This window comes from Pseudodesulfovibrio sp. zrk46 (assembly GCF_012516435.1).
GTDB lineage: Bacteria > Desulfobacterota > Desulfovibrionia > Desulfovibrionales > Desulfovibrionaceae > Pseudodesulfovibrio.
The window spans coordinates 2,343,701-2,401,371 of sequence record NZ_CP051216.1 but is presented as its reverse complement, the minus strand read 5'-3'; the positions used below and the strand labels follow the sequence as shown (position 1 = coordinate 2,401,371).

Annotated in this window: 50 protein-coding genes and 3 tRNA genes (1 of these 53 cut by a window edge); 32 read left to right on the top strand and 21 right to left on the bottom strand. The window is 53.3% G+C overall.

The features are described from left to right. Positions 1–149: 149 nt before the first annotated feature. Positions 150–226: transfer RNA gene (locus HFN16_RS10870), tRNA-Arg, on the bottom strand. A 247-nt stretch (positions 227–473) separates the two neighbouring features. Between HFN16_RS10870 and HFN16_RS10865 the strand changes: the two genes are divergently transcribed. From HFN16_RS10865 to HFN16_RS10805, 13 genes are all read left to right on the top strand, one after another. Further along, complete coding sequence (locus HFN16_RS10865; protein ID WP_168890772.1) at positions 474–2,420, top strand: methyl-accepting chemotaxis protein; 1,947 nt, start codon at positions 474–476, stop codon at positions 2,418–2,420. Between the two features lie 329 nt (positions 2,421–2,749). Next, positions 2,750–4,174, top strand: coding sequence for a Do family serine endopeptidase (locus HFN16_RS10860; protein ID WP_168890771.1), 1,425 nt, complete (start codon positions 2,750–2,752; stop codon positions 4,172–4,174). 141 nt (positions 4,175–4,315) lie between these two features. After that, positions 4,316–5,200, top strand: a complete 885-nt coding sequence (ispE, locus tag HFN16_RS10855; RefSeq protein WP_168890770.1) for a 4-(cytidine 5'-diphospho)-2-C-methyl-D-erythritol kinase — start codon at positions 4,316–4,318, stop codon at positions 5,198–5,200. Positions 5,201–5,275: 75 nt separating this feature from the next. Continuing rightward, positions 5,276–5,350, top strand: a tRNA-Gln gene (locus tag HFN16_RS10850). A 36-nt stretch (positions 5,351–5,386) separates the two neighbouring features. Beyond that, entirely contained in the window at positions 5,387–6,325 is a 939-nt protein-coding gene (locus HFN16_RS10845; protein ID WP_168890769.1) for a ribose-phosphate pyrophosphokinase, read from the top strand. A 76-nt stretch (positions 6,326–6,401) separates the two neighbouring features. Beyond that, positions 6,402–7,025, top strand: a complete 624-nt coding sequence (locus tag HFN16_RS10840) for a 50S ribosomal protein L25 (protein WP_168890768.1) — start codon at positions 6,402–6,404, stop codon at positions 7,023–7,025. 121 nt (positions 7,026–7,146) lie between these two features. After that, on the top strand, positions 7,147–7,800 hold the full coding sequence (gene pth / locus HFN16_RS10835) for an aminoacyl-tRNA hydrolase (RefSeq protein ID WP_168890767.1): 654 nt from the start codon (positions 7,147–7,149) through the stop codon (positions 7,798–7,800). Positions 7,801–7,901: 101 nt separating this feature from the next. Then, a complete protein-coding gene (locus HFN16_RS10830; RefSeq protein WP_168890766.1) occupies positions 7,902–8,423 on the top strand; it encodes a CarD family transcriptional regulator in 522 nt (173 codons plus the stop codon). A gap of 591 nt (positions 8,424–9,014) precedes the next feature. Beyond that, a complete protein-coding gene (rho, locus tag HFN16_RS10825) occupies positions 9,015–10,232 on the top strand; it encodes a transcription termination factor Rho (RefSeq protein ID WP_247648502.1) in 1,218 nt (405 codons plus the stop codon). Between the two features lie 197 nt (positions 10,233–10,429). After that, positions 10,430–11,863, top strand: coding sequence for a M48 family metallopeptidase (locus tag HFN16_RS10820; protein WP_247648314.1), 1,434 nt, complete (start codon positions 10,430–10,432; stop codon positions 11,861–11,863). Positions 11,864–11,938: 75 nt separating this feature from the next. After that, positions 11,939–12,919, top strand: a complete 981-nt coding sequence (locus tag HFN16_RS10815; RefSeq protein WP_168890765.1) for a bifunctional riboflavin kinase/FAD synthetase — start codon at positions 11,939–11,941, stop codon at positions 12,917–12,919. Between the two features lie 2 nt (positions 12,920–12,921). Further along, positions 12,922–14,763, top strand: a complete 1,842-nt coding sequence (locus HFN16_RS10810; RefSeq protein ID WP_168890764.1) for a chloride channel protein — start codon at positions 12,922–12,924, stop codon at positions 14,761–14,763. 176 nt (positions 14,764–14,939) lie between these two features. Then, on the top strand, positions 14,940–16,400 hold the full coding sequence (locus HFN16_RS10805) for a tetratricopeptide repeat protein (protein WP_168890763.1): 1,461 nt from the start codon (positions 14,940–14,942) through the stop codon (positions 16,398–16,400). A 4-nt stretch (positions 16,401–16,404) separates the two neighbouring features. Here the strand turns inward: HFN16_RS10805 and speB are convergent, their stop codons facing one another. From speB to HFN16_RS10785, 4 genes are all read right to left on the bottom strand, one after another. Beyond that, a complete protein-coding gene (gene speB / locus HFN16_RS10800) occupies positions 16,405–17,199 on the bottom strand; it encodes an agmatinase (protein ID WP_168890762.1) in 795 nt (264 codons plus the stop codon). A 72-nt stretch (positions 17,200–17,271) separates the two neighbouring features. Then, a complete protein-coding gene (hslU, locus tag HFN16_RS10795) occupies positions 17,272–18,654 on the bottom strand; it encodes an ATP-dependent protease ATPase subunit HslU (protein ID WP_168890761.1) in 1,383 nt (460 codons plus the stop codon). Continuing rightward, positions 18,655–19,194 (bottom strand): ATP-dependent protease subunit HslV, encoded by a 540-nt coding sequence (gene hslV / locus HFN16_RS10790; protein WP_168890760.1) that lies wholly within the window; start codon positions 19,192–19,194, stop codon positions 18,655–18,657. Positions 19,195–19,212: 18 nt separating this feature from the next. Continuing rightward, a complete protein-coding gene (locus HFN16_RS10785; protein ID WP_168890759.1) occupies positions 19,213–19,758 on the bottom strand; it encodes a macro domain-containing protein in 546 nt (181 codons plus the stop codon). A 129-nt stretch (positions 19,759–19,887) separates the two neighbouring features. On the opposite strand from HFN16_RS10785, the gene HFN16_RS10780 reads away from it, so the two are divergent. After that, on the top strand, positions 19,888–20,658 hold the full coding sequence (locus HFN16_RS10780; RefSeq protein ID WP_168890758.1) for a hypothetical protein: 771 nt from the start codon (positions 19,888–19,890) through the stop codon (positions 20,656–20,658). 10 nt (positions 20,659–20,668) lie between these two features. Here HFN16_RS10780 and HFN16_RS10775 read toward each other — a convergent pair whose 3' ends face one another. The 8 genes from HFN16_RS10775 to hmcA all read right to left on the bottom strand — a co-directional run bounded on the left by HFN16_RS10775 (position 20,669) and on the right by hmcA (position 29,865). Continuing rightward, complete coding sequence (locus tag HFN16_RS10775) at positions 20,669–22,957, bottom strand: FecR domain-containing protein (RefSeq protein WP_168890757.1); 2,289 nt, start codon at positions 22,955–22,957, stop codon at positions 20,669–20,671. A 170-nt stretch (positions 22,958–23,127) separates the two neighbouring features. Continuing rightward, on the bottom strand, positions 23,128–23,496 hold the full coding sequence (locus HFN16_RS10770) for an Rrf2 family transcriptional regulator (RefSeq protein ID WP_247648313.1): 369 nt from the start codon (positions 23,494–23,496) through the stop codon (positions 23,128–23,130). 231 nt (positions 23,497–23,727) lie between these two features. After that, positions 23,728–25,125, bottom strand: coding sequence for a sulfate respiration complex iron-sulfur protein HmcF (gene hmcF, locus HFN16_RS10765; RefSeq protein ID WP_168890755.1), 1,398 nt, complete (start codon positions 25,123–25,125; stop codon positions 23,728–23,730). Positions 25,126–25,151: 26 nt separating this feature from the next. Then, a complete protein-coding gene (gene hmcE / locus HFN16_RS10760; protein ID WP_168890754.1) occupies positions 25,152–25,829 on the bottom strand; it encodes a sulfate respiration complex protein HmcE in 678 nt (225 codons plus the stop codon). A 25-nt stretch (positions 25,830–25,854) separates the two neighbouring features. Next, complete coding sequence (gene hmcD, locus HFN16_RS10755; protein WP_168890753.1) at positions 25,855–25,986, bottom strand: sulfate respiration complex protein HmcD; 132 nt, start codon at positions 25,984–25,986, stop codon at positions 25,855–25,857. 19 nt (positions 25,987–26,005) lie between these two features. Next, positions 26,006–27,178, bottom strand: coding sequence for a sulfate respiration complex protein HmcC (hmcC, locus tag HFN16_RS10750; protein ID WP_168890752.1), 1,173 nt, complete (start codon positions 27,176–27,178; stop codon positions 26,006–26,008). Continuing rightward, positions 27,179–28,261: a sulfate respiration complex iron-sulfur protein HmcB gene (gene hmcB / locus HFN16_RS10745; RefSeq protein ID WP_168890751.1), complete on the bottom strand. Its 1,083-nt coding sequence runs from the start codon at positions 28,259–28,261 to the stop codon at positions 27,179–27,181. It abuts the gene before it with no gap. Between the two features lie 20 nt (positions 28,262–28,281). After that, positions 28,282–29,865: a sulfate respiration complex hexadecaheme cytochrome HmcA gene (hmcA, locus tag HFN16_RS10740; protein ID WP_168890750.1), complete on the bottom strand. Its 1,584-nt coding sequence runs from the start codon at positions 29,863–29,865 to the stop codon at positions 28,282–28,284. 751 nt (positions 29,866–30,616) lie between these two features. Between hmcA and HFN16_RS10735 the strand changes: the two genes are divergently transcribed. Further along, positions 30,617–32,032: a HAMP domain-containing sensor histidine kinase gene (locus HFN16_RS10735; protein ID WP_168890749.1), complete on the top strand. Its 1,416-nt coding sequence runs from the start codon at positions 30,617–30,619 to the stop codon at positions 32,030–32,032. Positions 32,033–32,044: 12 nt separating this feature from the next. Further along, complete coding sequence (locus HFN16_RS10730) at positions 32,045–32,242, top strand: 4-oxalocrotonate tautomerase family protein (RefSeq protein ID WP_168890748.1); 198 nt, start codon at positions 32,045–32,047, stop codon at positions 32,240–32,242. Between the two features lie 53 nt (positions 32,243–32,295). On the opposite strand, the gene HFN16_RS10725 is transcribed toward HFN16_RS10730, so the two are convergent. The 6 genes from HFN16_RS10725 to HFN16_RS10700 form a co-directional block, all read right to left on the bottom strand. After that, the gene (locus tag HFN16_RS10725) at positions 32,296–32,673 is read right to left on the bottom strand and encodes a hypothetical protein (protein WP_168890747.1); all 378 of its coding nucleotides are present in this window, start codon (positions 32,671–32,673) and stop codon (positions 32,296–32,298) included. A 56-nt stretch (positions 32,674–32,729) separates the two neighbouring features. Beyond that, positions 32,730–34,841, bottom strand: coding sequence for an acetate--CoA ligase alpha subunit (gene acs / locus HFN16_RS10720; RefSeq protein WP_168890746.1), 2,112 nt, complete (start codon positions 34,839–34,841; stop codon positions 32,730–32,732). A 183-nt stretch (positions 34,842–35,024) separates the two neighbouring features. After that, positions 35,025–37,313 (bottom strand): mechanosensitive ion channel domain-containing protein, encoded by a 2,289-nt coding sequence (locus HFN16_RS10715; RefSeq protein ID WP_168890745.1) that lies wholly within the window; start codon positions 37,311–37,313, stop codon positions 35,025–35,027. Between the two features lie 179 nt (positions 37,314–37,492). Continuing rightward, positions 37,493–38,230, bottom strand: coding sequence for an MBL fold metallo-hydrolase (locus tag HFN16_RS10710; RefSeq protein ID WP_168890744.1), 738 nt, complete (start codon positions 38,228–38,230; stop codon positions 37,493–37,495). 58 nt (positions 38,231–38,288) lie between these two features. Then, positions 38,289–38,708, bottom strand: a complete 420-nt coding sequence (locus tag HFN16_RS10705) for a gamma-glutamylcyclotransferase family protein (protein WP_210772187.1) — start codon at positions 38,706–38,708, stop codon at positions 38,289–38,291. A 240-nt stretch (positions 38,709–38,948) separates the two neighbouring features. Then, positions 38,949–42,140 carry a cache domain-containing protein gene (locus HFN16_RS10700; protein WP_168890743.1) on the bottom strand — a complete coding sequence of 1,064 codons (3,192 nt, stop codon included), beginning with the start codon at positions 42,138–42,140 and terminating at the stop codon, positions 38,949–38,951. A gap of 180 nt (positions 42,141–42,320) precedes the next feature. Between HFN16_RS10700 and HFN16_RS10695 the strand changes: the two genes are divergently transcribed. From HFN16_RS10695 to HFN16_RS10650, 10 genes are all read left to right on the top strand, one after another. Then, positions 42,321–42,396: transfer RNA gene (locus tag HFN16_RS10695), tRNA-Thr, on the top strand. Positions 42,397–42,822: 426 nt separating this feature from the next. After that, entirely contained in the window at positions 42,823–43,110 is a 288-nt protein-coding gene (locus tag HFN16_RS10690) for a hypothetical protein (RefSeq protein ID WP_168890742.1), read from the top strand. Between the two features lie 35 nt (positions 43,111–43,145). Continuing rightward, positions 43,146–43,385: a hypothetical protein gene (locus tag HFN16_RS10685; RefSeq protein WP_168890741.1), complete on the top strand. Its 240-nt coding sequence runs from the start codon at positions 43,146–43,148 to the stop codon at positions 43,383–43,385. Between the two features lie 10 nt (positions 43,386–43,395). Continuing rightward, positions 43,396–43,998 (top strand): flavodoxin family protein, encoded by a 603-nt coding sequence (locus HFN16_RS10680; RefSeq protein ID WP_168890740.1) that lies wholly within the window; start codon positions 43,396–43,398, stop codon positions 43,996–43,998. 81 nt (positions 43,999–44,079) lie between these two features. Then, the gene (locus tag HFN16_RS10675) at positions 44,080–45,294 is read left to right on the top strand and encodes an acyltransferase family protein (protein WP_168890739.1); all 1,215 of its coding nucleotides are present in this window, start codon (positions 44,080–44,082) and stop codon (positions 45,292–45,294) included. Positions 45,295–45,339: 45 nt separating this feature from the next. Further along, positions 45,340–45,543 (top strand): hypothetical protein, encoded by a 204-nt coding sequence (locus HFN16_RS10670; RefSeq protein WP_168890738.1) that lies wholly within the window; start codon positions 45,340–45,342, stop codon positions 45,541–45,543. 13 nt (positions 45,544–45,556) lie between these two features. Then, complete coding sequence (locus HFN16_RS10665) at positions 45,557–46,078, top strand: VOC family protein (protein WP_168890737.1); 522 nt, start codon at positions 45,557–45,559, stop codon at positions 46,076–46,078. 21 nt (positions 46,079–46,099) lie between these two features. Continuing rightward, the gene (locus tag HFN16_RS10660) at positions 46,100–46,474 is read left to right on the top strand and encodes a putative zinc-binding protein (protein WP_168890736.1); all 375 of its coding nucleotides are present in this window, start codon (positions 46,100–46,102) and stop codon (positions 46,472–46,474) included. A gap of 18 nt (positions 46,475–46,492) precedes the next feature. Then, a complete protein-coding gene (locus tag HFN16_RS10655; RefSeq protein ID WP_168890735.1) occupies positions 46,493–47,086 on the top strand; it encodes a hypothetical protein in 594 nt (197 codons plus the stop codon). A gap of 42 nt (positions 47,087–47,128) precedes the next feature. Continuing rightward, on the top strand, positions 47,129–47,746 hold the full coding sequence (locus HFN16_RS10650) for a class I SAM-dependent methyltransferase (protein ID WP_168890734.1): 618 nt from the start codon (positions 47,129–47,131) through the stop codon (positions 47,744–47,746). A gap of 7 nt (positions 47,747–47,753) precedes the next feature. On the opposite strand, the gene HFN16_RS10645 is transcribed toward HFN16_RS10650, so the two are convergent. Both HFN16_RS10645 and HFN16_RS10640 read right to left on the bottom strand, forming a co-directional pair. Beyond that, a complete protein-coding gene (locus HFN16_RS10645; protein WP_168890733.1) occupies positions 47,754–48,545 on the bottom strand; it encodes a radical SAM protein in 792 nt (263 codons plus the stop codon). A gap of 20 nt (positions 48,546–48,565) precedes the next feature. Beyond that, a complete protein-coding gene (locus HFN16_RS10640; RefSeq protein ID WP_168890732.1) occupies positions 48,566–49,222 on the bottom strand; it encodes a class I SAM-dependent methyltransferase in 657 nt (218 codons plus the stop codon). Between the two features lie 219 nt (positions 49,223–49,441). On the opposite strand from HFN16_RS10640, the gene HFN16_RS10635 reads away from it, so the two are divergent. The 6 genes from HFN16_RS10635 to HFN16_RS10610 all read left to right on the top strand — a co-directional run. Beyond that, entirely contained in the window at positions 49,442–50,971 is a 1,530-nt protein-coding gene (locus HFN16_RS10635) for a sigma-54-dependent Fis family transcriptional regulator (protein WP_168890731.1), read from the top strand. Between the two features lie 719 nt (positions 50,972–51,690). After that, entirely contained in the window at positions 51,691–53,373 is a 1,683-nt protein-coding gene (locus HFN16_RS10630) for a DUF169 domain-containing protein (RefSeq protein ID WP_348771085.1), read from the top strand. After that, a complete protein-coding gene (locus HFN16_RS10625; protein ID WP_168890729.1) occupies positions 53,366–54,145 on the top strand; it encodes an ABC transporter permease in 780 nt (259 codons plus the stop codon). The genes HFN16_RS10630 and HFN16_RS10625 overlap by 8 nt, the downstream gene beginning before the upstream one ends. Before the next feature lie 29 nt (positions 54,146–54,174). Continuing rightward, positions 54,175–55,182 carry an ABC transporter substrate-binding protein gene (locus HFN16_RS10620; protein WP_168890728.1) on the top strand — a complete coding sequence of 336 codons (1,008 nt, stop codon included), beginning with the start codon at positions 54,175–54,177 and terminating at the stop codon, positions 55,180–55,182. A gap of 485 nt (positions 55,183–55,667) precedes the next feature. Continuing rightward, positions 55,668–57,623: an amylo-alpha-1,6-glucosidase gene (locus HFN16_RS10615; protein WP_168890727.1), complete on the top strand. Its 1,956-nt coding sequence runs from the start codon at positions 55,668–55,670 to the stop codon at positions 57,621–57,623. Positions 57,624–57,625: 2 nt separating this feature from the next. Beyond that, positions 57,626–57,671: the 5' portion of a glycosyltransferase family 4 protein gene (locus HFN16_RS10610; RefSeq protein ID WP_168890726.1), read on the top strand. 1,241 nt of this gene lie beyond the right edge of the window; only the first 46 of its 1,287 coding nucleotides appear in the window; it begins with the start codon at positions 57,626–57,628; its stop codon lies off the right edge, out of view.

The following is a 57,671-nucleotide window of genomic DNA, read 5'->3' as shown; positions in this document are numbered from 1 at the left end:
ACACGTTACGGTCACTTGAAATGTCGCGGTCCACACCCAGCAATGGAAAAGCCCGCTCATGGCGGACTATATGGATTGTACTAGGTGAAATAGGATTCCCACAAAAAAAAGACGCTAGAGCAAAAAACTCTAACGCCTTGATTTTATTATGGTGCCCCCAGCGCGATTCGAACACGCGGCACCAGGATTAGGAATCCTGTGCTCTATCCAACTGAGCTATGGGGGCACTGATGTTTCGCCAGTGGCGAACATCGGGGGAAGTAACTAGCCGACCGCATGTGAAAAGGCAAGCCCTTCGTAGAGGTTGCGGGCAGCAATTTACCTCCTTCCGGCTTTTGATATCCTGACCTGACAATTCTGGCAACTGTCTAAAACATTTGATTGATAGGCTATCTATGTAGTACCGAGTCCTGCAGGCGCATAGTGCGCATCGTGAAGACACCAACGGAAACCGCAGCAGACTTGGACTACGCATGACTCTCAGACATAAGACTCTCACCATCACCTTGGTCGGCATCGCCGCCATTCTTCTCTCCGGCTTCGCCCAATTTTGGACCATGCACCGCATTGACGCGGCCTGGGATCAATACGCCAACGAAGCAGCCACACGTGAGGCTCGACTGAACGAGATCAAGGAACAATTCGGCTACGGCGGCATTATTCACAATTTTAAAAACTTCGTTCTACGCGGAGACAAAAAGTTCCTCGAGAAACTCTACGCCAACAAGGAAACGATGGAGAAATCCATTGCTGGTTACAAGGCGTTGAATCTGAGTGAAGAAGAAAAGAAAGCGGTCAGCATCGTCGAATCGGTCATGCAGACCTATGTTGCCGAATCCGCCACTGTGGACGCCCTCTGGGACATCGGTGCTCCGGCCCAGCAGATTGATGGCCGTGTCAAAATCAACGACGGCCCGGCGTTCAAGGCATTTGACCTACTCAATGAGAATTTTCATAGAATATCTGAGGATGCTGACGCCGACATGGCTCAGGCGACCCAACTCCAGATCATCTTCCTCATCGCCAGCTTCGTCCTGCTTTCCGGTGTAATCATCGGCTCTGTTATTCTGCTCCGCACCCAAACCTCAGCCATCGACTCCATGTCCCACGCCATGGTCGAACTGGAAGCCAACAGTGACTTTTCCAAGCGCATGCACGACGGCCGTAATGACGAACTCGGCATGCTCACCGCCACCTTTGACAAGCTTCTCGCCAACATCGAGTCCATGCTGACCCTGAACCGCGCCGTGCTCGACGCTGTTCCCGACCCAATCTTCCTCTCCAAAGACGGCAAGATCGTTTCGGGCAACACCGTGGCCGCCACCTATGCGGGCGTTCACATCAAGGATTTCAAGGGCATGGATGCCAGCAACGTACTTGTTCGCGCACAGAATGCCGCAGATCACGGCGACTACATCACCTGTCTCAAGGCAGGTGAAGAAGTGATCCTCGACGAAGTATCCACCACGGTCAAAGACCGTGACGGCTCCATTCTGGGCGATCTGGTTGTTGCCCGCGACGTCACCGAAATCATCCGCCGCGAAGCTGAGGCAGCAGCCAACCTCAACATGATCCGTGAAGTCGGCATGGAGATCAGCAGCGCAGCTCAGGAATTGGTCAATTCCACCGAGGCTCTCTCCACCCGAATCGAATCCATTTCCGAAGGCGCACACACTCAGCAGGAAATTTCCTCTGAGGCTGCCGCCGCCATGGGGCAGATGAACGAAACAGTGTCCGAAGTCGCCCGTAACGCAAGCGGTGCCGCCGAACAGGCCGAAGAAGCCCGCACCCGTGCGGCTGAGGGCTCCAAGATCGTCGAAGAATCCATCGAAGCCATCTCTTCCGTCAGCCAGCAGGCTGGTGACTTGAAGCTTTCCATGGATGAACTCGGTAGCCATACCGAATCCATTGGTGACATCATCCGCGTTATCAACGACATCGCTGACCAGACCAACCTCCTCGCCCTCAACGCAGCCATCGAAGCGGCCCGTGCCGGAGAGGCTGGCCGCGGCTTCGCCGTTGTTGCTGATGAGGTTCGCAAGCTGGCCGAAAAGACCATGGACGCCACCAAGAACGTGGCTGAAGCCATCGAGTCCATCCAGCAGGTGGCCCGTCACAACATTGAGAGCATGGACGCCGCCGCACTATCTGTCACGCAGGCCACCGAGTTTGCAGGCAAGTCCGGCGACGCGCTCCAGGCCATTGTTCAATTGGTAGAAGGCACCACCGGCCAGGTTCGCTCTATCGCCACCGCTGCCGAGGAACAGTCTGCTGCCAGCGAGCACGTCATGAGCTCTGTCAGCGAGGTAAGCGTCATCTCCGATCAGACCGCCGACGGCATGCGCGAGTCCACCAATGCGATCCGGACGCTTGCCGATCTCGCTCAAAGGCTTGAAGATCTGGCTAGAAAGGCTGGTTAGGGATTCAGGATAGGAAGTCGCCTTCGGCTCCATTGTCAGGTAATTTCGCCTCCGGTGGTCAAAGGGCAATCCCCTTTGCCCCCCACTCTCCGCCTGCGGCGCAATAATTCAATTAGTAAAGAGCTTTCCGGAATACCGGGAAGCTCTTTTATCATTATAGATCTACCACCACGAACGCCCCACCGGCGAGGAGCCCCCGGGGGCTCCCAATCGCCACATTTTTCCGTGCAATTACATTCACACTATTTACAACGATTAAAAAAGGTTTATTGTGCAAAGACGCGGTAGAAGCCGCAATCCTGTTTTCCGCATCCTTTTGGAGGATCTATATGATACGTCAATGTTCCAAACTCACCCTTGCCCTTGTTCTTGTGCTGGCTATGCCGATTCTTGCACAAGCCAACGGCCTTCCCGTATTCACCGAACTCGCTGCAAGAGCGGGCAAATCAGTGGCGTTTATCTCCACCGAAAAGACCTCGACTGCAGCACCCCGTGGCCAGCAGTTCCGCGGCCAGATTCCCGAAGGGCATCCGTTCAGAGACTTCTTTGAGCGTTTTGACCAGTTCTTCGGCCCGCAGGGCCAGGGACAGGGCCAGCCGCACAAGCAGCGTGGTCAGGGTTCCGGCTTCGTCATCACGGCCGACGGCCTGATCGTGACCAACAACCACGTCATCGATGGCGCGGACAAGATTACGGTCAAGTTCCAGGACGATAAGAAGGAATATGTGGCCAAGGTCATCGGTAACGACAAGGAAACCGACCTCGCCGTCATCAAGATTGATGTCGACCGCCGCCTGCCCGTCCTCGCTCTGGGCGACTCCAACGCCATCCAGGTGGGTGAATGGGTGCTGGCCATCGGTAACCCCTATGGTCTGGATAACACCGTCACCGCAGGCATCATCTCTGCCAAGCACCGTATCATCGGCGCTGGCCCGTTCGACAACTTCCTGCAGACCGATGCATCCATCAACCCGGGTAACTCCGGCGGCCCGCTGCTGAACATGCAGGGCGAAGTCATCGGCATCAACACGGCCATCAACGCCGCTGCCGAGAACATCGGTTTTGCCATCCCGTCCAGCCAGGCCAAAAAGATCATCGCGCAGCTGCGTGAAGGCAAGACCGTCAAGCGCGGCTGGCTCGGCGTAACCATCCAGCCCGTGAGCGAGACTCAGGCCAAGGCACTTGGTCTTGATGAAGCGACCGGAGCACTCATCGCCTCTGTTGGCAAGGGCCAGCCCGCCGATAAGGCTGGAGTGAAGCAGGGCGACGTAGTCCTTGAAGTTAATGGCCTTACTGTTGCCGACAACAACGAACTGCTGCGAGCCATCGCAGGCCTTCTGCCCGGCGAAAAGGCAAAGCTCACCTTGTGGCGTAACGGCAAGACCGTCACCCGCACTGTGACTCTGGGTCAGCGCGGCGAGGACACCATGGCCACCATGCGTCCCGAAAAGCCGCAGAAGTCCGATGCTGTGCTGGGCATGTCCCTCAAGCCCGTGAATGAGAAGGAAGCATCCGCACTCGGCCTCGACAAGGCTCAGGGCCTGCTCGTGGTTGATGTTGATCCCACTGCCGCCGCAGCCGATGAAGGCGTGCGTCAGGGCGATGTGATCCTTCAGGCCAACCAGGCGGACGTCAACTCCGCAGATGAGTTGGAGAAGGTCATCCAGCGCGACAAGAAGCGCGGCGCGGTCATGCTCCTGATCAAGCGTCAGGGCCAAAACCTGTTCGTGGCATTGCCCCTCGACGGGAAGTAAATGATAAGACGATCCAAGGGGCTCCTTCGGGAGCCCCTTTTGTTTAAGAGAGAAATCAGATAAAGATGCCGCCGTTGGCGACGATTGATGGATGATTTCGTCTCCGGCGCGGATTAATCATTAACAATACATTATTTCATTATGTCCACGCACGAGCCTATTTCCGAATCCATTCTGGCCTCTCCGGCCAAGGTCAATCTGCACTTGCGCATTCTTGGATTGCGCGAAGATGGGTACCATGAGCTGCACACTCTGTTCTATCCGGTGATGGGGCTTTACGATACCATCCGCATTGAGCCGGGGCATGACGAGCACATGTTCATGCGTTGCCCGGAGAATCCGGATCTGGAATCTGCCTCCAATCTCATTTTTAAGGCGTGGAAGGGATTTGGTGCGGCAACAGGATATCAGCCCGGCATGTTCGTGACGCTGAACAAAAAGATTCCCATGGGAGGCGGCCTCGGTGGCGGCAGCTCAAATGCGGCCACCATTCTGCGCTGGTTGAATGAAAACGCTGGAGAACGCGCCCTGCCTCAGGAACAACTTATTCAGTTGGCAGCAGCGCTGGGGGCGGACGTGCCCTTCTTCCTTATGGATGGGCCTGCATGGGCTGGCGGCATCGGCGAAAAGCTGACTCCATCTGATATTTCACTGGCTGGAATGACTATGCTCATTGCCTGCCCGGACATCCATGTGAACACCCCGTGGGCGTACAAGGCGTGGGATGAAGCCAATGGATTCCCCAAATCAAGTGAACCCTTGACAAGCACGGATAACGATACTAAGAATCCGTCTCCCGTCGCGGCCCCGGAAGTGATGAACGACTTCGAGGAAGTGGTTTTCGCGAAGCACCCGAAACTTCGCAAAATCAAGGAATCGCTCATCAAACACGGAGCTGCATCCGCCGCCATGAGCGGCTCGGGAGCCTCCCTGTTCGGGCTCTTCCGTGACAGGGATACAGCCATGTCCGCTGCACAGGCTCTCGAAAATAACGGGCTTGAAATTTTCACGACGGACTGTCAATAAGCACCCGTCGGTCGATGAGGCGGTCAAACATCGCCAGCCAGCAATGGCGAATGTTATCTCATCGACACAATCTGCTGGGGCGTCGTCAAGTGGTAAGACATCAGGTTTTGGTCCTGACATTCGAGGGTTCAAGTCCTTCCGCCCCAGCCACTTTTTTTTAAAATCCAGTATTGCGGGGACATTGACATGCATGGTGAGTTGAAAATCATCTCCGGTTCCGCCAGCCCGAAGCTGGCAGAGGCCATTTGCGAACACTTGGGCACCAAACCGGCGCCGGTACTTCGTGAACGTTTTTCCGACGGTGAAATCCGCATCGAAATCGGCGAGAACGTGCGCGGCGACGACGTGTTCGTAGTGCAGCCCACCTGCTCTCCCGTAAACTACCATCTGATGGAACTGTGCCTGATGCTGGACGCCCTGAAGCGCGCCAGTGCCTCGCGCGTTACCGCAGTGGTTCCCTACTTCGGCTACGCTCGCCAGGACCGCAAGGTCGTTCCCAGAGCTCCCATTTCCGCCAAGCTGGTAGCTGACATGCTCGGCACCGCTGGCATGCAGCGTCTGGTCACCTGTGACCTGCACGCCGGTCAGATCCAGGGCTTCTTTGACTGTCCGGTGGACAACCTGTTCGCCGCTCCGGTCCTGCTGGAAGAACTGCGCGAGCGTGATGACGACTTCGTCATCATCTCCCCTGATGCTGGCGGCGTGGAACGTGCCCGTGCCTACGCCAAGCGCCTCGGCGCCTCCCTGGCCATCGTGGACAAGCGCCGCGATGCACCCAACCAGGCCAAGGCCATGCACATCATCGGTGACGTCAAGGACAAGGTCGCTGTGGTTATCGACGACATGATCGATACTGCCGGCACCATGTGCGCCGCCGCCAATGTCATCATGGATAATGGCGCCAAGGACGTTATGGCATGCGCCACCCACCCGGTGCTGTCCGGTCCGGCTCACCAGCGCCTGCAGGAATCCGCCTTCTCCGAAGTGATCGTCACCGACACCATTCCGCTCAAGGATGACGGCAACTGCTGCGACAAGGTCAAGGTCCGCTCCGTAGCATCCCTGTTGGCCAAAGCTATCAATAACGTACACACGGAATCGTCCGTGTCCGTACTCTTCGTATAAGGGACTCGTCCCAACACCATTTAAAGCGCGAGCGTCCGTTCACAGTGAACGGCCAGGGCGTAAAAGGAGAAACATCATGGCAGAACTGCTGAAACTCAACGTTCAGGAACGCACTGAACTGGGCAAAGGCCCCAATCGTCGTCTCCGTGCCACCGGCATGGTTCCCGGTATCTACTACGATGCACAGGGCAACAACATTCCCGTTAAGATGGAAATGGTTCCCTTGCAGAAAGCTTACCAGGCACTCGGTAACGCACAGGTCTTCGATCTGGTCCTGGAAAAGGACGGCAAGACCGAAACCCATCCTTCTCTGATGTGGCGCGTCCGCAACGAGCCGGTATCGGGTACCCCTGAGCACGTCGACTTCTTCGGTGTAGACCTTGAGAAAGAAATCAAGGTTGCTGTTCACTTCGAAATCACCGGCCGTTCCCCGGGCGTCAAGCTTGGTGGCCGCCTCGAGCAGTACCGCGAATTTGTGGAAGTCATTTGTAAGCCCATGGACATCCCCGCTTCCATCGCTCTCGACATCTCCGAGATGAACCTGCTGGATTCCATCCGCATCGAGGACGTGGAATTCCCCGAAGGCGTAACGCCTGTCTTCGACGAAAACTTCGCCGTCCTGCACGTCTCCGCCAAGCGCGTGGAAGTTGCTGAGGAAGAAGGTGAAGAGGGTGCTGAAGCCGCTGAAGCAGCTGAATAGCATCGACTCACACGAATATACGACCTCCCGGAGCATGGCCCGCCATGCTCCGGGAGTTTTTGCTTGATCGGCTTGTGTGCTACAGTGCACACGCGCCAACCTTCCGCAAGGACCATCTGTCATGGAATACAAAGGACTTATCGTCGGTTTGGGCAATCCTGGCCCCAAGTACGAGGATACCCGACACAACATCGGGTTCATGCTCGTGGACCGTATTCTGTCCGTGGCCGAGTCCCGCAAGAACATGAAGCTGGAGAAGATCGACGAATCCGGCGACTATGAATTGTGGAAGGTCAAGTTTGCCGGAGCGTACCGGCTTCTTGCCAAACCCCTGACCTACATGAACCTAAGCGGCAAGGCAGTATCCAAGATCTGTGGCCGCCACGGCCTGACACCTGAACAGGTTATGGTGGTCCACGACGAGCTGGATCTTCCGGTGGGCCGCATGAAGGTTAAAAAGGGAGGCGGCAATAATGGGCACAATGGCCTGGAGTCTATCCAGGACAGCCTGAATACGCCTAATTTCTTCCGCCTGCGACTGGGTGTCGGTCGACCGGCGGACAAGTTCAAGCCCATCAGCGAATGGGTGCTGGAACCGTTCTTTCCTGAGAATGCCGAGCACCTGCCCGCCATCATTGAGCACGCCGTCAAGGGGCTCGACATTTACTATCGACGGGGCGTGGGCTTTGCCACCCAGCATATCAACAGTTTTTCCATTGAGCCGCCCGTAGAAAAGGAAGCGGACAAGCCGCAGGAATCATCGACAGACGCGTAATCCAAATAGGATTACTGTAGGATTGGACTCTTTCATGCCTTTCCGGTATGATGTCCTTCTGCGCATATGAAAAAAGCAGTAAGCAAGGAGCTTGGTTTCCAGTGTTCAAGGTCAATGAGTTAGTTGTATACCCTTCCCAGGGCGTCGGTCGCGTAGAGCGTATCGAGTCCCAGGAAATCGGCGGCGTGAAGGCCGATTTCTATATTGTTCGCATCTTAAGCAACAACGTGACCTTGATGGTTCCGGTGCTGAATGCCATTAACGTCGGCCTGCGCTCCGTGTGCAGTAAACGCATCGGTCAGGCGATTTTCGAATCCCTCAATGACCGATCCGAATTCACCGGCTACACCGGTCAGAACTGGAACCGTCGCTACCGCGAATATTCCGAAAAGCTGAAATCCGGCGATCTTTCCGATGTTGCATACGTTCTCAAGGAGCTTTTCCTCATTGGAAAAGACAAAGAACTCTCCTTTGGTGAGCGTCGCTTGCTGGAGCAGGCAATGGGCCTCGTATCCATGGAACTGGCCCACTCACTGGGTCGAGACCAGGAAGAGGTCAAAGAAGCCATCAACGAAATGTTTGCCGATGTCATCGCTGCTCAAGAAGGCGACGAAGACGAATAATTGCCTCTTTTCATCTGATTTTCAAACAGCCGCCAATTAAGGCGGCTGTTTTTTTGCCTGAAATACCGATCTGACTTGTCAACAGCTGCGGATTAGTATAATTCGGAATTGTCGCCACATCTGTGGCTTGATACATATATCCCACTCCATTCGTTATTTGAGACGTGAAAGACGTCGCAGCAAACCTGCAAGAGGTAACGCGCAGTTTACCCCCTTGGTCTGACTAAATATCGACCAATCATATTTCGTATATTCGGGTCCGTATTACAGGACCATTCCCATCGGTAATGAAAGGTCTCGTTCGAGACGGTTGGATATATCCGCAGCAACCTTTAAAACACAAATTTCAATCACATGGCTGAGAAAAAGACAGATCAAGACGCTCCCAAGCCCAAACGCAGAACTTCCGCGAAAAAGACTGACGCCAAGAAAACCGACGCCCCCAAGCCCAGAGCTAGGAAAACGGACGTCAAAAAGGCCGAAGCCAAAAAGCCTGCTGCAAAGCCCCGGGTCAGCAAGAAGCCGCACGTTGGTACACCCAACGGCAACGGTATTGACCGCCTGAACCTGGCAGAACTCAAGCTCAAGTCCATGAAAGAACTCACGGACCTGGCTGTTCAGCTCGAGGTGGAGAACCCCAGCAGCTTGCGCAAGCAGGAGCTCATCTTTGAGTTGCTACAGCAGTGCGCTTCACAGAACGGCCAGATCTTCGGCGACGGTGTCCTTGAGATCCTGCCCGACGGTTTCGGTTTCCTCCGTTCTCCCATGTACTCCTACATGCCCGGCCCGGACGATATTTATGTTTCTCCTTCACAGATTCGCCGCTTCGGCCTTCGTAAAGGAGACATGGTTTCCGGCCAGATTCGCCCGCCCAAGGAAGGGGAACGTTACTTCGCCCTGCTCCGCGTCAGCGAGATCGGCATGGAGAAGCCGGAGCACACCAAGAATCTGGTGCTGTTCGACAACCTGACTCCCCTCTATCCTCAGGAACAGCTGAAGCTGGAAAACGGGGACAAGAATTTCTCCGCACGCATCATCGACCTGCTCGCCCCCATCGGTAAGGGCCAGCGCGGCGTCATCGTGGCACCGCCCCGTACGGGTAAGACGATCATGCTGCAGACCATCGCCAACTCCATCAACGCAAACCATCCTGAAGTCGACCTCATCGTCCTCCTCATTGACGAGCGTCCCGAGGAAGTGACGGACATGCAGCGTACGGTCAAGGCCGAGGTGGTGTCCTCCACCTTTGACGAGCCACCGACCCGCCACGTCCAGGTTGCCGACATGGTCATTGAAAAGGCCAAGCGCCTTGTCGAGCGAGGCCGCGACGTGGTCATCCTGCTCGACTCCATCACCCGCCTGGGTCGCGCCTACAACGCTGTTACACCGTCCTCCGGCCGCGTCCTTTCCGGCGGTATCGACGCCAACGCACTGCAGCGCCCCAAGCGCTTCTTCGGTGCTGCCCGTAACGTGGAGGAAGGCGGCTCTCTGACCATCATCTCCACCGCGCTCATCGATACCGGCTCCCGCATGGACGAAGTCATCTTCGAAGAGTTCAAGGGCACCGGCAACATGGAACTCTATCTGGACCGTCATCTCTCCGAGAAGCGCGTCTACCCTGCCATCGACATCAACCGCTCCGGCACCCGCAAGGAAGAGCTGCTGCTCGGCGACGACGTTCTCAACCGCGTCTGGATCCTGCGCAAACTGCTCTCCCCCATGAGCGCCATCGACTCCATGGAGTTCCTGCGCGGCAAGATGAAGGGAACCAAGAACAACAAGGACTTCCTTGATTCCATGAGCAAATAGCTCACATCGAGATACGACACCAAAAGACGGCCTCCTGAGGCCGTCTTTTTTCGTTCCTGGATATGATTAGGAATGGAAGTCGTATGGTTAGCTGTCCTTATTGAATCATTTTTATGTGCAGTTGTTGTACGAGGTTGCCACGCTCCAGCAAATGATTACAATAGCCCTATCCATTTAACATCAAGGACACCACCAACGTGCGACGCCTTTTCACCATATTCCCCGCTTTTTTTGCAGCCATGCTGCTGATTCTCGCACCGGCCATGAACGCTCGTGCCGGAGTTCTTACTCCGGACAAGCTCACTATCCGAAAAGAGAACGAGATGGGCCGCAACTTTGACCGTCTCATCCGTCAGCAGATGAGCATGGTAGGCGACACCTACATCACTGACTACGTGGACGAGCTCGTACAGAACGTGGTCAAAGGCAAACGGCCCATGCCCTTCAAAGTCAGAAGTGCTGTCGTTGCCAACCCATTGCTCAACGCATTCGCCATCCCGGGTGGCTACATCTACATTTTCACTGGCCTGATCCAGGATGTGACCAGCGAGTCGCAACTGGTCGGCGTCATTGCGCACGAATTGGCGCACGTTTCCCAACGTCATGTGGCCAGCCGTCTTGAAAAACAAGGCAAGATAGGCATGCTGACCATGGCTGGTGTTCTGGCCGGCATTTTCCTCGGCATGGCCGGAGGATCCAACCAAGCTGGTGCAGCCCTCATGGCAGGCGCACAAGGCATTGGAACAGCAGCCATGCTGCAATATTCTCAGGACGACGAACGGGAAGCTGACCACGTAGGTCTCAACTCCATGATCAAAGCCGGCTACAACCCGGAAGGGATGCCGCAAACCTTCGAGATCATGAAGAAGAAGCACTGGTTCGACAATGGCAGACAGAACGTGCCATCCTACCTGTCTACTCACCCCGGCTTGTCCGAGCGTATCACCTATCTGAACGACCGCATCAAGCGGATGCCCAAGACGCTCACCGAGCGCAAAGACGACAACGCCCAGTTGAAACGCGTTCAGGCGCTTGTCCGCTCCAAGCTCTCCGCACCCGACACTGCGTTGGGCTACTATATAAGCAAGCCCGAAAACACCTATACGGCCTTGGACTATATGGCCGTGGGAGTTATTCAGGAACGACTCAAAGCACGCGACAAGGCCCAGATAGCGATTGAGAAGGCCCTGCAAATGGCTCCCAAGGATCCGCTTGTTTCACGAGAAGCCGGTATTTTCTACTTCAAGAGCGGTGATCGCAAAAAGGCGTTCCAGTATCTCCAGATGGCGGTCATCAAGAACCAGCGTGACGCTTTGGGGCTGTTCTACTTCGCCCGTCTCCAGGCTGAAAATGATCAGTACAAGCGGGCCGCGGAAAATATGCGCAAGGTCATGGAGATCGTGCCGGAAGACTGGGAGGTACACCATCACCTCGGCATGATCCTGGGCGAGTCAGGCGATCAGTTCGGCGGCAACCTTCAGCTAGCCTATGCCGCTCTCTATGGTGGCAACAAGGGAAAAGCCCGATACCACAAGGGATTGGCAGCACAATTGGCCAAGACACCTGCTCAGCAGGAAGAACTCAAACAATTTGACGCGGTCTTCAGCGAGTGGACCAAGCCAGTCAAATAATCGTTCCTTGAAGGCCGGAACCTTTTCGCGTAGTCTGACTCTTTTTTCGACACCACACAAATAAAGCGACCAAGAATGATCATCGCAAGAACCATAGAAGAACTGGAAGGCGTCATCGCCGGGTCCTGTGTGACCATCGGCAACTTTGACGGCGTCCACAAAGGCCATCAGCGCCTCATCCGCCTTGCCTGCTCCCGAGCAAAGGCGCAAGGGCTACTGAGCGTAGTCGTCACTTTTGACCCTCATCCGCTCCGAGTGCTGCGCAACGATGCTCCGCCCTTCATCACGCTGACCGAGCAGAAACTCGAGCTTATCTCCCAATATGGCCCTGAGGCCTGCCTGCTTCTTGAGTTCAACATGGAAATGGCCAAACTCGCTCCCGAACAGTTCGTCCAGAAATATCTGATCGACGGCCTGAACATGAAGGAAATGATCATCGGCTACGACTATCACCTGGGCAAAGGTCGCGCAGGCAATTTCGAAACCCTTTCCAAACTCGGCAAGGACCGCGGTTTCACCGTTGATCGCCTTGAACCCGTGTCAATCGACGGCGCGGTGGTCAGTTCCACCCGCATCCGCGATCTGGTACAGGCTGGCAAAGTATGGCCCGTACGCCCGCTGCTAGGCCGCTTCTATCAGGTCAAAGGCGAAGTCGTGCATGGCATGAACCGTGGTGGCCGTTTGCTCGGCTTCCCCACCGCCAACCTCAAGCTGGTTGACGAACTCCATCCCAAACCCGGCGTCTACGCCATCTGGGTTGAGGTAGACAACGAAGTACACATGGGCGTGGCCAACATCGGCAAGAACCCTACCTTTGGCAACGACGCCCTGTCTGTGGAAGCGCACCTCATCGACTTCAACGGCGACCTGTATGGCCGCGACATCCGCGTACACTTTGTGCAACGCATCCGCGATGAAAGAAAATTTTCTGGTATTGACGAACTCAAGGATCGCATCACCAAGGATGTGGATCTGGGCCGTCAAATCCTATCCCAACCCGAGGCCGAAATCCGGGTAACTCACGCCGACCTCGCAAACGAAACGGCAGAAGTGTAATCATGCTCAACCAGTTCATCAGATACTGGCAGGATTTCGCAAAATCCTACTCAACCATTGCTTCATTTCGCTGGCTGGTCATCGGCGTACTTGTCGGCACCCTGTCCGGCTTGGTCGCCGTCGCCTTCTTCTGGCTGGTGGAAATCGGCAAATTCTTTCTCCAGCACAACCTGGCGGGTATCGTTTCCCCGGAACCGGCTGGTGAAGGGATCTTCCACGGTCCAGCGGGCGAGTTCCGTCCATGGCTCATCCCGGTGTTCACTACCGGCACCGCCCTCCTAACAGGGTGGTTAGTCAACCGATTCATCCCTGAGACCATCACCGGCGGCACCGACGGCACCGATGCTACCATCAACGCTTTCCACAATCATGGTGGCGTCATCAAGGCCCGCGTAGCCATCATCCGCGGCCTCTGCTCTGTCCTGACCATTGCGTCCGGTGGTAGTGCCGGTCGCGAAGGCCCCATTACTCAGATGGGCGCTGGAGTGGGTTCCTGGCTTGCCAAGAAATTCGATTTTTCTGCAAAAGAACGTCGCCTGCTCCTGCTCTCTGGTGCAGCTGGCGGCCTGGGCGCCATTTTCCGTGCACCGCTTGGTGGTGCATTGACCGCCGTCGAGGTTATCTACCGCGAGGACTTCGAGGCTGAGGCGATCCTGCCTTCGGTCATGAGTTCGGTAGTATCCTACTCCATCTTCACGTTCTTCTTCGGCACCGAGCCCATCTTTGGCATCCCGCGCTTCTCGTTCCACGACCCACGCGAGCTGATCTTCTACGCGATTCTCGCATTTGTCTGCGCCGGTGCTGGCTGGATGTACATCCGCACCTTCTATTTCATTAAATTCAATGTCTTCTACCCGCTGCGCGAGAAGATCGGCATCATCTGGTCCATGGGACTGGGCGGTCTGGCCATGGGCCTGCTGGGTATTCTGTACCCCTACACCGCCACTGACGGCCTGATCACCGGCGGCCTGCTCTCAGGCGGCTACGGCTGGTTGGAGCTCGCCATTCTCGGCCAGATTCCCGCCCTTGGCATGTGCTACATCATCGTGGGTAAGACCCTTGCTACGTCCGTCACCATCGGCTCCGGCATGTCCGGCGGCATGTTCGCACCCGCCCTGTTTGTGGGCGGCATGTCCGGCGGTCTGGTTGGCAAGGTTGGGCACGAACTCTTCCCCAATATCGTCACCCAGCCCGGTGCCTACATCCTTGTTGGTATGGCCGCCTTCTTCGCAGGTGTGGCAAACGCCCCCATCGGCCCGCTGATCATGGTCACCGAGCTCACACAGGGTTACGGCCTGCTGGCCCCGCTCATGCTCGCCTCGGCACTCTGTCTGGTCCTGAGCCGCAACATATCGCTCTATGAGCATCAGGTGGAGAACAAGTTCGAATCCCCGGCACACGCCGAAGATGCCACCATTAACGTGCTCGAACAGATGCACGTGGTGGACTTCTACAACCCCGGCGATGTGATCGTGCTGGAGGAATCCACTACGCTTAAGGCGCTCACAGATATCATCGCCAACTCGGATCAGCTCTACTTCCCTGTCAAAAATGATGAAGGCCAATACGTGGGCATGGTCTCCATCCACAACGTCCGCAACTGGATGTTCGAGGAAGACCTGCACGATCTGGTAGTGGTACGCGACCTCATGTCTCGCCCGGTTTACGTGCGCCCGGACTATGACCTTTATCAGGCCCTGCTCCGCTTCGTGAACACCGACTACGGCCAGATTCCAGTGGTTAACCAAATCGACACCAACGAGATCGAAGGCCTCATCAACCGTGATGATGTGTTCCAGGCCTACGCCGAAGCTATTGCCGAAGTTAAGGGCGATAACGAGTAATCATCTCACCCTTCCTATCCGCAAAATAAGGCGGCGTATCGTTCTGATACGTCGCCTTTTCATTTCCAATCTGAAAAACATTCTAATAACCATAGAATATCATTGCCATCAATCCACGATACTTAGTACCATCCCCACAAACTCGTTTTCCTGTGACTGTACTGAAGGTGAATGCAATGGCAAAACGCGGAAAAATGAAGAGTGTGTATGTCGTCAAATCCGCTCCCAAAGAGATTGACGAAAAACACAAGGAATTGAATAAGAAAAACGTCTACCTGCTCAAGTCGGACGAACAAGTCGTCAATCTGTACCGAGACATCGTTTGTGATTTCGTAGATGAAAATGACGGTTTGTTCATTGCCATCAGTCAGGACAAGACCTTCTTCCACAACTTCCGTAATTCCTTTTATAAGGAACTGGAAATTGATCAGGAACGCATTCGTATCAGTCCTACCCCTCGACGCGCGCGTGAAGAAATCAGTGTCTACAGAGAATATCTCAAGAAGCCGTTTCTCTTCATAGAAAGTCAGCTTGAGGGATACTCGTCTCTTCCTGTCGTTGAGGAGATGAAGGCAGAATTCAAAGACATGTTCATCATCGTCATGATGCATGAGGTTGATGAGAAAAAAATGGCCCAGTTTGTAGAAGCTGGCGCCGATAATTTCATCACCAAACCGGTTTCGGTTAATATTCTCATAGAAAAAATTGCCAATACTTTGGTGCCGCCAGACGAAATAGGGAAAAAGGTTCGTGAAGGCAAGGAACGTCTTCGCAAAGTGGAATTTGCCTTAGCCTATGGCGTAGCTCGCGACATCTTGGAAATGAAGCCGGGAAGTCCGGCAGGACTGATGATCATGGGAGACGCCCTCAAAGGATTGGGCAAACGAATGGACGCCCTGAAGCTCTATCTTCAAGCCGCTGAGAATGCTCATATGTACCTTGAGCCACTCAAAAAGATTGTTGTCTATTATGAGGAAGAGGATGATCAGGAATCTGTTCTGAAATATCTCCTCAAAATCGACGAACTCTCGCCGCTGCACAAGGGACGAAAACAACAGATAGCAGAGCTGTACTTTACGAAAGGAGAGATAGCTAAGGCTGCCTCTTATTTCCTTGCTGCAATTCGACTCATGCATGAGCAGAAACTATCCGACTGCGTCAATGTGGCCGTTAAGTATGCGAACAGGATATATGAAAAGAACATGAGTGCGTCTTTGCCATTGCTTGAAGCATGTTCAAAGCTGGCCCGTGTTTACAGCGTAGAACTGGATTGGTCATTATACAATCGGCTTGGCATGTTGCTTCGCAGGGATAAGCGTTGGCGCGAAGCCATTGATGCGTACGTTAAGGCAGCCCATTTATCCCCCAAGGACGAGTCCATCCTCTTCAATATGGGCATGGCCTTTGTGGAAGGCAAAGATTACGGCAGCGCGGCTGAAAAATTTGAACGGGCACTCAAGCTCAACCCCGACCTATATAAAGGGAATCTGGAGATTGCATACGGCATGGGCCAGATCTTCATGAAGGCCAATCGCCTTCGCAATGCCGCCCGGGTGCTTGAGGATGTCTATTCGGTTGATCCCAACTACAAGAAAGTTGGCGAGCTACTCAAATCGCTCAAAGAGAAAAAGAAGTAGTCAGCTACCGAATCATCATCCCGGCCAACTCCTTCACGATCTTGGCCGCTGTCATGGCAGTCACTCCATTGATATCCCGTCGCGGGTTCAATTCCACCACGTCTGCACCAATGACCGGTGCATCGATGGCGTGGATCATGTCCAATAACTGGCGGGTAGTCATCCCCCCGGGTTCATGATGTGACACGCCGGGCGCAAACGCCGGGTCCAGCGCATCCATATCCACGGTCACGTAAACCGGAGTATCGAACGACAGTTTCGGCCACGAAGCGAAATCCTTCATCTCCAGCCACTCCAGGCCGAGCTTCTCTTTCTGTTCCCGCTGATGCCCATTGGCTGTACGGATTCCTACAGACATAAGGCGTTTACACAAGCCCTCTTCCATGATCCGAGCCATGGGGCAGGCATGCGACAATTTGTTGCCCTCAAAGTTATCGTAGCAGTCAGGATGAGCGTCAAAGTGAAGCACGGCAAATGGCTCCACACTATCAGCCAGCCCTTTTACCAATGGATAGGTGACGGAATGATCACCGCCCAAGAAGAGTCCCTTGCGCCCTGAGGCGACGAGCTTTCGCGCCCCCTCTTCAATGTCTGTCACTGCGGTATCGGTTCCCATTGTCATCAGGCCGCCGTCTTCAACATGGAGATTCAGGTCAAAGCCGGTCTCGGACCACATGTTGGCAGAGTCGCAGCGATAGGCTTCCAGCAGTGCAGTCGGGCCTTCTGCAGCGCCCTGCATGTAGGAGGACTGCTCATCATAGGGGATACCCAGTAAGGTAACGGTCAGTTCAGCGGTCATGGGGAGTCCTTGCAAAACGGGCCGGAACACATGAGGTGATCCGGCCCGGTAGAGTCATTACAATGTGTGTGACTAGAGGATATAGCGCGAAAGATCGCGATCTTCCACTACGTCGTCGATCTGATCCTTCACATAGTCACGATCCACGACCACCTTCTGGCCGGACTTGTCCGGGGCTTCGAAGGAGAGGTTGGCGAGAATCTTTTCCATGATGGTATACAGACGACGGGCACCGATATTCTCAGTCTCCTCGTTGATCTTTTCAGCGTTGGAAGAGATCTCTTCAAGTGCTTCCTTGGTGAAGTCAATGGACACGCCTTCGGTCTCCAGAAGCGCCTTGTACTGAACGGTCAGTGCGTTCTTGGGCTCGGTCAGAATCCTGTAGAACTCTTCCTTGTGCAGGGAGTTCAGTTCTTCACGCAGCGGGAAACGACCCTGCAACTCGGGGATGAGATCGGACGGCTTGGCAAAATGGAACGCTCCGGCTGCGATGAACAGGATGTGGTCGGTCTTGATCATGCCGTACTTGGTGTTGACCACGCTGCCTTCGACCACGGGGAGCAAGTCGCGCTGTACGCCCTCGCGGGAGACATCTGCGCTGCTGCCGCCAGCATCCTGACGGGAAGCGATCTTGTCCATTTCGTCAACGAACAGGATACCCTGCTGCTCGACGCGCTCACGGGCCAGTTCATTGACCGTCTCCGGATCAATGAGCTTATCGGCCTCTTCGTCGATGAGCACCTGATAGGCTTCCTTGATCTTCATCTTGCGCTGTTTTTTGCGATCCGGGAACATGTTGGAGAAGGCATTCTGCAGGTTGGAGCCCATCTCTTCCATGCCGGGGATGGCCATGATTTCCACCTGTGCGCCGGACTGGGTGGAAACTTCCATCTCCACTTCTCGCTCGTCCAGCTCGCCACGGCGGAACATCTGGCGAAACTTCTCTCGAGTGCCGGAGTCCTTGGGCTCTTCCTTCTGCTCCTCCACTTCACCATTGGCAGAGCCCATGAAGAAGCCGGCAGGACCGGAAGACTTGGGTTTGCTTGGCAGGAGCAGATCGAGCAGGCGCTCTTCAGCGTACTTTTCCGCCTTGATGCGGACCTTCTCGGTCTCTTCTTTGCGGACCATGTTCACGCCCACTTCCATGAGATCACGGACCATGGACTCCACGTCGCGTCCCACATAGCCCACCTCGGTGAACTTGGTGGCCTCGACCTTGAAGAACGGGCAGTTGGTCAGGCGGGCGAGACGACGGGCGATCTCGGTCTTACCAACGCCGGTGGGGCCCATCAGGATGATATTCTTGGGGGCGATTTCGTCGCGCAGCTCAGGATCAAGCTGCTGTCTGCGCCAGCGGTTACGCATGGCAATGGCGACCATTCGCTTGGCTGCTTCCTGGCCGATAATATATCTGTCGAGTTCGGATACGATCTCGCGGGGAGTCAGATTGCTCATTTACTTATCCTGTGCTTCGATAATGATGTTGTCGTTGGTGTACACGCAAATTTCAGCAGCGATTTCCATGGCCTTTTGCGCGATCTCCTTGGCCGGGAGGTCAGTGTTGCGCTGAAGGGCACGGGCCGCGGACAGGGCGTAGGAGCCGCCGGAGCCGATGGCAGCCACGCCGTCGTCGGGCTCAATAACGTCACCGGTACCGGAGATGATGAGCACATGCTCACCGTCTGCCGCCAGCAACATGGCTTCCAGCTTGCGCAGGTACTTGTCGGTGCGCCAGTCCTTGGCCAGCTCCACAGCGGCGCGGACCAGATTACCAGCGTAGGTTTCCAGCTTGGCTTCAAAGCGTTCGGACAGGGTAAAGGCGTCAGCGGTGGCACCGGCAAAGCCGACAGTAACCTTGTCCTTGTAGATACGCCGCACCTTGCGTGCGGTGTGCTTCATGACAACGGCCTGCCCAAAGGTGACCTGTCCGTCACCGGCTACAGCCGTGCCGTTTTCATCTTTAACGGCGATGATGGTTGTTCCTCTGAGTTGCATGCGATTCTCCTTGCCTGGTTACAGGACTTTGTTGGCAGCGGCGAGCCAGGTATCATGGGCTTCGCTGCCGTGCAGGACCATCCCCGCCTCAGCCACCAGCCCGGCCTCGAGCCCCTCTTTCAGGGCGGCCAGGGCAATGCGGGTGGCGGCTTCCACAGGGTAGCCGTACACACCGCACGAGATGGCGGGAAAAGCGATGGTCGAAATGTCGTACTTGTTGGCGAGCTTGAGCGAATTGACGTAGGCGTTACGCAGCAACTCGGGCTCACGATTGTCGCCGCCGCGCCAGATAGGCCCGACGGTATGGATAATGTGCTTGGCCGGAAGATTGAATCCGGGGGAGATCACGGCTTCGCCGGGCGGCAGAGTGCCGATATCGGCGATAATGGTCCGGCATGCCTGCTGGAGTTCGACGATCCCGGCACGGCGATGGATCGCCCCGTCCACGCCCCCGCCCCCGGCCAGTGCGGAATTGGCGGCATTGACGATGGCGTCGCCTTCAAAGGTTGTCAGGTCGCCCTGCGTAATGAAGAGATGGCCGGAGCCGATTTCCCAGCGTTGCATGATAGATGGAAAGATAATCCCTGAATCCCGCTTGGCAAGAGGCAGGCTTCATTTCACTCCATGAATCGGCAGTTTCCCTTTCACGGGCTATGGATTTGCGGTACGGTTACAATCAACCGGGAGGACATCATGAAACTCAGAGTGGGCGTCCCTTTTGCAAAGCACGGCATGGTCACGAAAGAAACCATGAATAGTCTTCGGACATTGGAGCAATGTCCGGATTTTGAGACCGAAGTTCTCATGACGCAGGGGAGCAACGTTCCCCTGGCCCGCAACAACATGGTTAACAACAACCGCTCCAGTCTGGTTCATCAAAAACTAGATGGTTTCGATTACCTGCTCTGCGTTGATGCAGACACTGGTTTTACACCGGATCACATACACCAACTGCTGAAGCATGATCTGGACATAATAAGCGGTGCCTACCCAATGAAACTGCACGCTGACCGATTTGCGGCTGGCTGGTTTGGTGAAGTTAGAGGCCTCTCCCCCATGGACAGCCGTGTGCCCATAGATTCAACGGGCCTGTTGGAAGTGGATTGGGTTGGATGCGGTTTCCTTCTAGTCCGCCGCGAAGCGTTAGAGGCCATTCCGTATCCGTGGTTCTCCTATGACGAAGCCCGATATGTATCCGACAAAGGAGAGTGTGCAGTAGCCATTTCCGAAGACATTGGCTTTTGTCTCAGGGCACAGAATAGTGGCTTCAAGATTCATCTTGATGCCGACTGCCGAGTGGAGCACGTTTCTCACCCTAATGAAAGGACGGGCAGCCAGCTACTGGATGCACTCAACGACCTGCTCTACAACAGAGAGACCATCGCCCAGCATGTCTCCGCCATGAGCAAAGAAAATGCGCGACTCCGGGCCATGCTTTCGGACCAGGAGCCGCGCGAAGAATAGGAAGTCAGATTTAGGTCTGGAAAGTGGTGAAATCCGCGTCTGTTACTTCATCGCCCGACGTATCAAAGGTGATGTTCATGAGAAGCGTATTGCCACCCGCCGTGCTGCCGTTGGAATCATACCAGATGCGACCGGAGCCGTTGCCCAGATCCTCGAAAATGATCCCCTCACCAGCCAGGTTGGTTTCTGTTCCACTATACCCTGCGCTGACCTTTTCGAAGCTGGTGCCATTGACCAGTGAACCGGACAAGGAACCGACGTTAAAGAGTTGGAAACTGTCGTCTGCAGAGTGAAAGTCTGAAATGCTGTCTGTTCCTGTTCCGTCAAAGTAGTTGAAGATATCGCTGCCCGCACCACCAGTGAGGATATCATTGCCACCCTTGCCGTCGATAATGTCATTACCGGAACCACCGATAATCGTGTCTACCAGGCCGGCTCCTGTGAGCGTATCGTTACCGGAACCACCGGTGATGTTGTAGATATCATTGCCGCCAGAGGCATCAAAGGCCAATGACGTCGTTGCAGTTCCATTGACATAGATCGTACTGCCAGAATCACCCATGTAGTGGTTATCCAGTGTCACGTAGGTCTCTGCAGTGCCAAAGATGATGTGGCTCATGGAAGACACGTTGTTCAATTCATCGGTATTTCCGGCAACACCATCATCAGTATAATAGAGATAGTCGTAGGTAGAAGTATCGTTGAACCCGCCACCATCGATGGTATCAGCCGCTGTGAGTGAAGTGGTCATAAAGATATGATCGCTACCGTCTCCACCCAGAATGCTGTCGTCGCCCGTTCCGCCAAAGAGTGAATCGTTACCGTCTTCGCCCTTCATGGTATCATTGCCGGAACCGCCGGATATGCTGTCATTGCCATAGCCACCGAGAAGACTGTCTGCCCCTGCGCCGCCATCGATCGTGTCATTACCATCGACAGAGGCCGTAGCGTCAGCGCCATAAATGGTATCGTTGCCGTCTCCACCCGAAAGGACATCACCGCTGTCATCGCCGCCGCTTCCGTCACCACCGTAGATGAGGTCTGCGTCATCACCGCCATCAATGGTATCAATGCCTGCACCACCCCAGAGGGTGTCCTGGCCGACCCCGCCTTCCATAATGTCGTTGTCGGACTCACCCTTAAGGGCATCGTTTCCAGTACCGCCGTAAATGGCATCGTTCCCGGCGCCACCTTCAATGACATCGCCGAGGTTACCACCCGTCAACGCGTTGGCATTAGCGTCACCATAAATATAATTTTCATAACTGGTTGCCCCCAGCACGTTGATAATATCATCGCTAATGGTAATGGGGCTGGCCTCACCAATGGAATATTCCTTGGGGCTATTTTCCAGATACACCGTCACAAAGTCACTGGCGCTGCTTAAATCAATGGAGTTATCCACGGTCACATTGGAGAGGATGTCGTCAACGTCGACATCAATATCCGGAACGTCAGGTACAGACGCGATGATTTGTTCGATCTGCTCCTCGATCTCGTTGATCATGGGAAGCAGTTCTTCGGCAACCGCCTCAAGAGCCGCCGCCAAAGCAGGATCAACGACGCCAGTCTCCGTCAGTCCCAATTGAGCCAATGCCTGCGCTGCGAACTCTTGGAGATCTTCTTCTCCGCCACCTTCCTGCGGACCTTGGCCTTCCTCTTCACCCTCGCCTTCTCCTTGGGGATCTTGCGGAGCACCCTGTTGCAGTGCTTCAGAGGACAACTCTTCCAGTACCTCGAGTTCCTGCTGAGTAAGCGGACGCGGTTCACTGATACCTGTCGGCGTAACGGAAACACCAATACCGTCTTGCGTGATGAGCGTCGGAGGACCACCAGCCTTGGACACAACCACAATAGGCTTTCCGTCGAAGTCGATAGCACCGACGACGATAGTGGGAGCATCACCCGGCTTGGCAGGAGGAAGAATACGGATACCAAAGATGGTGCCGCGAATACCAATGGTGGCAAGAGGTGTATCTACATGAAATCCTTCAGGATTAATATCAACGATGCTGCCTGTGACAGAGCGGAAAGTACCTTCCACCAGACTCAGTGCCATTTCTCCAGTATCTTGATTCGGATCAAAAATGTACTCATCCAGAACAGATGTGGAATTTGGTCCCTGAGAAAGAAGGCTGCCGTCGGTGAAAGTAATCTCTAATGCAGATCCGGCACCCTTCGTAATAATGGTCTCATCTTCATATACCGGAGAACCGGATTCCAGTGTGCGAACACCGTCAACGCCTTCAGCCATGGCACTGCCATGAACTGTTGTAATATTTCCTATTGGTTCGGCCATGATACTATCCTCTATCTACTGCGTACACTCTTCCAATATACTAAAGTGTACCACTAACAATTGATAGTATCAATTTCATCAAGACACAGACCAAACAGACTGGAATATAAGGCATAAAAAAACCGCTCCAGCAAACTGGAGCGGTAATATTTAAAACAGGATTTTGCGAATTATACAAGATCACCGATAACGAATGAGTCGAGTTTCTCAAACATGCAGCGAGTGGTCTCCACCCAGATGCTGCGGGTCAGGCAGAAATCCGACTGCGGGCATTCCATACAGTCATTTTCTGCACAGGCACAATCGTCATACTTCGGTGGTTTCTCCATAATGCGCACGATATCCCCCACCGTGATCTCCATTGGATCTTTGGCGAGCATGTGTCCGCCCTGTGGACCGCGTCGGCTTTCAATCAAACCGGCACGCCCCAACTCGCGGATAAGCTTTTCGAGATACTTCAGCGAAATGCACTGACGCTCCGCAATATCACGGCTCTGCACAGGGCCATCCTGACCGTGTACCGCAATATCGAGGATCATCCGTGTCGCGTATCGGCTCTTCGTCGTTATGCGCATGGCAACGTGGAGTTACGGCAAGGAGCAGGAGAGCGCACGACAAGCACAGGACTGGGTAAGAATCCAGCCGCACGCCCTCCAACTCCAAGTTCGTAAACTCGGAAAGTAAAGTTTAGCCCGACCCGGCAGCACGGGGCTGCCGAGTCGGTATGGACAGGTATCAAATCCGCCTTTGGCCGGCGATTTTGAGCGCGATTATTCGTCGTCTTCCTGCGGCTTCATGTGATCGGGCACAATGGCCATTTCGATCAGAAGCGGCTTGAGGAAGGACCATTCGATGCCGATCTCGAATTCTTCTTCGAGGTCGCGAATGGCGTCCCAGCAGTTGTGGCAAGGAGCGATGACGAGTTCTGCGCCGGTGGCGAGGATCTGGTCGCGCTTCTTCTTGAGTGCCACGTTACGTTCGGGACGGTACTTACCGACGCCGTTGAAACCACCACCACCGCCGCAGCAGTAGTTGTGTTCACGGTTCGGAGTCATTTCAATGAAGTACTCCGGATCGACGATGTAGCTCATGATCTCACGGGTGATGTTGGCAAGACCATGGTTACGCACGTAGTTGCAGGAATCCTGCAGAGTAACCGGGCGCTTCAGCTTCTTGGCGGGGTCGATCTTGAGACGACCTTCGCGCAGAACTTCAGCAACCCACTCAACGTAGTGGATGAACGGTGCCGGGGTCTGACCATTCTCATAGCCAGCCCAGTACGGACCTTCAATGGCGGTAGCACGGTGAGCGTGACCGCACTCGGTGCCGACACAGCGCTTCGGCTTGAGGCGCTCGATGGCATCGTAAACGGTCTTGACCTGCATGGTACACGCTTCCCAGTCACCTGCGAACATGGACAGGGAGGTCTGCTCCCAGCCCTCGGAGGGGACGGTCCAGTTCTCACCGGTCAGGTGGAACAGGATGGCGGCTTCAGCGATATCCTCAGGATAGTGCTTCGGCTCACGGGCGTTACAGGTGTACATGATGTCAGCGCCTTCCTTGTCGACCGGGATGGTCAGACCGGGCCATTCTTCCTCGGTCTCTTCAGCCATCCATTCGCAAGTCTCGACCCAGTCTTCAGTGGTGACGTTCATCTGGGCGCGGTAGACGCGGTGCATACCGGAACCAATCTTGAGCTCCCAAGGATAGAAACCCTGAGAGTTCAGCAGGCCGCGGAGGTAACCGAACATGACACCCATGTCGATGCCGTGCGGGCAGTAGTGACCGCAACGGTTACAACAGGTGCACTGGGACCAGGCCACGTCCATGCAGTGACGCATGAACTCGTTGGTGACGTTACCGTTCTTGCGAACGATCTCACCAAGAGTGGACTGGATCTTGTAAGCCGGAACCTGTTCAGGCTTCCGGTCATTGACTTCGTAAAGGAAGCAGGCGTCGGCGCAGAGGCCGCAGTGAGCACACATTTCAAGCCAGGTTTTCATTCTGGACTTCAGCGTGGCTTTCAGGCTCGCCTGGAGTTTCTCGACGTCAACGTCGAGCTCCTTCATCTCTTCGTAGTATTGCTTGCCGCCGGTATCGCTGAGGACCTCTTGGAGGTATTCCTCATCGTTAATCGGCTTTCTATTGCAAAGTTTACCTTCAGGCATTGTAGTTCTCCTTATACGCTAACGACTTACCAGTCGAAGCTCTTGTACTTCATGCCACCGCGCTTGATGCCGAAGTCCATGCCGAGCTGGGCACGGGACCAGAAGAAGCCCACAACGTGGAACAGCTTGGTGAACGGCAGAAGTGCGATCCAGGCGAGACCACTGATGATGTGAGCCAGCAGCCAGAAGTTGTAGTCGCCAAATTCGTGCACAACGATGTAACCGGTGACGAACGGAGCGATGGAGACCAGCAGGACAAACCAGTCCTTGGCATCGGTGATGATGCGGACCTCGGGCAGGATGACGCGGCGGATGGCGATGCACATGGCAGCGACCAGCATGGCCACGGTCCAGAAGTCTGCTGCAGCCATGGAGATGGTGGGCCAGGCAATGCCGAAGCGCTCCATCAGGATGATTGCGTGGCCTTCCAGGAAGAGAGGCACGCCGAGCAGACCGATGTGGAACACGAAAAAGAGAATCGTGAATCCGGGTTTTGCCCTCCAGCTATGGTTACCGAAGGGAATAAGGAATGCCAGAATGGAGCGAATAGCTCCCTTGGCACCGGCAGCGGGATGTGCGCCGTAAGCGACACGGTCCAGCTTCCAGTCCAGGCCTTTGATGTAGAATATAGTGCGGGTGACCAGGCCGACAGCGGCGATGGCAAATGCCAGCCACAGCATGGGTCCCGTTAACAGTTCATACATGGTTCAACTCCTCGTATGCTGACCGTTAGTCTTTGTCCCTGCTGAACAGGAATTTCCAGTAGGCTACAAAGACGACCAGTGCCGAACCCATCAGGAGGTAGACCCATCCCTTGGTGGCGAGCAGGAAGTCCTGCAGAGTGAAGATCGAATGTTCCATTTTCTCGTCCTCCTAGAGACTAGTGCTCATCCTTGTAATCCGGGTGATCGTAGAAGATCGGCGTCTTACTGGAGATGAACTTGAAGGTTACGACGAGTGCGGTGCACACGAACAGGGTGACAAAAATCTCCTGCCAGCTCGGGAAGTAACGCAACTCGGAAGGCAAGTGATAGTTGTATGCGATCAGGGAGACATTCAGACGGTTCAGGACGATGCCCAGAACGGTCAGCAGTGCGGTCCACTTGATCAGCTTGAGGTTCTTCTCGCGAGCGCCGATGGCGTACAGGAAGGACGGCAGCAGCACGAAGCCGAGAAGCTCGAACAGGAACCACTGTCCCCAACCGGTAGCAAGCAGGTGCCACTCATCGTCAGCGGCGATGCCGATGACCTTGATGAAGAAGTAGCCCATCAGCACCCAGGCAGCACCCTTGGCAAAGCCGTAGTACAGATCAGCGGACTGATTGTTGTACTCGTCGCTCATGACGCCAGTCAGGATGCGGGATTTGTGGGACATCCAGCCTTCAAGCATGACCATGGACATACCGGCAGCAGCGGAGCTGACGAAGAAGTAGGTCGGCAGGTAGGCGGAATACCACAGGGGGTGCAGCTTGCTGGGAGCGATGATGTACAGCGCGCCCAGAGAGGACTGGTGCAGGGTGGACAGAACCACACCGAACACGGTCAGTGCAATGGTGCACTTGTGAATCATGTTCCGCAGTCGCTTCTGGCCGAAGTATTCAAGAGCGGCCGGAGAGAACTCGAGGAACAGTACAGTCAGGTACAGTGCGACACACAGACCCACTTCGAAGAGCATGGAGGTAGTACCGAACTCAATGAAGGGATAAGGCAGGCGCCAGGGGCGACCGAGGTCGTACTGGAGTGCGATGACAACGAAGAGGTAGCCGAGGAACGCGGTCAGAATGGCCGGGCGCACAGCGGCGTGGTGTTTCTTCATGCCAAACAGGTAGACTGCGGAGGAGGTTACGTAACCACCGGCAGCCAGAGCAACACCGCAGAGCAGATCGAAACCGATCCAGATGCCCCAGGGGTTGTTATTATCGAGGTTGGTGACGGCACCAAGACCCCAGCCGAAACGCCAAACGGTAAGAATGGCACCGACCAGGAGGATGATACCGGCGATGACGTTAAAAGGCGTCATCAGGCCAGGTTTGGTCTGGGCTTCAGTAGTCATTTATGCGCCCTCCTCTTCCTTTTCACCGTCGCCACCTTCAGCTTCCTTGGCAGCAGCTTCCAGGGCTTCCTTGACGGCTTTGTCAACTTCGCGCTTCACGACGTTTTCCTGCGTCTTGGCAGCGCGTTCCATGGCGGCCTTCATGTTGTCGTCAGCCTTGGCCTGCGTTTCAGCAATGGCCTCGGCGACGGCATCGGCCTTCTCGTTCTGGGCGATCTTGTCGGAGCGCTGGGTGATACCGTAGACGCCTGCGAGGAGCAGGGGCCACAGGGCGGGAACCATGGCAACGACGGACAGAGCGGAAGAGTTCAGCTCGGGACCGGAGGTGGTACCGAGGTCTTCGCGCATGCCGATCTGGGAGAACGGAGTACCGGAGATGTAGAGCCAGCTGGTACCGCCGACTTCATCTACGCCATAGACGTGATCCACGTACTTGTTCGGGTTGGCGTCAATACGGCGGCGGGCGATCTTGATCAGTTCGTCGCGCTCACCGTAGATCAGTGCCTCTTTGGGGCACTTGCCAACACAGCCGGGGACATCAGCCTTGCCAGTGGAGATGTGAGGCTCACACAGGTGACACTTGATGACCTTCGGGGTGATGGGATCATTGTAAGTGTAGGTCGGAATCTCGAAGGGACATGCGACCATGCAGTAACGACAGCCGACACAGACGGACTCGTCGTAGGTGACGGCGCCGGAGGGCTGCTTCTTGAATGCACGAACAAAGCAGGCGGATGCGCAGGAAGGTTCCAGGCAGTGCATGCACTGGATCTTTCTGAACACGGAACCGCCGTCGGGCTGTTCGTACTTATTAACTACAGTATAGGCATCGTTCTCGGTACGGCGATCCGTATCGAGGACAGAGAGATCGGTGAACGGCTTTTCCGGCTTGGCCAGGCCGTTGATCTCATTACAACCCATTTCACATTTGCGGCATCCGATGCAGCGGGTGGCGTCAAAGAGCACGCCCTTGCTTCCCGGATATCCGTCGAAGTGAACATTTCCAGCGGCTTGAGCCTTTGTCGGAAGCGCGGCAGAAAGGCCGGCTGCTCCCATCAGGCCGAGGAAGTTTCTACGTTTCATGGATGACTCCTAGGTTCGGATTACTTCTTCTTGTGACAGCCTTCAGCGTCGTTGCACGTCGTGTTGGACGGCTTCTCGAGCTTCATGGCGGTGTGACAACCCATGCACTGGCCGTGGTAGGCAGCCTTCAGACCGGGCATGTCGGGACGAGCCGGATCAAACGGCTTGTTGTGACAGCTTCCGCACTTGGGCGGGGTCTTGGAGATCGGGCTGTTGTGGTGGCAACCAGCACACATCAGGGCGTCCTGTCCGTGGAAGTAACCAGCCATCTTGTCACCCTTCATGTCAGCGAGAAGACGCTTGACGATCTTGCGATGGGGGAGCTTGGAGGCTTCGAACTTGTCGGAGAGGGAACCGATGATCACTTCTTCCGGGATGTCGGAGTCGGCGATGGTCATGACTTCCATATTGCGCTCGGCGAGAGCGGAGGAAGCAGCAGCCATCATGACTTCCTTCTCAGGAGCCTTGCCGTCGACGTACAGAGTCGCCAGGGACTCGACGTGACACTTGGCACAGGATTCCTTGGAAGGAGCCTTGGTTTCAGCCATCATGGCGTGACAACCGGCGCAAACGGCTTTTTCTTCCTGCTTGGCGGTGTGACAACCGATGCAACCTTCCATGTTGGACTTCAGGTGCATGTCGCCAGCCAGCTCAAAGAACTTGCCGTCCATGGTGCCTTTGCCTACGTGGCAGGCGCGGCAGTCATCCATGTACTGTTCGTGAGCTTTGTGATCAAAGGGAACGGGACCAATGTTGGCCTGTGCCTTGTCGTTCTTGACGGCAACCAGCAGGGTAACATCGGGCTGGCCACGCTTCAGGCGGGGCACATCTTTGAATTCCTTGATCTTGGCCTGATCTGCGGCGGCGTGACAGCCAGCACACTTGGCGGGACCGGAGTTCTTCTTGGCAGCGGTAACGTCCACGTGACAGGTCACACACTTGGCGTGGGCGGCCTCATCGTAGGAGCGGACGGTCAGCTTTTCGTTGACAACGCGCGGCTCGGCGCCGTGGCAGTTGCGGCAGTTCTGTTCCTTACCCTTGTCGGCGACCAGTTCCATCTTGTTCTTGTCGAACTGATGGTGACAGGTCTGACACTTGTCGTCGCCACCGGAAGCCACAACGTGGCGGTAGTGGAGAGACTTGTCCATGTCGATTGCCATCCAATCGCTTTCAGTGGGCTTGGCGGTGTGACAGGAGCGGCACTGGCCGTCCAGGGGACCGGTCTTCTGTCCGGCAGCCACCATATCCTGGTGACAACCAATACAGTTTTCGTGGTAAATGAGCTTGATCTTGTCGGCGTCGTCATCAGCCAGACGCTTGAACTTGATCGAAAGTTTTCCATCGGCGTCTTTCTCGTGACACGATGCACAGTCCTTGCCCTGCTTGGCGAGAGCGTCGGTGTGCTGATCGTGATAGAAAGTCACCTCGGGCAGTTCAAGCTTTTCGAACTTGGCCAGCGTATCGATTTTTACGATGTCTACTCGGGCTTCAGAGGCGGCCTTGGCCTGTGCCTCAAGTCCCTGAGCTTCCAGACATACAATCGATGTCGCAGCGAACACGAAAAGGATTCCAGCCCAAAAAAGCAGTCGTCTTCCTTTCTCCATAACGCATTCCTTAATAAGTTGGTGGAATACTTTGCACCTAAGTACGCCAATCATCCCCCTTCCCGCAGGGCGGACCCTCCCGCCACGCGGGAGCCGGGATGATTGTACGCAACACAAAACGCCACTAGACGTGGTGCAACATGCCCCTCATTCAGATGTCCGGCCGCATATATACTTATAGAACACTCCACACTGGGAGCGTTCACACAGAACACATGAGACTGTTCATCCAGATACAACAGACAACACGCAAGCGAAGTTTGCCCCTCCGCAAGCCAGAATATGCAAGAAGCCCCTGACTTCCGGCTTCATTACCCCTCGAAACCGAATGTCTGTTTCCTACATAAAACCCGCAAATACGGGCGATTTTAGCTTGCGTCGTATTCGAACGCGCGATCCCTACCAGTTTGGTAGGAATGATTGTCTACCGAACTGGTATACAACCATCCAATCAACGTCAACCCCCTTTCGGAATATCGTTTTATTCATCAACTTTCTTAAATCTCAGCACTTCTTTAAAAACACCTTCTATTTTGGCTGTTTCCAGCCCTATTTTTACGCGCTTAGTTAAATATTCTACGAAATCTTTTCTCACTTTTTTTCCTATTCACATATCAATTTAGTAGGGAATTACTGTTCCCTCTTTCAACACACAATCACCCTTCAAACTAACGCTGTTGCCAAAAGACACTGTTCTGCTATCCTGCAATAAAACAACGCAGAATTGGCGCACAAGCGAGGCTCCCAGGACATGAACGGCACCAGCGCATACAGAAAGGAAGACTCCTCTGTAACAGCCCCTACCCTTTGGGAAGTCTTTCTCGACAGCTTCGGCTCCCGTCGGGGAAGAACATTCCTGGCTACGCTGTTCACCATGCTCCTGCTGGCGCTCCTACTCCCGCTTGCCAACATTCTGTTCATTTTTCCCGCTTTCACCGAAGTATTGATCAAAGGGGCCGAGAAGGACGCCAATCGCCTGGGCGCCTATATTCTTCCCCCGGCACTCAGACACTCTGAACTGAAGCCGGAACGACTCACGCACCGTTTTTACGGCAACATCTTCAAGCTCGAAAATGACTTCGGGATGCTTAAAATTCGTGTGTTCGCCCCCGATGGCACTGTCATCTACTCCAGCAAATCTGCTGATATCGGGAGCAAACTGGAGAGCGATTTTTTCCATGAAAAGGTGGCCAAGGGAATCCCCTACTCCAAGCTCGTCTCACAGGGGACGAGAGATGAAGAGGGAGATACATTCCATCTGGATGTGGTTGAAACATATGTCCCCTCTATGAGTGGCGACCGATTCCTCGGTGCCTTTGAAATGTATTATGATGTTACCCAGAGAAAGCACCGTCTGGACGACCTGCTCCTTTATTCAAATATTGCCATGACCGCCCTGTCTTTGAGCCTGCTTCTTGCTGCGGCTCTGCTGCTCCGCAGGGAAATCTTCCTTCGACGCGACCGGAAAGTGGCAAAGGAGCTACGTCGCGAAGTGGAGCAGATCACCCGCCACGATATCAAGACGCCACTCATATCCATATTGAACGGAGTGGAATACCTAGAACAGTTCACCGAACTCAATGACGAACAACGCACCATGACCGCTGACATCCGCCTGGCCGCCAATACGTCCATGGAGATGGTCAACCGTAGCCTCGACCTCTACAAAATGGAGCGGGGCCACTACGAGTACCTGCCAAGGAAGACCAACATCCTTATTCTCATCCGCCGCTCCCTAAAGGCCCTTTCCAGCCTCGCGGAGTCTCGCAATGTGGAAGTCATCCTTTCGGTCCAAGAGGGCTCGCTAAACGAAAAGAACGAGTTTCCCTTTCCAGTCGATGAGACGCTGTTCTACTCTTTGGTCTCCAATCTGCTAAAAAACGCCATAGAAGCGTCTTGGCCGGGGGACCGTGTCACGCTTTCATTGGCCGGAGAGGACAACAACGCCCACATCACCTTTCACAACCCCGCAGCTGTTCCCAAGGAAATCCGGGACACATTCTTTGACAAGTTTGCCACCCACAACAAGCAGGGAGGCACCGGCCTCGGCACCTATTCGGCCAGCCTCATCGTCAACACCATGGGCGGCACGATTTCCATGACAACTTCCGAAGACAGCGGTACGCTCATCACTGTTGACCTGCCCTACCCCGCTGACAGCAACTGACAAGGAGACTTCATGCCATTCGTCAATATTCGGATCACCAAGGAAGGCGCCACCGCAGAGCAAAAGAAGCAGCTCATCGAGGGTGTGACCGACCTCCTCCACGATGTCCTTGGCAAGAACAAAAAGACCACCTTCGTCATCATCGACGAGGTGGACACTGACAACTGGGGGATCGGCGGAGAAAGCGTCACCGATCTGAGAAAGAAATAAAAAAAGGCCGCCCACCCGGGCGGCCTTTTTTTAATTACTCTTTGTGGGGCAGATCAATCTGACTTACGCTCAATCCAAGCATCGATTCTCCCACAAGAAAATTCAACTATATCACCTTCAACTATATCCCCAGGCACATCGGCATCGATTTCGACGAGAATATCACCTATAGATATAATTGAATTTTCTTTATTAAAAAGATGCCCACATAAGTCATGACCATCTCCGACAGAATGCTTGGTTATATAAGGCGCGGTTCCGGGCGCAGCCATACATCTCTTTGCATCAAGGGTATAAAGCTCAGAAACAATGTCACCAATTTGGGCAGAACATGGATGACAAAAGCACCAACAAGAATACTTTCCGTCGGACACTAGGATCGACGCTTCTTCAGCATCTCTTGATAGCCATTTAATAGCTTGAATCTTCACCAGCGTATCTCGACGCCCCCCTCTAATCCCACCCGGGCGGCCTTCCTATTGTCTCGCTAATCTTTGAGCCGAATCGTCATTCGCACATCCGCGACGATGGCCCGTTCGTGGTTGACCAGTACAGGGTTGAACTCGGCCTCCCATACCTGCGGGAGATCGAGGGCCAACTGAGACATGGTCATGATGATCTCTTCCAGCGCCTCAAAGTTTACAGGCTGCTCGCCCTTGATGCCCTTGAGGAGCATGTAGGACTTGATCTCGCGCACGATCTCAAAGGCGTCCTGTCGTGACAGCGGGGCCAGTTTGAAGGAGATGTCCTTCATGATCTCGACATAGATACCGCCCAGACCGAACATCAGCATGGGACCGAACTGTTCGTCCCGTTTGAAGCCAATGATGACTTCCTTGACGCCCGGAGGGGCCATTTCCTGCACCAGACAACCTGCAATATAGGCCTCCTGGCGCATGCGCTGGGCGCGGGCGGTGATAGACTTGAATGTCTCCATGACCTCGGTGGCATTCTGAAGATTCACCTTGACGCCGCCCACGTCGGATTTGTGGGAAATGTGAGGTGAAGCGATCTTGAGGACCACGGGATAGCCGAATTCTTCGGCGGCGGCCACAGCCTCGTCGGACGAACGGGCCAACACGGTCTTGGGCGTGGGCAGGCCGTATGCCTTGAGCACTTCCTGCGCCTCAAACTCCACGATCTCTAGCTCCCGCCGCTTCTCGTGTGCCTTGATGACCTTCATGGCGCGGTCAACATCGCCCTTCACCTCGGCGTACCTGGCTTCGGGACGATTCTTCCACAGATAAAATTCATACATGGCTTCAATGGACCGAACGGCAGGCTCGGGGAATGCGTAGCAAGGGATGCCAGCCTCCATGAGCATTCTGCGCGCCTTGGCAATGCGCCGCTTACCCATGAAACAGGCAAAGACCGGCTTGCCGCATTTGCGCGCCGTGCGGATGACGGCCTCGGCCGTTTCCTCGATCTCCACGGCAGCCGTAGGAGTGAGCATTGCCAGAACGGAATGAACCATGGGGTCCTCGGCAACCACATCAAGCGTACGACGATATCGCTCTGCGTCTGCATCACCGATGATATCCACCGGGTTGTAGAACGCTGCATAACTGGGGAGAAATTCCTGCAGCTTCTGAATGGTCTTCTGAGACAGAGCCGCCATGGTCAGGCTGGAGCGATCCGCCGTATCGGCCGTGAGGATGCCGGGGCCACCGGAGTTGGTCACCACGGCAAGATTCGGCCCCTTGGGCAGGGGCTGATTGGAAAAGGCCTGCGCCAGATTGAAGAGCGACGCCACGTCGCCCACGCGAATGACGCCGGACTGGTGGAAGGCAGCGGTGTAGGTCTGATCCGACCCGGCAATGGCACCGGTATGGGAGGATGCAGCCTTGGCACCGGCAGCAGTGGTGCCGGACTTGATCATGATGACGGGCTTGTTCAGGCAGGTCTTTCGAGCGGCCTTGAGAAAGGAATCACCATGTTCCACGTTCTCGATGTAGCCGAGGATGACCTTGGTGTCGTCGTCCTTATTCAGGTAGTCGAGCATCTCGGCCTCGCTCAGGAGCGCCTTGTTGCCGAGACTGACGAACTTGGAGAAACCGATATTCTCACCAAGGGCCCAGTCCAGAATGGCCACACAGAGCGCACCGGACTGAGAGAAAAATGCGATGGAGCCGGGATTGGGCTGACCAGCGGCAAAGGAGGCGTTCACGCCCACGGCCGTGTTCATCATGCCCAGACAGTTGGGACCGAGCAGCGCCATGCCGTGCTTTTCGCAGACTTTGATGATGCCCTGCTCGACGTCATAGCCTTCCTTGCCCACTTCCTTGAATCCGGCAGTAATGACAATGGCGGACTTGGCACCGATCTCGCCCAGCGCCTCCAGCGACGGGATGACGTAATCGCGCGGCACGGAGACCACGGCCAAATCAAGGCCGCGGGGCAGGTCTGCGATATCGTTGACCACCTTGAGACCTTCGATCTCGGTGGCCTTGGGGTTCACGGGAAATAGTTTACCCTTGTAACCGGCTCCGATCATGTTGGAGACGATGGTATGCCCCACCTTTCCGGGTGAAGCAGACGCGCCGATAACGGCCACGGTTTCAGGATAAAAAAAGGCGTGCAGTTGTTCCTTGGTGCTCAAGGTCGACTCCCGACTTTGTAGAGGTTGAAATGACCTAGAGACCCTAACCCGAAACCGGGGTCGGAACAAGGGCATGAGACATGCGGAAATGGAATCAGTGAAAAGACCGCCATACAGCAGCCCAATTGATGATAAAGGGAAAAATAAGGGGCAATCATTGTGAATCGCCCCTACACAGGATTGTTACCCTTCTTTCTTCTCACCCTTCTCTTTCTTGTCCAGAGCCTTGGAAGCAGCGGCGGCCACCTGCGCCTCCTGCTCGGGAGTCAGCTCTTCATCACGGGACATATGGACCGAGACACGCGGCTTGGCGAACTCGATGCCAGCCTCAGCGAATTCCTTGCGCATCTTGGCAAGCACCAGTTTACGCAGGGTGAACTGTCCGCCGGGCTTGGTCATGAACTTCACGCGCATACGCATGCCGTATTCTTCCATGGCCTTGACGCCCTGGCTCTTGATGTCGTCCAGCATGAACTCGTTCAACTCCGGAACGGAGCGGATTTCCTTGTTGATCTTCTTAATGATCTTCTTGACCTGCTGAATGTCCGTATCGAACGGCACCAGATACTGCAGCTTCATGATAGCCCAGTCGCGGGTCATGTTCTGGATTTCCTTGATGGAGCCGAACGGGATTGTATAGAGCGGCCCCAAATGGTGGCGGAGTTTGAAAGAACGCACGGAAATCGCTTCGACCTGACCTCGCGCGCTGCCTACGATGATGTAGTCGCCGACGCGGAAGGCATCGTCCATCAGAAAGAAGATGCCGGAGATGATATCCTTGACTAGTGTCTGCGCGCCGAAACCGATAGCGATACCAAATACCGACGCACCAGCGATAAGCGGTCCGATATCCACGCCCATGGAGGAGAGGATGATCAACACGGTAATGACCGTAATGGCCGCAAAGATGAACTTCTTGACCAATTGCAACAGGGTCGAGAAACGGTCACCACCGGGACCACCGCCGCCTTCGCCGTCGCCATGCCCGCCATCATGATCGCCCTGCTTCTCTTTGAGCTTCTTCTCGATGTAGTTGGAGATGAAGACCCAGAAGATATAGGCAAGGACCAGCGTCAGCAGAATATCGATACCGGAGCTGACCAATGCACGACCGAACCAGATATCGATACCCCACGAGCGGAGCAGAATGAACACGGTGGCTGCGGCAACCAGAAAGCGGAAACCAACAGACAGGAACCGCTGAAATTTCGTAATGGACCGTTTGCCATCCTTTTCCACATTCTCGGCCTCGTCCAAGGGAACGTCAGCCAGATTGGCAGCGAATGCCACAAGGCGTTGTGTGCCCCAATCGGCCAGCAGATAGCCGGGAAGAATAAGGAGTGTGATGACGCCGGTCATCATGGCTTCCTGCCCGAAGACTAGCAGGGCCACGACCCAGAAAGCCCAAAAGAACATGGCGTAGCAGATAACACCCACATGCCAGGACCCGGCCAGTTGATGGCGCAGAGAGTCTTCCGACGTTGCCCTGCGAATGGAATCTGCCACCCGGCGGCTGTTCCACAGAGCGAGTAAAGAAATGGCGCAGGCAACAATGAAACCGGTGATAGCAAGAATCAGGAGAAAAACGAGTTCACTGCCATGCGTCATCCGCACCAGACTGCTCGTGATGGTCCCGAGAGCTACGACCCAGACGAGACGCAACACCCACTTATTGATGTACTGCGCAGTCTCATCCGTCATTGGAAGGAAACGCAATGCCGGGACTTTCGGAGCCAGAATCATCCGGGTCACGGCGCGAACCACCTCGACAATGACCATAGCGCCGAGCCACGCAAAGATGACCGGACGCCCTTTGGCCGGTTCATTGAATATGAGCAGGTACGGAATGAGCGTAATGATGGTCATAGTAGTGACCGCCATGAAATCAAAGGCGGCGCGGGCCAACAGCCTGCCGATCTTTGCTGGAACCGATGCGTTCTCGGCAACATCTTCAATTCGGACGCGCAGCTTGTCGTACAGGTAGGTCACCAGATAACCGGACGCGATCCACATGATGGAGATAACGACAAGGCCCAGCAGCAGATGCCCGGGGGGATGAACGCCCTTTCCGGTAAATGCGCTCCGGAGCGCATCGGGCAGGAGTCTGGGAGCGGAGGAGGAGCCTGTAAACAGATCAGACAGCCGAGTCCTCACCTTCTGGAGAAAATCCTTAGCTTTGAAGACTGCTCCGGCCACGCCCTGCGGCTCATCTACAGCGGCAGGCGCAACGGTTTCTTTCTGCAGTTCGGTAATGAGAATCCGCCGAACCTGTTCGTCGCTCATGCCCGCGAGGATTCCCTTCACCTGCTCCGGCGTAGCGTTCTCTGGAAGAACTACTTCGCTGCCTTTTTTCTCGGAAGACGCCCCCGTAACCAGCATCGCGGCGGCCCCGGATACGGCCATGGCGGAAGGTGCGGTCAACAAGCAGATGAGAACAGCGGCGGCGATAAAACGGCACAGGCGAATGGACATGATTTCTCCTGAAAACGGATATTCTTTTGGTTTCAATCTGTTCCTCATAGCAAAGGTGGTATGTGGTCGCAAATTGAAAGGCACGAAAAATGAGTCAAAGGGCAGCCCTTCGGCTCCCCTTTTTTTGACCATTCCGTGTCGTAACGGCAAGTTAAATTATGCTGATTTTATGGGATTTTTTATTCCTCAACACTGACCGAAAGAGAAATCCCATCTCCCGGCCCTTCATAAATAAACAACTGAGACGTCTCCTCACCCACCATGGTCCGGAAATCGGGCAGCCAATCCGTTTCGCCAAAGGTATGCATGGGAACAAACACCTCTGCCCCTGTCTGGCGGTAGGCCTCCACGCCTCCACCCAGATTTTCCAGCCGCTTGTCCACATTGGAGAAGACCACATGCGGCTTGAAATCCCGCACCCGGTCCATGGCCTCCTTGAAAAAGTTGGCCGTGAACGCAGCCTCCTGCGCCGAGGCCGTCTTCCATATCCATTTGGCAAGATCGCCGCCGTAATAGAAACGGAAACCGTCGGCATCCACCAGATAGGCCACGCCCAGATCATTGGACATGAGAGTTTCAACTGTGAGGCCGTTGTATTCGTAGGTTTCATCCGGCTCGACCATAATGCCGTCTGCATCTTCGGGGATAACGCCGGGACGCATATCCGGCACATCATCGGGGTAGATGTAATGCACGCTCGAAGCAGTGGCCGCCATGGTAACCATATCGTCGTTGAGATGATCGTCGTGGCTATGGGAGATCAGCACGAACAGATCGGTGTCGCGCACCTGCTCGCGAACAAGGGCCTCGGCCCCGTCCGGCAGATGGGATACATTGGGATAATCAAAAAGATATGCCCGGGCGGGCGTCTTGAGAACAAAACAACTGTGATGAATATAGGTGATGGATATATCCATATCGGCTCCATGGGTTACGTTTACCCATTCATATCAGAAGCAGCTGTCTGTGTCCCGCTCACCCATCTCCGGGATGTTCTCGCCCCGGCTCGGTGGAGAGACAGAACTCTCCTCCCGACACCAGCCGGTGCCCCCGCTCCGGATAGAAATACATCCAAGCGGAAATCTTTTCACCGGATTGAAGACGCACCCGAACTTCCTGGCGCTGATAAAACCGGGGATGGCCCTCCAGCATATCAAGACGGCGTAATGTATCGGTGTCGATACGGTACACCTCGCCCTGAATGGAACTCACCGAGTCCCGCTGATACACCGAGGGGAATTCGTCCACATACAGCCCATACCGCTCCACGGTCTTGGCCAACCCGACGAACTCGGCATCCTGAAGAAAATAGTGATTGGGGAACCCCTTTTTCAGGGTTCCATAGACGAATATGGAGTGCTGTCTTATGGCAGCATGACTGGCTTCTCGGGCCACATGCCCTCCGCGTTCATGACAAATTTGAACATTGCCGCGGTCCCAGGTGAACAATTATGTCCATCACGGCGAGGCCTCCACGACCGGTCCATTTGCAGCGCGGGAACTCCAACCCCCTATAATGCCGCAGGATTCCGGCCGATTCATCGGCCAACCATCACCTTGTCTGTCTTCCCAGCCCAGCTATTGAAGACTAGAGTTACAAGGATCGGGCCAAGACAGCCGTTTTATGAAAGGGAATTACTTGATGCCGGGAAACGACACGACGAACGAGCTGCCGCTGCCCAAGGTGGATTCAACGGTGATGGAGCCACCGTAACGGGTGATGATAGCCTTTGCCATGGCCAACCCAAGACCGGAACCACGGAACGCAGAATCGGATTCCTGCGGCAACTGATGAAACGGCTCGAAAATATCTTCCAAAGCACTCGCTGGAATGCCATGCCCCGTATCAGATACGGTTATCCGCACCTCACGCTTATCCGGGCTCTCAACAGAGACTGTCACGACTCCAGCTTCCATGCTTCGAATGGCATTATCCAACAACGTCTTGAGCAACTGCTTCACCATGGCTTCGTCCACCCTCAGGTCAGGCAGATAGTCCGGCAGCTCAAGGGCGATATCAATGCCGGCCTTTCCATCCAACAGGTAGCGGCTGGCATCCACGGCTCCGGTGATCAGATCGCCAGCATCGATACGACGATCATGCCACTCCATTGTCCCGGCCAGGATGCCGGAGTACGCCGTAAATTCATTGATGAGAGTGCTCAAATCCTCCCGCTCCAGATCATGTGGAGATTGCAGGTCGTAGGAGACCATGGTCAGAAATGAACTCTTGATATCATCGAGCCGGAACAAACGGGCATTGGCCTCCTGCAGCTCTGTGGCCTGACGTTCAAGCACGGCGGTACGTTCATCTACCAACTGCTCCAGCTCGTTCCTGTAACGGCGCATCTCCGTGATATCGAGAAGGCAAATTAGGTCGGCCGGGAGGCCTGCCATGTTGACAGTCTTGGAGTGAATCTCCACCCACTTGATCTTGCCCGTAGTGGTAATGGCGCGCCACGTATAGGTCTCAATGGCGTCCCTTGCCCCGGTCTGTTTCTTGTGCGCCTGCTCCATAAGCATGGCCTGATCGTCCGGATGGACGAATCGCATGAAGCCCTTGGGCGGCAATGCCATCATATCTTCTATGGATGTCTCAAAAATATCGCAATACGCCTGATTGGCAAACTTGACCTCATAATCCTGCACGACACAGATGCCAAGGGAGGACTGCTCGGTCACCGTCCTGAACCACTCCTCACTCTCTTCGAGTTCCCGGTTCATGAGTTGGTTGCTCAAGGCGTCCGAAATCCTGCGCCCCACTTCCTTGAACAGACGAAAGTCATCGTCGCTCCATTCTCTGCTTTTGGAAATCTGCTGCACGCCCATGAGCCATGGATCGCCTATCCGGGGATAGAGCGGCACCACCATCATGGACTTCACGTTGAATTTCTCTACAGCCGTGGGGGGAACCGGATGCTCCCCTTCGGGGCTGAACCCCACAGGTCCGGTGCTGGACAATGCGGCCGCAAAAACACTGCGCATATCGTCGTTCACGGCAACAGTTTCACCATCCATGGACCTGACATCATCGTCAGCTCCCGTGGTTTCAACCATGATGCGAACATGCGTGGTCTTGGGATCACATGGGGTCGAGAGCCAGCTACGCTCAACGTCAAACGCCTTTCTCACGGTCTCCATGACCTCATGGAGCATGGTGTCGAGATTTCCACGGCGACGGATGTCCCTGTCGACGCGCTCCATGGTTTCCAGGAAATGGATGTGCGCATAGCGGTCCTGCTCGGCCTTGCGACGCTCCGTCACATCAATAATCACCCCATCGAGGGTCAACTCACCGCTATTTTTACCCGTACGGGCCTGTCCACGATCATACACCCATCGCGTACCGCCATCCTCGCACATCAATCTGTATTCAAGGGAGTATGGACGGCCATGTTTGGCGTCAGCCCAGAGGACCTCATTCACCCAACTGACGTCGTCAGCATGGATAAGGGAAAGGAAGGAACGCTTCCGTTCCATGAAATCTGAGGCAGGATAGCCCGTTAATGAAAACACGGAATCACTGATGAATGTAACATCCCTTTCGCCATCCATCGTGCACTGATAGACAACTCCCGGCAGGTTTGCCGCCAGTGTTTTGAACTGGGCCACCCGATCAGCCAACAGCACTTCGGCCGCACGGCGATCCGCCACCATCTGATTGGCTGCTTCGGCCAAAGCCTTGAATTCGCTGTATCTGAGTTCTTCTGGGTTTACGAAATCACCAGTGGAAGAGGCCCTGTTCCAGACATCGGTAAATGACCGGATAGTGTCCTGTAGATTGTGGGCAAAACGAATGGAAGCAGCATACGCCAGAATACTGAGCAGCAAGAGGACGACGAATACAATCCCTCCACGAGAGATCATCTTGTCTTTCAGAAGCATTCGGTTCTGGTCGATAATGACTTCAACATCATCAACATAAACCCCGGCTCCGATGTACCACTTCCAGTCAAGGATGGGCATGACAAAGCTGATCTTCGGGGACTGCCGTTTGCCGTTAAACCGCGGCATGACATAGCTGACATATCCGCCCCCCCGCTTGGCTGCCGCAACCAGCTCCTGAACGATAAGAACACCGTTACTGTCAGTCACGTTCCACAGTTTCTTGCCTTTGGCGGGGCCGATCATGGAGACACCACTCCAGGTGCCGCCGAACAGGTACCCTTCTTCACCATAAGTGATCTCTTCCAGCTCTGTCACAACGCGTTGACGCACCTCCATCTCCGCAATTTCCATGCAGGCACCGGAGACAATACGCATGGCAGGCGACTCCGACTGTCGAACAGTCAGCATAAAGGTGAACACCGTGCCATCGTCCATGGAAATCACGACACGACGTTCCCCGAAGTGAAGCCCGACCAAGGACTTCATAAGATAATCGATGTCCAAGCCTTTGGGATAGTAGTCCAACAGTAGAAGCGTCTTGCCATTGTCAGCCAGTTCGACCAACAGATCGCCCCGATGCGCGCTTCCAGAGCGCGCCATGTTCATGACAGCCCGTGAAATACTTGAGGGGGGAAGTCCATCACGCGACAACGCGTCTATCAACCCGGAAACACGCTCGGCACGACTCCGCACGCCTTCCACCAGATCAGTCATCTCCTCATGACGGATCTGATCTACCAGAGCAAAAGCCTTCTGAACTTCCTGTAAAACCAGAGTCTTTCGTTCTGCAAAATAGTCGGATCGCAGTTGATCGGATTCTTCCTGAAAATCCAAATACACCCACGAGGCCCAAAAGCCGCCCACCAGCAAAATGGACAGCCATGAAACCACGACCATCCTGACCAGACTCAGCTTGCCTATGGACGAAACACGATACACTCGGCCCACTCCCCCGCCCCGGGCATTCCAATGACCCGACCGCTAAAAAAAATACTCTTGCTTAAAGTAGTTACACATTCTGCCTTTGAAACACCAGCCTATTATATCCTTACCACTTCTCCCCACGCATTTTCCCTTGACCACCCTCCCCACACTGGTATAAAAATCACCTCCCGTTTCGCCGGAATAGCTCAGTTGGTAGAGCAACTGATTCGTAATCAGTAGGTCGTCGGTTCAACTCCGATTTCCGGCTCCAACGAAATTAAGGGTTTAGCTTTAAGCTAGACCCTTTTTTTGTTGCCCTGCATAGTTTTTGGGACAAATTTGGGACAATCAAATGCCACGCACGCTCATAGGACTATTCGCAAGCCGGTAAAATCGAAAAGCAGTTAGATCATGCATGCCACCCAAAGCTAACAACATATCCAAATTATTATCCAATTCACAGGCACACCTCATTGAGTAAACAGATAATGAGGCAATCAAAGCGCGAATCCGTGCTCTGCCATAGTGTTTATGTCACTCATCAAAATATGTCTTATTTGGCGAATAAAACTGCCAAATAAGACATATTTTTTATTATCCATAGCCGTAACCATCTGATTTCACTCTTTTTAATATTTGGCACACTTCTCGCCTTATACAGTGCAACCAACGGCAACAATCAACCCAAGGAAACACTGTGCGATTGCTGGAAAACATCATTCTTCGGGTGGCTGAAAACGACAGAGCTGATTTTGAATCGCTTATGCAGGGGCTGGCTAAGGAAATCAGCAAAGATTCAGATGGAGTAGAAGTGTCCTTCTATTGGAACTCAACACTCGAATCCGATGTTTGTATCCAACTTACACGAGAAGTTGGTTCCAACACCAGAAGCGCATCATCTCTAGGAGTACGCCTTGCCGCTTCACTTAAATCATTCGGCTTAGTGGATCACACTTGTTGGGTTGAATGGGAATGGGGTGACTAGGTCCATTTCCAAACGCCAGAAGAACGGAGGCTGCCATGAAGACAACATTACCCGACGACAACGGCTACGGGGAGAGACAATGTGCTGTGATCATTTTTCTCATCCTCTTATCAGTACTCGTTGCATTCATCAGCTTTGGCTCCAATCGAGACGACACGCCCCGTAAATCCAAAGCAAGACCGGGAACTGATGAAGTCAACAAACATTCCTCCGATTCACTCAGCCAGAGGCTACCAATTTTGGACAATGCAAACCTAATTACAACCGCACACTAGGAGCAACATAATGAACATTCTTATCATAAATGGAAGTCCAAGGATAAACGGAACAACCTCTACTATTGCTAACGCCTTTGGCACTGCAGCCACAAGTAATGGCAATGAGGTTCGCACACACATTCTAAACGACATGCGGGACATTCGTGGTTGTCAGTCCTGCGCTAAGTGTTTTGAAGCCGGGCATTGTGTCCTCAAAGACGACTTCACCAAGGTGCTTGAAGATCATCACTGGGCAGATGTCATCGTTTGGGCCACCCCAGTCTACCTTGATGACATGAGCGGCATCCTCAAGCTGTTCGCGGACAGAATGCTGTTCAGCAACGTGAAGCCCGAATTCTATGCGGACTTCGAAAACCCTGTTTACGGACGCTTTGCTCCTGGAAAGAAGTTCGTGCTCATTCAAACTCAGGCTGCCCCCGCCGGTACATACAAGGCGCTTTTCGACAAGTGCACCATCATTATGCGCGATACTGGCATTCACGACTGCCACTGGTTGGAATGCACCCAGCTCTGGATTCAGCCTGAAGCGATTCCTGGCCACGATCAGCGAATGATCGACTACGAACAACTGGCTCAGGATTTGGCAACCGACATCTGCGGTCAGAAGTAGATACTCCCCTCCCCTAGGGCACCTTGCAGCACCTGTGGGGTGCCCACTCTCACACAACCAACTGTCTCGAGGTAACAAGCAATGCACAACAGACTGCTATTTCTAGACAATATCAGAACGCTCATCATTCTGATGGTTGTAATTCTTCACGCGGCATGCGCATACGCCATCATCATTCCCTGGTGGCCGGCCCAAGAATTTCCAAAGCCGCTTTTCTACACCTTCCTCATCATGTTCTTCGATATCTTTTGCATGCCCACATTATTTTTCATTGCAGGATATTTCTCCCCCTCCTCCATCAAACGGCACGGCACCAAAAGATTCGTTTTCAGAAAGCTGAAACGTTTGGGAATTCCATTCATTATGCTGGGATTGTTCTTCGTTCCCTACCTCTCCTACCTCGGCTACTTCGGACGAACAGAGTCCCCCAAAGGATTCTTTTCAATGTGGTGGTACCAGCTGAAGAACGCAATGACCCCAGAAGTTGTACTGTTCGACTCACCCGAGATAGGCATCGCCCACATCAACGATTACTCCGTTTGGCATTTGTGGTTCCTGACCTTGCTTCTGATGTTTTTCATTCTCTATGCAGTGATCGTCAAAATCAGTCCGAAATTGCTCCAAGGAAAAATGCCCGACCAGTCCAGTCGAAGTATCATGACGGCCATGCTTGTTGCTGGAGTGATAGCCATGCTCACAGTGACAGGTATTAATCTGATCATTCCCGTTTGGAGCTGGCTGAAATGCAGCGGAATTTTCATGGTCCAACCAAGCAGAATTGGACTCTACCTCACCCTGTTCTTCCTCGGCACATGGGCCTCGACCCAGAACTGGTTTTCTTCAGGCAAATTCCCTCTCCCGTTTGGAGTTTGGTTGACCATGGGAATCCTCTCTTTCGCGATGCTCATCTTCATCAGTAAGGGGATCATGGAAAACACAGGTCCTGCACCATTGGGCCTTGCAGTTGCGACAGGAGCAGTACGCTCCGTGGCCGCCCTCAGCTGGCTCGGCACGCTGATCAAAGGCACACAGTTATGGTGGAATTCACAAGGACGAGTATCCAGAAGCCTGAGTAGAAGCTCCTATGACATTTACCTGTTGCACATGCTCTTTGTTATCGGCGTGCAATTCCTGGCCATAGGTTTGCCAGTCCCATACTTCTTCAAGTTTCTGATAGCCGCCGTCTCAGGCGTTTTGATCAGTTGGTGGCTCAGCCGACAACTAGTTTCCCCATACCCCAAAACAGCTATCGGCCTTCTAGTTGGAGCATGGGGACTGGCTTGTGTTGTGATCTAAAAAGCAACTCATCATTACGATGTTTTCAACCACAAGGAGATACAAATGAGCAGCGTCAAGATTCATGGTGATCCCAAGACAGAAAAGAAGGAAATGCGGTTGTCCCTTACCGTTCTCGCAACGCTCTTGATCTTAGTCTTTGTCCTGTTCCCCTGGGTGTATGGGGCATGGCTTGAACCAATGATTTACGATCCTTGGAAGGCAGAAATGAATAATCCAACAATCAGTAGTAGCGAAAACGCTCAATAAACGGAGACGCACCATGATTGCCTTTACGTTTGCAAACATCTCTCGAGCCATAAGAAGCGAATGCTTAAATAGGCTACCCAGAGACAACAGCTATGCCAAAACGATCGGCGGCATCTGCCGCAAGCAATTTGGCTACATGACCCAATCTCAGGCAGATCAGCATCCCCATGCCAAGACCCCTCGAATTCACGGTATCTGTTGGATCGGATACGGCACAGGCAACTCTGAAGAAGCACGAAACTTCTTCGGCAACATCCTTGGTCTGGAGGCCTCAACTGCAGATCGGGACATGTTCAAATTGGACGAAGAGCTTTTCCTTGAAGCTATTGGGCCAGACAGCCCTTACGCAGAATATATGAAACGCCCAATAGTCGCCTTCAAGGTACACGACGCAGCGACTGCCAAAGAAGCATTCGAAGCCAAAGGCATCGAGTTCATCACCGACGTATTAACCAATGACGGCTATGACTTTGCCTTATTCAAGGGCCCAGACGACAACCTCTTTGAGCTGGTTTCACCACATTACGTAGGCTAATTCAAAATATAAGGAGATTCCATGTCCAACTGCACTTCCACTTGCGATTCTTCCCAAACCTCAACTCTTGTTTTTTCATGCTCTGGTGCAGCTGATGTTGGTGAGGTGACCGACCAGGCGGCTCGAGAACTCGCCCGCACAGGCACGGCCAAAATGTTCTGCCTCGCTGGTGTCGGAGGCAAAGTATCCAACATCATGAATACCATCAAAGCGGCGGATAAACTTATTGTCATCGACGGCTGCCCATTAAATTGCGCCAAGAAGACTCTCCAAGATGCTGGTTTCACCGAATTTGAGCACCTTCAGTTGACCGACCTTGAAATGACTAAAGGAACGACACCGGCAACAGAAAACAACATAAAAAAAGTCGTGAACGTAATGCTAGATCGCGTCTAGCCATGCAGGGGACAAGTCATGGCTGACACCTTGCTCCAGATTTGGGGAGGCCTTTTTTACCTCCTCAACAAGATCTGCTTCTCAAAAGTGGAAAGGGCATCTGGAACAGCGAAACAAAATGGCTGGCGGGTGAGATCCTGGATTGTATACCTGACAGGACTCCCCGCCTGGGTGTTCATCTTTGTTTCGGAACGCGACTGGATTGCCGCAGCCATAGAATCTGGTGGAGCTCCGGCGATGATTTCTGGTTTGATATTGGCAGCAAGAGGCGATGGGACTGAACCCAAATGGCTCAACATGTTAGCTAAATTTTCTATCTTCGCAGGACTCGGGCTGAGTATCCATGAATATGGCGGAATAACGAATATCAGCCAATTCCTGGAGTTGGGAATAGCTTCGGGTTTTCTCATCGGAACCTATCTGATGGCACGCAATTCCCAACATGGGTACCCTTGGCTGATGTTGGGAAACATAAGCTGCGCCGCATTAATGGGACTGGAAGGATACTTCATTCTCATGGGGCAACAACTTGTTTCCCTTGTTTTTGTCGTTGATGCTTATGTGGTACGCATAAAAAGCAACCTGACCAATCGTGTTTCGGATGGCCTATGACCATAGCTAATTCAATTCTTCTGAATAATAAGGAGAAGAATCATGTTAAAATATTTCTATTCAAAGCAAGCCCGCAAACCTTCGGGACTGTTCGGGAGATTCGTCTCCCGATTGATATTCGACAAAGGCAACGCAGTGGTTAATGAGCTAATGGATGAAGTTGTTGACGCCCAAAAAGGTCAAACCATTCTTGAGATCGGATTCGGGACTGGCACAGTCATCAAAAGTATGGCCGACAAGATCGGCAACGGAGTAATCCATGGCATCGATTTCTCCGATGCCATGTTGGACGTTGCCCAAAAAAGAAACAAACGACACATCAAGAGCGGTTGTGTTCGGCTCACCCACGGGAATTTTGAAAACATGAATTCGAGTGCGGAATCATACGACACGATATGCTCCGCCAACACGATCTACTTTTGGAAAGATCAGGCTGCGACAAGCTTGCAGATCCACTCCCTTCTTAAACCAGGGGGCAAGGTCGTTCTTGCCTTCATGGACAAGACTAGGATGGACACCCTGCCTTTGGACATGCAAATATTCGACACTGTTTCACCTGCGAGAGTAGAGCAGATGCTTCTCCAAGCCGGCTTTGTTTCAACAACGACGCATCAGTCAACCAAAGATCCATCCCAATACTGTGTTGTTGGAGTGAAATGACCCATCCTTAAAAATGAATTGAGAATTCGAAGTCACATGTGGAGTAAGCGCTCAACTTCTTTCGCAATTGTGCCCAGTAGTGATGCTCCCGATCAAAGACGGCAGCCTTTACCGTCTCATACTGCTGAGGATAATTTTTTTGTATAATCCGACTTGTATTTTGCCAGTTCAAATCTGACTCATTGAGGATGCTGAGCCCGTACACCCAAACCTTGTCGACGCTATCTTTTACAGACTCGATCAGCGGCAAAGGGCTGGTGATATATGGGATGACAGGACAAATCATTGCTGATGTTCTCAGTCCGGCTTTCTTGCACTCCCGCAATGCATGCATCCTGGCTTCGGTGGACATCGTTCCACCTTCGAACAAGTCTCGTACTGAGTCATCCTCAAAAGCTAACGAGAAACTAACCGATGCGGATTCCATGGTTTGCAAAATATCCAAATCCCGCAAGATGAGATCAGACTTCGTCAGAATGCTGGCAGAGAGACCTCTTGCTGCAAGCATTTCAAGTGTCTTTCTTGTTTGACGAAGCTCTGCCTCACACGGTTGATACGGATCTGTTTTCCACCCCATGTAAACACTTTGTGGAGAAAGCCCTTTCAACTCTTCGGAAAGCACGCCTTCAAGATCTGCATGAACCATTATCTCTTTGGCCCAATCTGTTTTGGCATCATTCAATGCATAGCAATAATGACAAAGGTGAGCACAACCGATATATGGATCGATTTGATACTCATGCCCCTTCAGCGTGCATGGTGTAAGAATTGTTTTGGAGTCGTGAGCTGTAATTTGCATAATGCACCTCATGTCTCGAATTATGGGTTGCAACTCTCTTTTGGGAAACTCCGGTATGAACCGACCCAAAAAGACTTTCCACTTTTTAGAAATATCCGATCTTGGCCTATTTCAATTAGCCTTTTCTCCTTGCACAGATTTGAAAAAGCTATGGGGTCGATTAGATTCATGATCGGGGACAAACGCTCAAGACTCCTAAAGGGAGTAGGAGTAACGGGTGCGAATTGAGGCTTTGGTTCCTGAAGAACGACAACGAGAGTCCCATAATCAAGAATGCTCTCTTTTATGTTTTGTAACGCGACATGAACGTCCACATATTCGAAAACAAGTGCTGCCAGCACCATTGATACAGGTTTCATGCTGAACTCAGGCTTCGATATATCAGCATGATGAAGCTCAAGAGAAGAAATAGTATCAGAAAATCGGGAGGAAAGGATTCTCAGATAATCAGGATTGATATCGACTCCAACAACTCTTTGAGCGGTTACTGTATCAATATGCTCAAACCCATTGCCAGTGGCACATCCTATTACTGCCAATGAGGTTGGAGCAAATTCTTTCAAAGTCGAGGACATTAATGAGCTCAAGGCCTGAGATTGAGCCACCTCAGGCAATGCCATATGTTTTTCATAATCAGAAGCCGGTATGGTCAACCACGGGTTTGTCGTTTTATTCATAACCGATAATCTCTCCGCAATTTTTCGCATTTATTTTAAAGGATCAGTTGTTACTACTGATCTTTAACTAGCGAGCATCATGCCAAACATTACTCATTTTATTTTAATATGTTATAAGCAAGCTGCATTTTCAAGACTTCATATACGACAAAACAAATTGCCAGATACGACACAATACAGTTACCCCTAGTAATATAACCCTCAAAAGGACTTAACGTAATGGACAGGAATACATTCTTTCGAGAAGTCACTCTGAGAATATGTGGAAGTCTCAAAATCGAAGAAGCATTATTTTCGACGTTTACATTTCTTCGGGATGTAATGCCTGTAGACGTCCTGGTTCTTGAACATGTGGACAACTACTATGGTTCGATGCGCACTCTCGCTATGGCGACTGAAGCTGGTGGAGAAGCAGTAGACACACTGACACCTCTTTCCAAAGAAGCTCAGGCAGAAGCTAAGGAGACTCTGTATGAGGGCCCCAAGGCGTTCCTGTTAGAGGATCCGCACTCAGAGAAAGTTGCAGACGAACTCCTCAACTTCCATGACATGAAGGCGACATCAGTAGTCGTTCTGATCCTCGAATCCGATCCTCAAATGCTAGGTTCGCTTGTCGTTATATCACAAGGCGAAAAGAGATTAACCGAAGACCATAAAGAGCAACTCGCCTCTGTACGAGAACCATTTGCCATTGCCCTGTCGAACGCCATGAAGCATAGAGAAGTCATTAAGCTCAAAGACTTGCTTACAGACGACAACCGCTATCTTCAGGGAGAATTGCGTCGATTGTCCGGTGACGAAATCGTTGGAGCCAACTTCGGATTAAAGCAAGTGATGATGCGCGCACAGCAAGTAGCTTCTCTGGACAGTCCGGTTTTGCTTCTTGGCGAAACAGGAACCGGTAAGGATGTCTTGGCCCACTACATTCATTCTGCGTCATCCCGCAGCAAGGGGCCGTTCATATCCGTCAACTGCGGGGCCATCCCCGATACGTTGATAGACAGCGAACTGTTCGGTCATGAAAAAGGAGCATTCACAGGCGCACTTGCCCAGAAGCGTGGACGCTTTGAAAGAGCAAATGGTGGCACCATATTCCTTGATGAAATCGGAGAACTGCCATTGCAGGCCCAAGTTCGTCTGCTGTCAGTAATTCAAAATCGGGAAATAGAACGCGTAGGAGGCGTTAAATCCATCCCGCTAGATATCCGAATAATCGCTGCCACACACAGAAACTTGGAAGAAATGATCAAAGAAAATCTCTTTCGGGAGGATCTGTGGTTCCGTCTCAATGTATTCCCACTCATGGTTCCGCCACTCCGTGAGCGGAAGACTGACATCCCTGCACTAGTCCAACATTTCATTAATCAGAAATCCAAGGATTTGAAACTCTCCACAATCCCAACTTTGAAGCCTGGGGCAATCAATTACCTGCTAGAGTACCACTGGCCAGGCAATGTCAGAGAGTTGGAGAACATAGTCGAGCGCGCACTAATTCTGAACCCAACTGGCCCATTGTCTTTTGAAGAATTCATGATTGGTATGCCCACAACCAACGGGGCTTCTTACACATCGAAAGAGCCCCGTAGCCTAGATACCGTTGTATCCACTCATATCAGGAAAATATTATCTCAAACCAATGGGAAAGTGAGCGGCCCTGATGGCGCAGCAGACATCCTTGGAGTCAATCCAAGCACCCTGCGAAATAAAATGCGAAAGCTCCAAATACCGTTTGGCAAGAAGGCCACCTAACACAGGTACGGAGAGATATTGAAGGGCTCAGATGAAGGCGACATATAGAGCTACAAGCAAGCATTATTGTATTATGAAAGGCCATCACATCAACTACGGGCTTATTATTATTTTTTAAACAAATACGGCCCTTATGAGGGCACTCAGCCCACTCCTCAAAAAAAGCTAACCACCTGTAATAAAGAGTAAATAATTTAAAACTCTTCGTAACCAGTAGGTCGTCGGTTCAACTCCGATTTCCGGCTCCACGGAATAGTCTAGCCTCACAATGCGTTACCGCAATGTGAGGCTTTTCTTATTAAGATGCCTCATAAAAAACACTCCCTATGGGGTAGAAATAGAATATATTGAGCATTTTATTAGTAGTCTCTTTGGCTTCAACGGAATCAAGCGCTTACGATTATCGTAAGCGCTTTTTTTGTGCCTTGGTGTGTGCTGATACAAATTGAAGACAAGGGAATACCCTAATTGGATAAGAATATTCACATTCCATGATGGGATTATAGTACTTGCCTCAAAACGAGAGTTCCGTGTTCACATCAATCTATATATAGATAGTTTCTATTTATACTATAGATAAAATCAGTTTTTTAAATTGGACTATTGCTAAATTCAAAAGTTAATAAAATATAGTGTTTTTAATATTTTAGATTTAACAACATTACCAAGAAACCGCACCAATCCGTCTCGCAGAAATTGTGACACTACAGACGACGGACATGGCCCATTCAACCCTCTGTGTAGGTATTTCCATGCACCACTCCCCGAACGAAACAGGCCTTCAAGTACTCGATAAACAGCTGAGTTGCAGCCTAGGACTGACCAGACAACTCGTAGGCGTCACCTTCCATTTTTCCCGGGATTCGTTCGAACAAAGTGACGCCAATCTTACCCGGAAACCCCTTACATATTGTTCACTCGTCAGAATGGCCAGTAGCGGCCTTTCCAGAAAGGCAGGATTCGAGGAGATTTCCTGCCCCGGCGCTAAGCGAGCGCTCGGCCTCGAGCCTGTCAACGAGGAGTTTCGATCCGGCCAAAGATACATGTCACTTGGCCTCTACAAGGACTTGGAATGCGCCCGAAAGACCTCCGCCGTCGTCAGCATAATGGACAGGCAAATCCACGGCGTGTCCATGGAGCCTTTGTCCGACTGCTCCCATGCGCCTCATGTAGTCATCGCCATATGCAACCCAAATCAATCGATGCGCCTTGTTCAAGGGTACATTCATGAAAACGGCCCCATCGACTCCATGCGAAGTATGGGGCAGCAGGGACTCTGTGCGGAACTGACGGTACACCCGTATCTGACAGGCGAGCCCAACGTGTCACTCCTCTGCTCCAACACCCGGTACATCAGCGCCTGGGATGACAACGAACTCGGAGTGGGCATACCCGCCGCGTCACTGGCCTCAATAACTGACGGCGTACTAAAAACGATCAATGCGGCTGAATCGGATGCAAACAAGGACATCATCATCGACCGGGCCCAAGCCATGGGATTTGATCTGGGCATCACAAAAGGAACGGCCTACTACCAATCACCGAAAAAAACTGTCCCCGACTCTTCGCTTCCCCCTTCCCCCAACCCCGATCCGACACCAAAATCACAACGTATAGCCATCAAGGTTCACTCTGTTTCCAAAAGCCACACCCAGCAATCCGGTTCCTCCATCAAGGTGCTTGATACGGTCTCCCTTGAAGTCCATGAGCAGGAGTTCCTGACCTTTGTCGGCCCCAGCGGATGCGGAAAAAGCACCCTGCTCAATCTCATGGCAGGACGATATGCGCCTGACTCTGGCACCATTTCCCTGCCCGGCAGCAGACCGCAAAACGGACTGAACCTTGGATTCATCTCGCAGGCGGACACCCTGCTCCCTTGGCGCACAGTCCGCAAGAATGTGGAATTGGGACTGGAAATCCGCAAGGTGCCAACAAGGGAACGCCACAGGACCGCCGACAGACTCATGGAACAGGTCGGACTGCTCGAATTCGCCAACAGCTACCCCTTCGAACTATCCGGTGGCATGAAACAGCGAGCATCGGTCATCCGCGCCCTGGCCTACGATCCGGACGTCATTTTCATGGACGAGCCGTTCGTGGGCCTCGATGTACAGACCCGTGATGCCCTGGAGCAGGACATTCTCACGCTCTGGCTCGAACACAAAAAGACCATCGTCATGGTTACCCACGACCTGGGGGAAGCTATCACCTTATCCGACCGAGTCATTCTCTTTTCCGGCAGGCCTGCCACAATCAAGGCTGAGTACGACATCCCTCTGCCCCGCCCCCGTTCGGTGGTCGAAAGCAAGTTTACCGATGAATTCGTTTCCATCCACAAACGCATCTGGCAGGACCTCAGCGCCGAGGTTCTCAACGAATCCCAAGGGGGAGAACATGCCTAACTTTCGCCTCAATGACGACCTGCGGAACAGGCTCTATATCCTGGGCATGGTGTCAGCACTTCTCGTCATATGGGAAGTCGCCACGCGGACAAAATTCATCAACACCTTTTACGCAAGCCAGCCCACGGTCATCGCCTCGGATTTCTACCACTTCGTGACAAGCGGAGACATACTTCCCCATTTGCTCACCACCCTTCAGGAAGCGCTCTTCGGTCTCTTTTTCGGAACCATCGCCGGCATCATTTGTGGGGTAGCCCTCGGCAAGACGAAACGTCTCGCCGACCTGTTTGAACCTATCATCACAGCTCTATACGGCATCCCCAAGCTTGCACTGGCACCCATATTCATTCTCTGGTTCGGCCTTGGAATGGAATCCAAGATATTCCTGTCCGCGCTTCTCGTCTTCTACCTCGTCTTTTTCAGCACCTATTCCGGCATTCGCAACATTAACCCTGACATCATCGCCACGGTGCAGCTTATGGGCGCCAACCGGCATCAAATATTTTTCAAGGTCACGCTACCTTCATGCGTCCCCTGGGTTCTGACCGGAATCCGTGGGGGCATCGGCGCGTCCCTCATTGGGGCAATCGTCGGCGAATACATGGGAGCCAGCGCAGGGTTGGGGTGGATGATTCAATACGCCACCACCACCTATCAGATCGAGCGCGTCATGTCCTGTATCCTGGCGCTGCTGCTCATCGGCCTTGTTCTGAACAAAGGACTTCGCATGTGCGAAAAAAGGCTGCTGCGTTGGCGGCCGGATAATTTCTAACAACACATAATCTTTACCGGAGGAAAACAATGTTGAGGAGAAGTATTCAGGTCTGTCTGGTCGCTATGCTGACCATGGTGATCATGATCGGATTTGCAACCGGCGCACAAGCCAACAAGAAACTGACCAAAGTTGTTTTTGCTGAGTGCGCCCGTAGCGAAGGCTGGCTGCCGGTTCACCTGGCTCAGACTCTTGGTTTTTTTGAAGAAGAAGGGCTGGCCCCCGAATTTATCACCTACAAGGATGGTCCGCTGGCCCTCATGGGACTCCTGAACGGCGACGCAGAATTCTGTATCATCGGTTTCGAGCCGGTACTTATGGCCCACGAAAAAGGACAGTCCAGCAAAGTCATCATGACGACTCTGGACAGCCAACCCTATACTTTTGTCAGCCGCCCCGAACTGACCAGCGCAGCCGACTTCAAGGGCAAAGTCGTCTTTGCAGGCATGCCCGGCTCCGCACCCTACTTTTTCGTCAAGACCATCCTGCGCAACGCAGGGGTAGACCCGGACAAGGAAGTCACGTTTGCCAGCCTCGAATACGGTGCAGAACTGGTGGCCATCAACAGAGGCCAGATCGATGGTGCGTACGTACGCGCCACTCGCTTCAAACAGATACAAGAAATGGGTGGCCGCATCATCCTCGACGCTACCAACCCAGCGAAACACAAGGAAGTGTATGGCTCGGAGAAATACCAGGCCATGTCCGTACAGGTGCGTGACGACTACATCAAAGAACACCCCGAAATCGTACAGGCTTTTTCCAATGCGGTATATAAGGGCATCCTCTGGCAGCTCTCCCACACCGATGCGGAAATAGCTAAAGCCGTTGCCCCGATGTTCCCTGGCCGCAATATCGATGCAGGTCTCATCAGCGTCCTGCGAAAAGTCTGGTCAACAGACGGCATCTACACCGAGGAAGGCTACAGGGCGGTCATCGATTTCTGCGTAGCCAACGGCGTACTTCGGGCCCCAATCCCAATGAATGAAACTGTGGACAATTCCTTCATGGAAAAAGCCAAAGCAAACATCCACTAGCAATCAAAACAATACATTATTGAGAATTGGGATGGGCAGTATGCCCCTTCCCCCCAACGTACAAACGAAACCCGTTTTGCAGGACAGCTCAGCGGTTCGTCGCTTCAACTCCGATTTCCGGCTCCAAACGAAATCAAGGGTCTAGTGTAAAGCTAGACCCTTTTTTTGTTGTTTTCATTACTCTTGGTCACGTTGGGTGGGGCAATTGTCAGGTTTATTTTGGCCCTACAAATTGTCGAATATGGATAGCATCCTCGACAACAATTCTGTGCATACCATGCTAAAAGTACTCTGTATTATAACACCTTGCCTTTCCCTCTTCTAAGCCGAGAATTTTCCCCAAATCGAACCGTCGCAAAATTATAACATCCCCGTTGCACTTTTCACTTGCAATAGGGGATGTTTTCCTTTCTATAGCAATCATAGAGAATTCCTTTCTCTTGCGCATTTCTACGTTGTTTTCTTACTCTAAATGGTGGTGAATCATGATTCATATTCCTAGGGAAGAGTGCGTCAACACCGAGACGGCAACTCGAAGAGAATGGCTCGATACCAACGGCATAGGTGGCTATGCATCAAGCACGGTCATCAACTGCCACACGCGAAAGTACCATGGACTTCTCATCGCTTCCCTCAAGGAACCGCGAGGCAAATTCGTACTGCTTTCGAAAGTGGAAGCGTCGCTGGTTCATGAAGACCTCGAATTCAACCTTTCCACCAACAAGTATCCGGGGGTTTACCACCCCACAGGTCATCAGTTTGTGGAGGAGTTTGAGCAAGGCCTGTATCCGTCCATTACATATCGGATAGGTGACGCAGTCATCCGCAAGTCCATGATGATGGTACGCGGCAAGAACACCACCCTGCTTTGCTATGAGCTTTTGGAAGGCAAAGTAAAACCCCTCCTCCGTATCCGCCCCTTACTGGCCTATCGGGACATCCACACCCTGACCCGGGAGAACATGTTCCTTCGTCCCAAGTCGTATCCGGAGAAGAACGGACGAAAAATCCAGCCGTACGAGGGCATGCCCCCACTCTACATGGCCACCAACAGAAACTCGGAGTTTTTCCCCGGCCCCAAGTGGTCCCTGAACGTGGAGCACCTCATGGAGCGAGACAGGGGCTTTGACTATCAGGAAGACCTGTTCTGCCCCGGCATGTTTGAGACGACACTCAGAAAGGGCAAGCCCATTATCTTCGCTGCTTCCACCGAACCTCTCGGCAACCTTGAACGGCTGAGAAAGAAGGAAGTGGAACGACGCGAAGAAGCATTCGCAGCCTGCAAGGACAGAAGCAAGAGTGTCCGTTGGCTCAAATATTTCTCGGACCAGTTCCTCATCCGAAACGCTTCGGATTTCGCCTCTGTGGTGGCAGGATACCACTGGTTCGGCGAATGGGGGCGGGACACCATGATCGCCCTTCCCGGTCTGACCTTTCATGCAGGACGACGGGAGTTCGGTGAGGAGGTCCTTGCAGCCTATGCCAAGCTCGAAAGAGACGGCCTTCTCCCCAACTATCTCGACCAACGCTCAGACCACCTGGCCTACAACTCCGTGGATGCCTCTCTGTGGTTTTTCTGGGCGGTGCAGGAATACCTGAAAGCCAAGGGGAGCAAGCAATTCGTATTGGATCACATCCTCCCGGCCCTTAGGAGCATTGTCACGGCGCACCTCGATGGACGCGTTCCGCTCTGCGGCATTGGTGAAAACGGCCTTCTCTATGCCGGAAACGAGCACACCCAGCTCACATGGATGGATGCGCAGGCGTACGGCGGGCCCGTCACTCCCAGACACGGGGCAGCGGTGGAAATCAACGCCATGTGGTATAACGCCCTCTGCTTCCTCATGGAGTTACTACCCGAAAAGGACGAGCTTTACCCCCGTGCCCGGCACGCTGCCGACACATTGGCTGGCAATTTCATCGACCAGTTCTGGAACCAAAAGGACAACTGCCTGAGCGACGTGGTCAACGGCCACGGTCAGGATCACAGCATCAGACCGAATCAGATCTTTGCTGTGTCCATGCCGCACACCATGCTGAATATCGAGCAGATGCGGGCGGTCATCAGTACGATCCAATCTCATCTGTTGACGCCTTATGGCCTGCGCACGCTCTCCCCGAGGAGCCCACTCTACTCACCATTCTATCGAGGGGATTCCGACGAGCGCGATTCGGCGTACCATCAGGGCATGGTCTGGCCATGGCTGGCCGGACACTTCGGCGAGGCATTGCTCCGACAGGCTGAGGACAAGAGCGGCACCAAGGCCTTCCTGTGCAAATACTTCAAGCCTATCCTGCGGTCGTTCCCGGAAGAGTTCGGCATTGCATCCGTTCCCGAGTTGTATACCGGCAATCATCCGCATCTCCCCAAGGGGACCATCGCACAGGCATGGAGCGTTGCCGAAGCGATTCGCCTGAACAAGATTCTGGGGGGCAAATAACCATGCGGGTACTCATGTTCGGATGGGAATTCCCTCCATACATATCCG

Bases quoted from the DNA above. Each gene is read 5' to 3' on its own strand.
- HFN16_RS10860 (WP_168890771.1), top strand. From the start codon at position 2,750: ATGATACGTCAATGTTCCAAACTCACCCTTGCCCTTGTTCTTGTGCTG.
- HFN16_RS10620 (WP_168890728.1), top strand. From the start codon at position 54,175: ATGTTGAGGAGAAGTATTCAGGTCTGTCTGGTCGCTATGCTGACCATG.
- speB (WP_168890762.1), bottom strand. From the start codon at position 17,199: ATGACCGCTGAACTGACCGTTACCTTACTGGGTATCCCCTATGATGAG.
- hmcB (WP_168890751.1), bottom strand. From the start codon at position 28,261: ATGAAACGTAGAAACTTCCTCGGCCTGATGGGAGCAGCCGGCCTTTCT.
- hmcE (WP_168890754.1), bottom strand. From the start codon at position 25,829: ATGTATGAACTGTTAACGGGACCCATGCTGTGGCTGGCATTTGCCATC.
- HFN16_RS10665 (WP_168890737.1), top strand. From the start codon at position 45,557: ATGATTGCCTTTACGTTTGCAAACATCTCTCGAGCCATAAGAAGCGAA.
- hmcA (WP_168890750.1), bottom strand. From the start codon at position 29,865: ATGGAGAAAGGAAGACGACTGCTTTTTTGGGCTGGAATCCTTTTCGTG.
- HFN16_RS10630 (WP_348771085.1), top strand. From the start codon at position 51,691: ATGGCCCATTCAACCCTCTGTGTAGGTATTTCCATGCACCACTCCCCG.
- hmcC (WP_168890752.1), bottom strand. From the start codon at position 27,178: ATGACTACTGAAGCCCAGACCAAACCTGGCCTGATGACGCCTTTTAAC.
- HFN16_RS10805 (WP_168890763.1), top strand. From the start codon at position 14,940: ATGGCAAAACGCGGAAAAATGAAGAGTGTGTATGTCGTCAAATCCGCT.
- HFN16_RS10640 (WP_168890732.1), bottom strand. From the start codon at position 49,222: ATGAATAAAACGACAAACCCGTGGTTGACCATACCGGCTTCTGATTAT.
- HFN16_RS10625 (WP_168890729.1), top strand. From the start codon at position 53,366: ATGCCTAACTTTCGCCTCAATGACGACCTGCGGAACAGGCTCTATATC.
- HFN16_RS10810 (WP_168890764.1), top strand. From the start codon at position 12,922: ATGCTCAACCAGTTCATCAGATACTGGCAGGATTTCGCAAAATCCTAC.
- hmcD (WP_168890753.1), bottom strand. From the start codon at position 25,986: ATGGAACATTCGATCTTCACTCTGCAGGACTTCCTGCTCGCCACCAAG.
- HFN16_RS10670 (WP_168890738.1), top strand. From the start codon at position 45,340: ATGAGCAGCGTCAAGATTCATGGTGATCCCAAGACAGAAAAGAAGGAA.
- pth (WP_168890767.1), top strand. From the start codon at position 7,147: ATGGAATACAAAGGACTTATCGTCGGTTTGGGCAATCCTGGCCCCAAG.
- HFN16_RS10780 (WP_168890758.1), top strand. From the start codon at position 19,888: ATGAAACTCAGAGTGGGCGTCCCTTTTGCAAAGCACGGCATGGTCACG.
- hslU (WP_168890761.1), bottom strand. From the start codon at position 18,654: ATGAGCAATCTGACTCCCCGCGAGATCGTATCCGAACTCGACAGATAT.
- hslV (WP_168890760.1), bottom strand. From the start codon at position 19,194: ATGCAACTCAGAGGAACAACCATCATCGCCGTTAAAGATGAAAACGGC.
- HFN16_RS10815 (WP_168890765.1), top strand. From the start codon at position 11,939: ATGATCATCGCAAGAACCATAGAAGAACTGGAAGGCGTCATCGCCGGG.
- HFN16_RS10645 (WP_168890733.1), bottom strand. From the start codon at position 48,545: ATGCAAATTACAGCTCACGACTCCAAAACAATTCTTACACCATGCACG.
- HFN16_RS10710 (WP_168890744.1), bottom strand. From the start codon at position 38,230: ATGGATATATCCATCACCTATATTCATCACAGTTGTTTTGTTCTCAAG.
- HFN16_RS10660 (WP_168890736.1), top strand. From the start codon at position 46,100: ATGTCCAACTGCACTTCCACTTGCGATTCTTCCCAAACCTCAACTCTT.
- ispE (WP_168890770.1), top strand. From the start codon at position 4,316: ATGTCCACGCACGAGCCTATTTCCGAATCCATTCTGGCCTCTCCGGCC.
- HFN16_RS10635 (WP_168890731.1), top strand. From the start codon at position 49,442: ATGGACAGGAATACATTCTTTCGAGAAGTCACTCTGAGAATATGTGGA.
- HFN16_RS10785 (WP_168890759.1), bottom strand. From the start codon at position 19,758: ATGCAACGCTGGGAAATCGGCTCCGGCCATCTCTTCATTACGCAGGGC.
- HFN16_RS10650 (WP_168890734.1), top strand. From the start codon at position 47,129: ATGTTAAAATATTTCTATTCAAAGCAAGCCCGCAAACCTTCGGGACTG.
- rho (WP_247648502.1), top strand. From the start codon at position 9,015: ATGAAAGAACTCACGGACCTGGCTGTTCAGCTCGAGGTGGAGAACCCC.
- HFN16_RS10775 (WP_168890757.1), bottom strand. From the start codon at position 22,957: ATGGCCGAACCAATAGGAAATATTACAACAGTTCATGGCAGTGCCATG.
- HFN16_RS10655 (WP_168890735.1), top strand. From the start codon at position 46,493: ATGGCTGACACCTTGCTCCAGATTTGGGGAGGCCTTTTTTACCTCCTC.
- HFN16_RS10770 (WP_247648313.1), bottom strand. From the start codon at position 23,496: ATGATCCTCGATATTGCGGTACACGGTCAGGATGGCCCTGTGCAGAGC.
- HFN16_RS10615 (WP_168890727.1), top strand. From the start codon at position 55,668: ATGATTCATATTCCTAGGGAAGAGTGCGTCAACACCGAGACGGCAACT.
- HFN16_RS10730 (WP_168890748.1), top strand. From the start codon at position 32,045: ATGCCATTCGTCAATATTCGGATCACCAAGGAAGGCGCCACCGCAGAG.
- HFN16_RS10685 (WP_168890741.1), top strand. From the start codon at position 43,146: ATGAAGACAACATTACCCGACGACAACGGCTACGGGGAGAGACAATGT.
- HFN16_RS10845 (WP_168890769.1), top strand. From the start codon at position 5,387: ATGCATGGTGAGTTGAAAATCATCTCCGGTTCCGCCAGCCCGAAGCTG.
- HFN16_RS10840 (WP_168890768.1), top strand. From the start codon at position 6,402: ATGGCAGAACTGCTGAAACTCAACGTTCAGGAACGCACTGAACTGGGC.
- HFN16_RS10735 (WP_168890749.1), top strand. From the start codon at position 30,617: ATGAACGGCACCAGCGCATACAGAAAGGAAGACTCCTCTGTAACAGCC.
- HFN16_RS10715 (WP_168890745.1), bottom strand. From the start codon at position 37,313: ATGTCCATTCGCCTGTGCCGTTTTATCGCCGCCGCTGTTCTCATCTGC.
- HFN16_RS10865 (WP_168890772.1), top strand. From the start codon at position 474: ATGACTCTCAGACATAAGACTCTCACCATCACCTTGGTCGGCATCGCC.
- HFN16_RS10675 (WP_168890739.1), top strand. From the start codon at position 44,080: ATGCACAACAGACTGCTATTTCTAGACAATATCAGAACGCTCATCATT.
- hmcF (WP_168890755.1), bottom strand. From the start codon at position 25,125: ATGCCTGAAGGTAAACTTTGCAATAGAAAGCCGATTAACGATGAGGAA.
- HFN16_RS10680 (WP_168890740.1), top strand. From the start codon at position 43,396: ATGAACATTCTTATCATAAATGGAAGTCCAAGGATAAACGGAACAACC.